Raw genomic sequence first — 55,787 nt, forward strand, 5'->3', positions numbered from 1 at the left:
CTCGACGTCGACGTGCCGCGCAACCGCATCTCGCTGACGCTTCGGCTGTCCGATCCGCTGCCGGCCAAGGGCGAGAAGCGGACCAGCGCACGGCCGCCTGCGGGGCGCATGACCACGCGTGAGGAGAAGCCGTCCGGCGGCGGCGCGTTCGCCGCGGCGATGGCCAAGGCCGCGGAGCGGCGCAAGGGCGCCTGAGGCGGATGGTGATGAGGCGCCGCGGAGGGCATGTCTCGTCTGCGGCGCCATCTCTGCGGCGCCATGGCATTCGGCGTCGTGGCATTCGGCGTCGTGTCGTTGCCGCCTTCCCTATCTCCGCGGCCACGCGTACATTGGTCGGCGGGTTGTGAGTGGGGACCGCGCATGACGAACCGGACCGTGATCATGGCCGGCGCAACCGGGCTGGTGGGACGGGAGCTGCTTCGCGGTCTGCTCGCCGATCCGACCGTGGATCATGTGCACGTCGTCGGCCGCCGTGCGCCCCCTGACGTTTCACCCAAGCTGACGGCCCATGTCGTGGATTTCACCGCGCTGCCGTCCCTGCCGCCGGCCGACGAGCTCTATCTGGCTCTGGGGACCACGATCAAGGTGGCCGGGAGCCAGGCCGCCTTCCGCGCCATCGATCACGACGCAAACCTCGCCGTCGCCAGGGCCGCGCTCGCGAGCGGCACCAGGCGCGTCGGTCTGGTCAGCGCGATGGGGGCAGATAGCACGTCGCGCGTCTTCTATAGCCGGGTGAAGGGTGAGCTCGAGGATGAGCTCACCGCGCTGCCCTTCGAGGGACTGGTGATCGCGCGGCCTTCGCTGCTGGTCGGCGCGCGGACGGAGCTGGGACAGCCGAGCCGGCCGGGCGAGGAATGGGGCAACAGGCTGAACAACATCATCGGCTTCCTGATCCCGGCGAACTACAAGCCCATCGCCGCGGCGGACGTCGCCAACGCGCTGCTCATGGCTGTTCCTACAGTTGCCGGCAAGCGAGTGATGCTGTCAGGGGCCATGCGCCGATGATCGAGCCTGCCGCTCTTGCGTAGCGGCCTGGTCTCGCCATTTATGAAAAATCGAATTCGATTGGTGGGTTCGGCGATCTCCGTAGTTATACGGCTCATCGCCTGCGACTGTCGGGGTCTTAACATCTTAACCATATCTGGCTGTTAGTTGTGCATCGAGGAAAAACGAGCCCGGTGTTTCATGCGCAGACAGCTGCTTGAATTTTGTTTCTTGGCATTGGTGGGAACCCTCCTCGGATCCCAAGCGGCGACGGCGTCTCCGCGAATGGTGTCGCTGGTCTTCAACTCGCAGGTTCAGAATCCGCAGCAGGTCGGGTCGGACGAATTTCGCGTGAAGCTGCAGGCGCTGGCCGGCAAGCGGCTCATCATCGATGAGCGTGCGGGCAACGCATTCGGCAGCGAGGCGGCGGTGCTGGCTGCAACCCGGAGCGGCGCGGTGGACGTGGCCGTGGTGTCCGGCGGCATCGCCAGCGCGGTGGTGCCCGAGCTCGGCGTCTTCGACATCCCGTTCCTGTTTCGTGACACCGCGCATGCCAAGGCGGTTGCGCAAGGGCCTGTCGCCGCCGCGATCGGCGCCAAGTTCGCCGACAAGGGACTGGTGCTGCTGGCGCTCGGCAAGCAGGGCTTTCGCAATCTCACCAACTCAAAGCGTCCGGTCCGTACCGTCGATGACGTCAAGGGCCTCAAGATCCGCGTCATCCCCAATCCGGTCTACCAGATGACCTTCAAGGCGCTGGGCGCCGACGTGATGCCGATGGATTTCCCACTGGTCTATGCCGCGCTCAAGGACGGCCGGCTCGACGGTCAGGAAAATCCGGTCGCCACCATCGCGGCCAATCGCTTCGACGAGGTGCAGAAATATCTGACGCTCACCGGGCATTTCTTCGCGCCGATCGCTTTCGTCGCCAACCGCGCGATGTTCGACCATCTCGATGCGGCGGACCGTGACGCGCTGGTTGCCGCCGCCAAGGCGGCTGCGGAGGTCACCTGGCAGGCCCAGCTCGATGCGCAGAAGCTCGATGAGTTGCGCAAGGCCGGCATGGAGGTGATCGAGACGTTCGACCGCAAGACCTTCGTCGATGCGGTCAGGCCGCTCGATGCCGACTTCGAGAAGCGCTTCGGCAAGGAGCTGCTCGCCACCATCAGGTCCACTCCGTGAAACAGCCGGGCAAATCGATGAAACTGTCTTCTCTGATGTCTTGGATCGGTGTCCGCCCGCGAATCTTCGGCGGCTTCGCCCTGATCCTGAGCTTCCTGGTGTTGCTCGGCGTTTTCGCCATGATCCAGGTCGGGCGCATCGGCGGCACCGTGGATGAGCTCGTCACCAGCGCGGCCGGGGACGCCGGCATGTCGCAGGTGCGCGCCGCGCTGCTCGGTGCCAACGGCGCGGTCGAGAGATTCATCCGCACCTGGAACGTCGGTGACAAGGATGCGGCCAGCAAGGCGATCGACGCCGTCGGCGGTCTCGCCGATCAGGTCGAGAAGCAGTCCGGCCGTCTGAAGGTGCTGGCTGACGGCGTGGGACCGGTGCGAAGCGCGCTGGCCGCCTATCGCGCATCGTTCGTTGCCGCGGCCGAGGCCGTGGACCGGCTGCGCGCGGCGACCACCAAGACCGACGCATTGGGCGCCGTTGCCGGCATCAACATCGGCGGCATCCAGGTGGCCCTCGCCAATCGCGCTGGCAGCGAGCCGCTGATGAATCCGTTGCGTCTGGCCAGCGTCGTCGACGCGGTTCGCATCGCGGTGATGCGCTATACCAACACGTTGTCGAATGGCGATGCCGACGATGCCAGGCTCACCTTCGTCTATGCGAAGCTCGCGATTGCCGATACGGAAGCCGAGATCGCGGGTGTCGATGATGCCAAGCTGAAGGCGCTGGTTGCTGCGCTGAAAGAGGCTCTGACGGCCGATGCCGCTGCGCTCGAGGATGTGATCAAGGTGGCCGCGGACCTGCGCGCCAAGCAGGCGGAACTCGCCAAGGCGAGCGCCTCGATCGATACCCAGGTCAGCCAGATCAACCGGCAGCTTGGGACCGCGCGTGCAGAGCAGGCCGCGAGGACCGGCGTCGCGGTCGAAGATACCAAGCAGACCGTCGTCGTGACGGCAGCCGCAGCGGTGATATTCGGAGCGGTGCTGGCCTGGCTGATCGGCGCCAGCGTGTCGGCGCCGATCCGCGGCATGACCGACCGCATGCAGTCGCTGGCGGCCGGCGAATTGGATCAGCCGATTCCCGGTGGTGAACAGCGCGACGAGATCGGCCGGATGGCGCGAGCCGTGGAGATTTTCCGTGACAATGCGCTTGCTGTCCGCCGCATGGAGCAGGAGGCCGCGGCACAGCGTGAAGCTGCGGAGGCCGAGCGCGCCCGCATGATGTCCGATCTGGCTGGCCGGTTCGAGCAGGGCATGCAGGGTGTCATCACCGGCGTCGGCGGGCGTGCGACCGAGATGGGCGAGAGCGCCAGCGAGCTGGCACGCGTCGCCGAACGCGGCCGCGGCCTTGCGGAAGCGGTCGCCAGCCGGGCCGAGCAGGCGTCCGTCAATGTGCAGACCGTGGCCTCGGCGACCCAGGAGCTCGCGGCCTCGATCAGGGAGATCTCTTCCCAGGTGCAGCGCTCGGTCACGGTGTCGACCCGGGCGACGCACGAGACCCAGCGGACATCAGAGCTGATCGACGGGCTGTCCAGCGCGGCGGAGCGGATCGGCACCATCGTGCAGCTGATCCAGGCGATCGCGAGCCAGACCAACCTGCTGGCGCTCAACGCCACCATCGAGGCGGCGCGCGCCGGCGAGGCCGGCCGCGGCTTTGCAATCGTCGCGAGCGAGGTGAAGAACCTGGCGTCGCAGACCGCACAGGCGACGGAGCAGATCTCGAGCCAGATCGCGACGATCCAGAGCGCGACGCAGGAGACGGTCGGCGCGATCGCGCAGTTTGGCACGACGGTGCGGGAGATCGCCGAGATATCCAATGCGATCGCCGCCGCGGTCGAGCAGCAGGGGGCCGCGACCAGCGAGATCGCCCGCAACGTCGAGCAGGCGGCCAGCGGCACGGCGGCGGTGACGCAGGAGATCGGCGACGTGCGCAATGTGGCCGGCCAGACCGATGCCGGCGCTGAAGCTGCGCTGGCGGCGGCCGCGGCGCTGCAGCAGCAGGCCGCTTCACTGAGGAGCAATGTCGCTGACTTCCTGCGGACGATCCGGACCGCGGCGTGAGCCGCAAGCCGGTCGCTGGAGTTGACGCAGGGGACGCAGGCTCACACTCTGGGGCATGATCGAGCACCAGCCGCGTTCCCTTGCGTTTCCCGTCGACGGCGCGGGCGTCGTGTCCGCGCTGTTGATGGCTCCGCCGCAGCCGCGCGCCTGTTTCGTGTTTGCCCATGGCGCGGGCGCCGGCATGGCCCACGTCTTCATGAGTCAGGCCGCCGCAAGCCTTGCCGCACGCGGCATCGCGACGCTGCGCTTTCAGTTTCCCTACATGGAGAAGGGCAGCAAACGCCCCGATCCGCCCGCCGTCGCGCACGCCGCGGTGCGGGCTGCCGTGGCGGAGGCCGCGCGGCTCTGTCCGGGGCTGCCGCTCTTTGCGGGCGGCAAGTCGTTCGGGGCGCGCATGACGTCGCAGGCGCAGAGTGCAGCGCCGCTGCCGGGCGTGGCCGGGCTCGCCTTTCTCGGCTTTCCACTTCACCCCGCCGGCAAGCCCTCCATTGCGCGCGCCGATCATCTCGACGCGATCGAGGTCCCGATGCTGTTCCTGCAGGGGACGCGCGACAAGCTTGCGGAGATGGAGCTGCTCGCGCCCGTCGTGAGGCGGCTGGGACCGCGCGCGACGTTGCATTGGCTCGATCAGGCCGACCACGCCTTCCACGTGCCTGCGCGCTCCGGCCGGAATGATCAGGCCGTCATGGACGAATTGACGGGGGCATTTGCGGTGTGGCTTCAGGCGCTCGAAGCCCGTGCCGGCTGACGCCCCGCAGCGGCCGTTTCTGAAAAAGTGATATGAGAACAAAAATAGAACTTCCATGTCGTCAGAGGTTGAGGCATAGTCGTACTCAAGGGCATGGGAGGGGAGTCCGATGAAGTCAGCGGTGTTGGCAGTGTCGGTGTGTGCGCTCGGCGTGCTGATGCAATCTGCAACTCCATCGTTCGCCGATGCCCGGTTGACCGCCATGCTGACCGTGAAGGGAACTTGCCAGAAGCTCATCGTCGCTGGAAAGGATCGCAGCTCGGAATGCAAGGGCGCGCTGCTCAATACCGACTATGACGATCAGCGCACCGGCTTCTACTTCACCTTGCTCGACGGCAGCATCGTCACGTTCTCGAATCGTGGCGATCTGCAGGAGCAACCTGGCCCCGACAAGTTCGTCACACCGGTCGACATGATGATCTTTGGCCAAAGTCGGACGGCGATCAACAGGGTGATGGCCAAGGGGCAGTGCCGCCACGGCAATCCATTCAAGGGACCCGACCTGATCGAATGCGCGGCCGACAGCGAGATCGGCCGCTTTGAAGGGCTGTTTCTGTCCAATGGCGAGAAGCCGGTGATGCAGACGTTCTGAGGCCGTCACCCTGTGCACAGGCAGGATGAACCAGCGGGAGGCTTCGTCGCGACGTCGCCCGTCGTCATTCGGCCACCGTGTGGTACTCGCGGCAAAGGACCGGACCGCCGACTGCAAGGGTGTCTTGCTCAATACGCGCTACAGTGATGGACGAGCCGGCTTCTACTTCGTGATGCTCGACGGAGGGATGATGACCGTCTCGAGCCCCGGCGATGTCGAACAACGGTGGCCTGCGAGCGCGCGCGCCTATCCCGTCGATATGATCATCTTCAAGGTGGATGGTGACATCCGCAAGCTCACGGCCAAGGGGATGTGCCGCGCGAAAAATATGGCCGGCGCTCTGTCGGGCTTGACCTGTCGGGCGGGCAGTGAAGCTGGGCGGTTCGAAGATGGGTTTTCCGCTGAGACCAAGGCAGTCGAGACCACGCCAACCGAGTCCAAGGCAGCCGGCACCAAGGCGGCTGGGAGCAAGATGCCCGGCCTCTGAGGCTGCGATCCCTGAAAATTTGGCGCGACATCAGGCTCGAAATATTGCAACAAGTCGGCGTCATCGTTGGGCCGGATGTGCGGGTCGCCAGATCTTGGAGAGTGTGATGTTCCGATGCGTTGGCTTCGTCCTGGGGCTGCTCTGGAGCCTCGTAGCAATCGGCACTGCGCTGGCCGACGACGCCAAGCTCCGGATCGGCGTTCTCCGGCTATCCTCGTCCGCGCCGGTGTTCATCGCGCTGGACAAGGGCTACTTCCGCGACGCCGGCCTCAACGTCGAGCTGAAGTTTTTCGATGCAGCGCAACCGATCGCCGTGGCGACGGCCACGGGCGACGTCGATGTCGGGGTGACCGCCTTCACCGCGGGATTGTACAACCTTGCAGGCAAGGGCGCGTTGAAGATCATCGCCGGCATGAGCCGCGACCGCCCGGGCTTTCCGCTGATCGGCTACTTTGCCAGCAACAAGGCCTATGAGGCAGGTCTCAAGACGCCGAAGGACATTGCCGGCAAGCGCGTGGCGATGACCCAGGTCGGGTCGAGCTTTCACTACTCGGTGGGGCTGCTGGCCGACAAATACGGCTTCAAGCTCGGCGACGTGAAGATCGTGCCGCTGCAGTCGATGTCCAACATGTCGGCCGCGATCAAGGGCGAAACCGTCGACGCGGCGCTGATGCCGGTTTCCGTCGCGCGCAAGCTGATGGAGGAGGGTGCCGTCAAACATCTCGGCTGGGTCGGCGACGAGACGCCGTGGCAGGTCTCCGGCGTGTTCGCCGGGCCGAAGACGCTGGCCAACACGGCCCTGGTCGGCAAGTTGCTGGCATCGCTTCAGCGCGCCGAGCGCGAGTATCATGATGTCGTGCTCGCCTCGGTCAAGGACGGCACTGCCGCCATCGACGACAAGACCAGGCCATTGCTGGAGATCATCGGCAAGTACACCAACCTGCCGGTCGAGCAGGTGGTGGGCAATTGCGCCTATATCGATCCCGACGGCAAGCTCGACGTGAAGAACATCGACAGCCAGATCAAATGGCTTCAGGCGCAGGGTTTCGCGGACCAGGGCTATGATGCGGCTGCGATCATCGCCAAAGACCTCGTGAAGCCGGATTGATGAAGGCAGGCACGGTGCGGACCTGCAGCGGGATCGTCTGACATGGACCTGATCGCCGAGGCCATCAGCCACCGTTTCGACGCGCTCGAAGTGCTCGATGGCGTGTCGTTCACGGTGGGAGCCGGCGAGGTGGTGGCCATCGTTGGACCGTCCGGCTGCGGCAAGAGCACGCTGCTGTCGATCCTCGGCGGGTTGTTGCAGCCGAGCAAGGGGCAGGCCCTGCTGCGCGGAGCCCCGCCGCCCGGCAGCCTCAATCCCTTGACGTTCGTGTTCCAAGACTTCGCGCTGCTGCCGTGGGCGAGCGTCGCCGATAACGTCGCGTTTCCGCTCCTCCATACATCGCTGTCGACGCAGCAGCGCGCCGCCGCCGTCGACGATGCGTTGCAGCGGACCGGGCTGGCCGACTTCCGGACCGTCTATCCCAAGCAGTTGTCGGGCGGCATGCGCCAGCGGGTCGGCATTGCCCGGGCGCTGGCGGTCCGCCCGGCAATCCTGCTGATGGATGAGCCGTTGTCGGCGCTGGACTCGCAGACCCGCGAGCTCTTGATGGAGGATTTCGTCGATCTGCTGGCCGACGGCACCATGGGGGCGATCTATGTCACGCATAATCTCGAGGAGGCGGTGCGGCTCGCCGATCGCATCGTCGTGCTGTCGCGCCGTCCTGGCCGCATCCGGAGGGTCGTCAGCGTCCCGGCGACGCGGCGCAGCCGCGGTGACGCCGGAGTGCGCGCGCAACTTATGGACCTGCAGAACGAGCTCTGGGGGCTGATCCGGAGCGAGGCGATCGATGCCGAGCGCGAGGTCCAGAATGCTTGAACGATCCCCGGCCGAACCGCCCGAGGTCGCCGGTGCGCAGAGCCGGAAGGTGCCGTTCCGGGGTGGCGGCTTCACTCCGGCCGCGAGCCGCTGGGCCGGCTGGCTCGCGCTCGCGGCGGCGCTCGGCCTGTGGCAAGTGGTCGGCAGCCTCGCGCTGGTCAATCCCTTGTTCCTGCCGACGCCGTTGACGATCCTGCGCGCCTTGTATCGATTGGCCGAAAGCGGCGCGCTCTGGCAGCATGTCTCGGCCTCGTTCGTGCGCATCGTATCCGGCTGGGCGCTCGGCACGGCCACAGGCATCGTCGTCGGCTTCGCGATCGGCCTCTGGCGCATTGCGCGCAGCATCGGCATCACGTTCGTCTCTGCGCTGTTTCCGATTCCGAAGATTGCCGTGCTGCCGTTGCTGATTCTCTGGCTCGGCATCGGCGAGCAGCCGAAGATCGCGACGATCGCGCTCGGCGTGTTCTTCTCGACCACGATCTCGGTCTATAGCGGCGTCGATGCGGTGCCGCGCAATTTGATCCGCATGGCGCAGAGCTTCGACGTGCCGTTCCCGACCATCGTCCGCCGCGTGATCTGGCCCGGGGCGCTGCCATCGATCCTCGCCGGTTTCCGCATCACCGCGTCGGTGGCGCTGATGCTGGTGGTTTCGGCGGAGATGATCGGCGCCGAGACCGGCATCGGCACTTTCGTGCTGCAGGCCGGCAATCTGATGCAGACCGATCAGCTGATGGCGGGGATCCTGATCCTGTCGCTGTTCGGTCTCGCCGTCGGCCGGTTGATCAGCATGCTCGAAGCGCGGCTGCTGCGCTGGCGGTGACGGACCGGCGTCACGCGTTGCCGCGATCCTCGCGGAACAGGTCGAGCTTCTGCTGCACCGGGCGATCCGAGAACGAGAACAGCACCGCATCCTCGTCCGGCTCGTGGCTGACCCATTGCCAGCTCGGAACGACGAACAGATCGCGCGGGCCCCATTCGAAGGTCTGGTCGCCGATGCGGCTGCGGCCCTTGCCCTCGATCGCGGTGAACACGGTCGCGTCGGTCGAGCGATAGCGCGCGGTCTTGAAGCCTTTCGGCAGCAGCTGGATGAAGGTGCCGATCGTCGGCATCGCAAAATCGCCGGTCTCAGGATTTGAGAATTTCAGCTTCAGCCCGTGGCAGGCATCCCATTCCTCGCTCCGCTTCGCGTTCTCCAGCGCCTCGCGCGTATAGACGTAGGGATAGTTGAAGATCGGCGATGTCCTGGATCTGCGCTTGGCGTCGACAGGCAGGAGGTTATGTCCGTAGCGCGCGAAGCTGTCGCCCGCGGGGCGCGCGACCTTCTGCTGGTCCTCCTGCGCGCCCTGCGCGAACGATGCGTCGAGAAACTGCACCAGCGGAATGTCGAGGCCGTCCAGCCAGAACATCGGCTCGGTGGTCTCATTGCCGTGATCGTGCCAGGTCATCGACGGGGTGATGATGAAGTCGCCCGGCTCCATCAGGGTGCGCTCGCCCTCGACGGTCGTGAAGGCGCCCTTGCCTTCCAGCACGAAGCGCAATGCGGACTGGCTGTGCCGATGGGCGGGGGCGACGTCGCCCGGGATCACCATCTGAACGCCGGCATAGAGCGAGGTGGTGATCTTGGATTGCCCGCGCAACCCGGGATTCTCCAGGATGAGCACGCGCCGCTCGGCCTCCTTCGCCGTGATCAGCCGCCCGGCCTCGATCATATAGTCGCGGATCGCCGCGAACTGCCACAGATGCGGCCGACAGGCGCTCTTCGGCTCGGGCGTGATGAGATCGCTCATCACGGTCCACAGCGCCGTCATGTTTTCGCCGTCGATCTTCTTGTAGAACGCCTCGCGCTCCGGTGTCGAAACCGCGGCCATGCGCGCCTCCCGTGATCAGATGTCGTTCTTGATTGACAGTATACTGCCAATTTGATTACCGTCAAATACAACCAGAGCTATCGCATCGGGAGGACTGCCATGATGAAGCTGCACGGCTATTTCCGCAGCAGCGCATCCTATCGCGTCAGGATCGCGCTCAACCTCAAGGGTCTCACGGCCGAGCACCTGCCGCATCACCTCCGCAAGGGCGAGCAGCGCGCGCCCGCCTATCTCGCGCTCAACCCGCAGGGTTTGGTTCCGGCGCTCGAGGACGACAGCGGCGCCACGTTGATCCAGTCGCTTGCGATCATCGAATGGCTCGACGAGACCCATCCCGAGCCGCCGCTGCTGCCGAAGGATCCGTTGCGACGCGCCCAGGTCCGCGCCTTCGCGCAGGTGCTCGCCTGCGACACCCATCCGGTGCAGAACCTGAAGGTGCTGGCGCGGCTCCGGGAGCTCGGCCTGCCCGAGGACAAGGTCACGGCCTGGGCAGGCTGGGCCAACCGCGAGGGGCTCGCTGCCTGCGAAGCGCTGATCAAGCATGAGCCTGGCCCATTCTGCTTCGGTGCGACGCCGACCTTGGCGGATCTGTGTCTCGTGCCGCAGCTCGGCAATGCACGCCGCTTCGGCGTCGATGTCGCAGCGTTCCCTCGCCTGCTGCAGGTCGAAGCCGCGGCGAAGGCGCTGCCGGCCTTTGCCGATGCTGCTCCGGAGCGTCAGCCCGATGCCGAGTAGGCCGCCCGACATCACGATGGATGCAGTCTACACCAAGCCGGGCTATCTGTTCCGGCGGATGCAGCAGATTGCGGTGTCGATCTTCGTCGAGGAGTGCCGGGAGTTCGACCTGACGCCGGTGCAATACGCAGCGCTGGTCGCGATCCAGACGCACCCGGGCATCGATGCCACCCGGTTGTCGGCGGTGATCGCCTTCGACCGTTCGACGCTCGGCAGCGTGATCGAGCGGTTGGAGAGCAAGGGCCATATCGAGCGCAAACCGTCGGCCGAGGACAAGCGCGTCAAGCTCCTTTACCTGACCAGAACGGGTGGCGCACTGCTCCGTGCGATCATGCCGGCGGTTGATCGCGCCCAGGCCCGCATGCTGGCGCCGCTGAAGGCCGCGGATCGCAAGATGCTGATGGCCCTGCTGGCGCAACTCGTCGATCTCAACAACGAGGTCTCGCGGGTGCCGCTGCGCGCCGAGGATGCACTGGAGCATCTTGGCAAGGCCGGCTGATCGCGGAGCTCCGCGGCTCTCGGGCGGACGGCGTCGATTCACAGCCGCATCACCGCCTGGCGATCGATCTTGCCCGTGCCTGTCTTCGGCAACTCGTCGAGGAACACGATCTCGCGCGGATATTTGTAAGGCAGCAGCTTCGTTTTCACGTAGTCCTGCAGCGCCTTGACCGTTGCGGGCTCGTCCCTGGATCTGCCGTTGGTCACCACCACGGCCTTCAGGCTCATGCGACGATCCGGCAACTCGTGCGCAAACACGGCGCACTCCCGGATATCGGGATGCTCGGCGAGGCAGAGCTCGACTTCGAGCGGATAGACCCATTGTCCGGAGATCTTGACCAGATCGTCGGCGCGGCCGCGGAAGAAATGGAAGCCGTCGGAATCACGCACGAAACGGTCGCCGGTGTAGATCCAGCCGCCATCGCGGATCGTCTCCGCGGTCTTGTCCGGACGGTTCCAGTAGAGCGGCGTGTTCGAGTCGCCGCGTACCCAGAGAATGCCCTCTTCGCCGGTGGCGACCTCGCGTCCTTCGCCGTCGCGCAGCGCGATCTCGTAGCCGGGGACGCGCAGTCCGGCGGCGCCGAGCTTCTTGCGGTCCTCGCGGTTCGAGAGATAGACGTGCAGCACCTCGGTCGAGCCGAGGCCTTCGACGATCTCCAGGCCGGTCAGGCTCTTCCAGCCGTTGAAGACCTCGGCCGAGAGCACCTCGGCCGCGGAGACCGCGAGCCGCAGTGACGAGAAGTCCGCCTCCTTCGCACCCTCGGCCTTGGTGAGCGCGGTGTAGAGCGTCGGCAGGCCGAAGAACACGGTGGGACGGAAGCGGCTGATCGCATCGAAGATGGCGGCGGGTTTCGGCTGGCCGGGCAGCAGCAGCGTCGTCGCTCCGGCCGAGAATGGAAAGGTGATCGTGTTGCCGAAACCGTAGGCGAAAAAGATCTTGGGCACCGAGAAGCAGATGTCGTCCGGCGTCAGCCGCAGCACGTTGCGCGCGAACGCCTGCTCGCTATAGGCCATGTCGTGCTGCAGATGGACGATGCCCTTGGGGCGACCGGTGGAGCCGGAAGAGTACATCCAGAACGCCATCTCGTCGCGGTGGGTGTCGGCCTCCGCCAGCTCATCGGTGAAGTCGGGCAGCCAGGCATCGGCCGCGACCGTCGTCGCGACGGCGGTGGCCGGCGCCTCGCCATTGACGACGACCAGCGTGCGCAGCGCGGTCTCGGCGCAGGCCTGCGCGTCGAACCGTGCGGCAAACTCGGCGTCGGCGACCGCGACCTTGGCGCCGGAATCAGCCAGATAGAATTGCAGCAGATCCGGCGGCGTCAGCGTGTTGATCAGCAGCGGCACGAAGCCGGCGCGGACTGCGCCGAAGAACGCGGCCGGATAGGCTGGTGTATCGTCGAGGAACAGCAGGACACGGTCACCGCGGCTGAGTCCGAGCGCGGTGAAGCCGTTGCCCCAACGGCAGGCGTCGGCACACAGCTCGGCATAGCTGCGCTGGCCTGCGGGACCGATCAGCGCAGCCTTGTCGGCGTTGCCTCTGGCGAGATTGTCGAACAGCACACGGCTGGCATTGTAGCGGGCGGGAATCGCGAAGCCGATCTCGCGCGCGCCGGCGCTGTCGCGCGGAACCTTGTCGGCGATCTCGTTCGTCATCCGTGCGCTCCCGTGCGCCGAGCTGCCTCGTAGCGGGCCATGAATTGCGGGGCCATCGCCCGCAGCCTGGAATCATCGATGCGCCCGGACCGGGTGATATAGCTGTAGGCGAAATCCAACAGGCCGAGCGTCATGTGGGCCGGGAAGGATTCATACCAGTCGCTGCTGGTCCGGGCCGCCGTCACCAGCTTCTTCACGATTGGCTGCCGCTCGGCCTGATAGCGGGCGAGGCCGTCGGAGAGACTCCTCTCGGCATCGAGCGCCTTGGCGAGCGCGATCGCGTCCTCGATCGCCAGCCGCGTCCCGGAGCCGATCGAGAAGTGCGCGGTATGCAGCGCGTCGCCGATCAGCACCATGTTCCGGTGCCACCAGTGCTCGTTCCAGACCCAGGGGAAATTGCGCCATACCGATCGGTTGGAGACCAGCGCGTGACCATCGAGCGTGGCGGCAAACACCTGCTCGCAGACGCGCCGGGATTCGTCGACCGACATCTCGGCGAAGCCATAGGCGTGCCAGGTGGCGCGATCGCATTCCACCAGGAACGTGCTCATGTCCGGCGCATAGCGATAATGGTGCGCGTTGAAGCTGCCGCGGTCGGTCGCGACGAAGGTCTGCGACAGCGTGGCAAAGGTCTTCGACGTGCCGTACCAGGCGAACTTGTTGCTGGAGTAGGACACGGAGAAGCCGAAATCGCCTTCGAAGCTGCGGCGGACCAGCGAGTTCAGCCCATCGGCAGCGACGATCAGATCGTAGCCTGCGAGCTGGTCCAGCGACTGGACGGTCGTGCCATAGCGGGCGACGACGCCGACGCTCTCGGCGCGGGCCTGCAGCAGCTTCAACAGTTCGAGCCGGCCGATCGCGGAAAAGCCGACGCCATCGATCTCGACGGTCTCGCCGCGCAGATTGAGCGTGATGTTGCGCCAGCTCTCCATGCGCGGCGCGATCGCATCCACCGTGTCGGGATCGTCGGCGCGCAGAAATTCCAGCGCCTGATCGGAGAACACGACGCCAAAGCCCCAGGTCGCTCCGGCCGGGTTCTGCTCGAACAGATCGACCACGGCGGCGGGGTGCCGCTTCTTCCAGAGATAGGCGAAATACAGCCCGCCAGGGCCGCCGCCGAGCACGGCGATGCGCAAGGGCGTCCTCCGAATTGACAGTATACTGTTTATTTTGGACCGGAGACTAATCCCTCATCTCGATCGAGGCCAGCGAAATCTTATTGTTGGAGATCGGGCCGCCGGCCGCAGGTCATTTCGGTGGGCCTCTGCCGAAGATCGCGTCGAGCGCGGCGAAATAGGTGCTCTCGACCAGCTCCGGCGCATGCCGGCCGAGCGCCTCCATCTTCACGCCCGAATTGATTTCGAGCACCTGCCAGCGTCCATCGGCGAGCACGAGGTCGACCGATGCGTAGCGGATGCCGATGACGCGGGCCGCCGCGGTGGCGAGCGCGGCACAGAGGTCCCGCTGTGCGCCGGGTTCGAGCAGCACGGGCTGAGCCCCGAATTCGAGATTGTGCCGCCAGCTCAGCAGGCGCTGCTCGCCGTGCGGCACGACGGCGCGCAGGGCAGACGCGTCGAATTCGGCGTCGAGGCGCCGCAGGAGTTGTGCGTGCCCCGCGGCCGGAGTGGCCGACAGCGCGAGGTCGAGCAGCGACTTCAGGCCGTCGCCGGTCACGATGGGGCGCAGCTTGCGATAGACAATCATGGATGCGTCATCGAGCTGCACGACACGGACCTCGTCGACGATATCCATGAGCGGCGCGATCGCGACGTTCGCGCCGGTCTCGAAAATGCCGTTCACCGCGTGCAGCAGCTCATCCTTCCCGGTGACGCGGACCACCGATCGTCCCGAGGTGCCCTCGTTGGGCTTGACCACCAGCCCGCGCGGATGGGTTTCGAGCAGCGCCAGCACGGCCTCGGCCGTCTGGCCGGACCGGCCGCCGAGGGCTGGAGCCAGAAAGAATACGTGTGGAACCGCGGCAATCCCATCGGCTCTCAGCAGCGCCGAGGTCGCCGCCTTGTCACACGCCAGTCTGTGCGCCACCGCACTGTTCAGGCCGAGATCGTAGCCGAAGATCAGGTGACGCCGGGTGGCATCCTCGAGCACCTGCAACCAGCCGTCTTCCCGCACGTCGAGCGCGATGCCTCGTTCGGCGCAGTAGCGGGTGACGGCGGAGAGCTGGGTCTGCGGATGGTTAATCATTGCTCAAGGATTGGGCCGGAGATGCGGAATTAAAGTGCTGGAAAATCGGAATCTCGGCAAGTAAATTACCCATATCGTTTGTGTACGAATGAACGGCCGATCGAGGCGATTCCGGGCATCAGCCGGCATGCATTTGATCGTGATCAATGGTGCGTCCACGCGGGTTGATTATTCGCTGTTTTCACGTACATCAGGCGCCGAAATCGCTGGATCTATAGGGTTTTTGCGGTCCTGCCTCCGTCACGACTTGTTTCTTCCAACTTCAGCCCACGTGAAAAAACAAACGACATGAGCGCGTTCTATAAAGAGAAAGTTCTTTCCGTTCACCACTGGACGGACACCCTGTTCTCCTTCCGAGCCACCCGCGATGCGGGCTTCCGCTTCCAGAATGGTCAGTTCGCGATGATCGGCCTTGAGGTCGAGGGCCGCCCGCTGCTGCGCGCCTACAGCATGGCGAGCGCCAATCACGAGGAGGAACTCGAGTTCTTCAGCATCAAGGTGCAGGACGGTCCGCTGACCTCCCGGCTGCAGAAGATCAAGGAAGGCGACACCATCCTGGTCGGCCGCAAGGCGACCGGGACGCTGATCCCCGACAACCTGCTGCCCGGCAGCCGGCTGCTGCTGCTGTCGACCGGCACCGGCCTTGCCCCGTTCGCCAGCCTGATCAAGGATCCCGACGTCTACGAGCGTTTCGAGAGCATCGTGCTGGTCCACGGCTGCCGCCAGGTCGCCGAGCTCGCCTATGGCGAGAGCGTCGTCGCCAAGCTGCGCGAGGACGAGCTGTTCGGAGAGCTGCTCGACGGCAAGCTGCAGTATTATCCGACCGTCACCCGCGAGCCGTTCCGCAACCGCGGCCGCATCACCGACCTGATCTCGTCGCAGCAGCTGTTCAACGATATCGGCCAGCATGAGCTCGATATCGCCAAGGACCGCATCATGATGTGCGGCAGCCCGGCGATGCTGGAGGAGCTCAAGACCATGTTCGAATCCCGCGGCTTCCTCGAAGGCAGCGGCAACGAACCCGGCCATTTCGTGATCGAGAAAGCGTTCGTCGAGCGCTGAGCCGCCAAGCTTCCGACTTTGACACTTTCGAAAGAGCGCCTCGACGCAATCGGGGCGCTCTTTTCGTTGGCAATATCCTCCTTGCGCGTTTCGAAGCGGCCGTGCGATTTTCGGCAGCAAGACCGGACCTGCAGACGTCCGGCGCGACACAGGGAGGGGACTTGGATTGCCCGAGCGGCGGCCATCCCCGATACAATGAGGGGTACGGCCATGGATTCCATCGTTCGCAGACAGACGCTCGGTGACCTCCTGCGGCGGAGCGCGGCGCGCACGCCAGGCAAGACGGCGGTGATCTGCGGCGATACGCGTTGGACCTACGCCGAGTTCAACGCCATCGTCGACCGCCTCGCGGCCGGCCTCGCCGCGCGCGGCGTCGGCAAGGGCGAGCGGGTCGCCATCCTCGCGCGCAACTCTCATGCCTTTGCCGCCCTGCGCTTCGCGCTGGCGCGGCTCGGCGCTGTCCTGGTGCCGATCAATTTCATGCTCAAGCCGGAGGAGGTCGCCTACATCCTCAAGCATGCGGGCGCGCGGCTGCTCGCGACCGACAGCGGCTTTGCCGGCGTGGCACGTGCTGCCAAGGCGCTGGTGCCGGCGGTCGAGCAATTGATCTGGCTGCCGTCGGAAGGTTCGAGCGAGCGGCAGGCCGACATGATCGATTTTGCCGAGCTCGCGGCCTCGACGGCGACGGTGCCTGCCGTCGAGATCGCCGGAGGCGACGTCGCGCAGATCGTCTACACTTCCGGCACGGAGTCGCTGCCGAAGGGCGCGATGCTGACCCATGACGCCGTCATTTGGCAGTATGTCAGCTGTATCGTCGATGCCGGCATTTCCGCCGACGATGTCACCCTCCACGCGCTGCCGCTGTATCACTGCGCGCAGCTCGACGTGTTCTTCGGGCCGTCGATCTATGTCGGCGCCACCAACATCATCACCGCGTTTCCGACGCCGGACAATCTGCTGCCGCTGATCGCGAAATATCGCATCACCTCGTTCTTCGCGCCGCCGACGGTGTGGATCTCGATTCTGCGCTCGCCGCTGTTCGAGACCACCGACTTGTCCACTTTGCGCAAGGGCTATTACGGCGCCTCGATCATGCCGGTCGAGGTGCTGCGCGAGCTGGCGCAGCGGCTGCCGAAGGTGCGTCTGTGGAACCTGTATGGCCAGACCGAGATCGCGCCGCTGGCGACGATGCTCGGACCCGACGATCAATTGCGCAAGCCGGGCAGTTGCGGCCGCGCCGTGCTCAACGTCGAGACCCGGATCGTCGATGACGACATGAATGATGTCGCCCCGGGCGAGGTCGGCGAGGTCGTACACCGCTCGCCGCATCTGATGCTCGGCTACTTCCATGACGACGAGCGCACTGCCGCCGCCTTCCACGGCGACTGGTTTCATTCCGGCGATCTCGCGACCATCGACGACGAAGGCTACATCACCATCGTCGACCGCAAGAAGGACATGATCAAGACCGGCGGTGAGAACGTCGCCAGCCGCGAGGTCGAGGAGGCGCTGTATCTGATTCCGGAAGTGTCGGAGGTCGCCGTCGTCGGCCTGCCGCATCCACGCTGGGTCGAGGCGGTCGTGGCGATGGTCGTGGTCAAGTCCGGCTGCGAGCTGACCGAGGAGGTGGTGCTCAAGCAGGCCTCGGCACGGCTCGCCACCTTCAAGACGCCGAAACGGATCGTGTTTGTCGATGCGCTGCCCAAGAATCCCAGCGGCAAGCTCTTGAAGCGTCAGTTGCGCGAGGCGCATTCGGGGCTGTTTGCGGAGGGGTAAGCAGCTGCCTTTGGCGATCGCGTGTCTCGGCGGGGAGGCGCCGAGGCCGCTACGGCGCTGCGGACCGATCTCGCAGTGCCGCAGCCGATAGCCTAGGGCTATCGACGTTGTGATATCATCGATGGCCGATTGCGCGCGCTTGTGTAACGATTGCTTCGCGATATCAGTACTATCGTGACACCGGATCTTCCACGAGCTGCCCCGAGGCCTCCCATGGATACGCTGCTGCTCCCGTTTTCGCCGCGCTTCATCGTGCTGACGATCTGCGCCACGGCGACCGCCCTGCTGCTGATCCTCGGTATCTACGACCGCAAGATCTTCGATCTCGTCCTGATCCCGCTGCTGATCTTCGGTGCGCTCACCCTGCTCGGCATCCGCGATCTCGTGCAGAAGAGCCACGCAGTGCTGCGCAATTATCCGATCTCGGCGCATATGCGGTTCTTGCTCGAAGAGATCCGGCCCGAGATGCGGCAGTATTTCTTCGAGAGCGAAAAGGACGGCATGCCGTTCTCGCGCGACACCCGCGCGGTGGTCTATCAGCGCGCCAAGATGGAGCTCGACAAGCGCCCGTTCGGCACCCAGGAGGACGTCTACCGCGAGGGCTACGAATGGATGCACCATTCGATCGCGCCCAAGCCGCATGCGGAGGAGAAGTTCCGCATCACCATTGGTGGTCCGGATTGCACCAAGCCGTATTCGGCCTCGGTGTTCAACATCTCCGCCATGAGCTTCGGCGCGCTGAGCCCGAATGCGGTGCGTGCCCTCAATGGCGGGGCGAAGAAGGGCGGCTTCGCCCACGACACCGGCGAAGGTGGCTTCAGTCCCTATCACGCCGAAATGGGCGGCGACATCATCTGGGAGATCGGCTCCGGCTATTTCGGCTGCCGGCGTCATGATGGCACGTTCGATCCCGAGGCGTTCACGCGGGTCGCGAGCCACGACCAGATCAAGATGGTGGAGCTCAAGATCAGCCAGGGCGCCAAGCCCGGCCATGGCGGGGTGCTGCCGGCCGCCAAGGTGTCCGAGGAGATCTCGAAGATCCGCGGCGTCTCGATGGGCGAGGATTGCATCTCGCCGCCGGCGCATCGCGCGTTCTCGACGCCCATCGGCATGATGCAGTTCATCGGCGAGATGCGGCGACTGTCGGGCGGCAAGCCGGCCGGCTTCAAGCTGTGCATCGGCCACCCCTGGGAATTCCTCGCGATCTGCAAGGCCATGCTGGAGACCGGCATCTATCCCGACTTCATCGTGGTCGACGGCAATGAAGGCGGCACCGGTGCCGCGCCGCTCGAGTTCATGGACCATCTGGGCATGCCGATGCGCGAGGGCGTCAGCTTCGTGCACAATGCGCTGGTCGGCCTTGGCATCCGCGACCGCATCAAGATCGGCGCCTCCGGCAAGATCGCCACCGCGTTCGACATGGCGCGCGCGATGTCGATCGGCGCCGACTGGTGCAACGCGGCGCGCGGCTTCATGTTCTCGCTCGGCTGCATCCAGTCCTTGAGCTGCCATACCGACAGATGCCCGACCGGTGTCGCCACCCAGGATCCGACGCGCGCTCGCGCGCTGGTCGTCCCGCACAAGCTCGACCGCGTCTACAACTATCATCACGCGACCCTGCATGCGCTGGCCGAGCTGCTCGCCGCCGCCGGTCTCGAACATCCGCAGGACCTGCGGCCGATCCACTTCTCACAGCGGACGTCGACCACTGAGGTGTCCTCGTTTGCCAAGCTGTATCCGGCGCTGCGTCCTGGCGAGCTGCTCGACGGCACCCAGGACGTCCGCTTCCGCGACGCCTGGGCGATGGCGCGAGCCGATACGTTCGCGGCGGTGCAGTAAAACGCCTTGCGTGATTGTTCTTGGGAACCTTCCGGCTCCAATTCCATCTAAGCCACGCGTGCTCAGCTTGGATGATCGACAATGCCTTGGACCACAGCGACCACAGTCTCCGCGGCGACGAGCGGCGAGGATGACCTGATCCGACGGGCAAAAGCCCGGGACGAGACCGCCATCCGGGCCATCCTCCAGGCCAACAACCGTCGCCTGTTCCGGATCGCCCGCGGCATCCTGTGCAATGACAGTGAGGCGGAGGACGTCGTGCAGGAGACCTATGTCCGGGCGCTCACCCATCTCGACGAGTTTCGCGGCCAGTCCAGCCTGTCGACCTGGTTGGTCCGCATCGCAATGAACGAGGCGATGGGACGCCTGCGCGGACAACGGCCCGCACTGCAACTGGATGTGCAGCACCAAGACAGGCCAGGGGCCGAGGTGATCCAATTTCCCGCCACGTCGAGCGATCCGGAGAAGTCTGTGGCGCAGCGCCAGATCCAGGCCGTCGTCGAACGGGCGATCGATGACCTGTCCGAGCCGTTTCGCCTGGTGTTCATCGCCCGCGTGATCGAGGAGATGAGCATCGACGAGACGGCGGACTTGCTCGGATTGAAGCCCGAGACCGTGAAGACGCGCTTGCATCGCGCCCGCGGCATGTTGCGCGAGAACGTCGAAAAGGAGATCGGTCCCGTCCTTCTGGACGCGTTTCCCTTCGCCGGCCCGCGTTGCGAGCGGCTGACCGACGCCGTGCTCGATCGTCTTCGACGTCCGGCGTGAAGATTCCCGGGAACGTCGGCTCCCGCTTTTCATCCAATCCCTGTGCAGCCATTCACCCGCCGGCCACGAGGTCCGGCGCCACAGGAGATGAGAACCATGTTCAAGCATATCGGCACGATCGCCGTCGCGCTCTGCGTCACGAGCAGCGCCGCCCTGTCGCAGGGCGCCAAGCTCAGCGATCCGCAGATCGCGCATATCGCCTACACAGCCGGCGAAATCGACATCAAGGCGGCGAAGCAGGCCTTGGACAAATCCGGGAGCAAGGAAGTCAAGGAGTTCGCCCAAGGCATGGTGCGTGACCACGAGGCGGTCAACAAGCAGGCCCTCGCCCTCGTCAAGAAGTTGAAAGTCACGCCTGAGGATAACGACACCAGCCGCGCACTGTCGAAGCAGGCGAGCGAGAAGCTCGACGAGCTCGGCAAGCTCAAGGGCGCGGCCTTCGACAAGGCCTATATCGCCAACGAGGTCGCCTACCACAAGACGGTGAACGGCGCGCTGGAGACGCAGCTCATTCCGTCCGCAACCAACGCCGAGCTGAAGGAGTTGCTGCAGACCGGCCTGAAGCTGTTCCAGGGCCACGAGCAGCACGCCGAGCATGTCGCGGCGGATCTGAAGTAGGACGATCCGATGCTGTCGGGACGCATCACTCTCGTGAGCATGGTTGTGCTCGCCGCCGTGAGCGTTCCGGCGCGCGCGGCCACGATCCGGATCGTGGTGGACAAGCTCGAATTCTCGCCGGCCGCGGCTTCGGCCAAGGTCGGCGACACCGTCGAATGGGTCAACAAGGATGCGCTGGCTCATACGGCGACGGCGCGGGATGGCGCATTCGATGTCATTTTGCCGCCGAGCAAGACGGTGAGTTCGGTCCTCAAGAAGGCGGGCACGGTCGACTACTACTGCCGCTTTCACCCCAACATGAAGGCGACCCTGACGATCGCGCCGTGACGCCGCTGGCCTCAATGCGGGTTTTCCAGGCTGAAGGTCTCGGATTGCTCGTCATAGGCAAACAGCTCGGCGTAGCGGCCCCATGATACGATGGTGTGCAGCGTCTCGTCGGCATAGTGCTCGGACATGTAGTCCTCGAGCTCGATGCGGAAGCGCGCGGCCGGCGCGGCGTGCGAGGGGCGGTCGTCGAGCACGCGGCGGATCAGCCCCATCAGCGGCACGTTCTCCATCAGATGCTGCGCGAACAGCTTCTTGCGCTCGTCGGTCTCCTGATGCGCGAACCGCCGTCCGGCCTCGGTCAGGGTCAGATCGCCTTCGCTGAGCTGGGCGAAGCGCAGGAGCTGCAGCGCCTCGGCCAAGGGAAAGATCTCGTCGACCTCGAGCTGCAGATGGCCCGCCAGCACCGGCAGGTCGGCATGCCCATTATAAGGTTCGCCGGCGAGCGTCTCGATCAGGCCCGAGATCGAGTTCGACGACACGTGGCTGAGCACCATGCCGACGCCGGCGCTGGCGGTGCTCGGCAGCTTCGGCTCGGGCCGCTGCGTCATGCGGGCATAGAGACTGTCGACGAGCTGGCGGAACGCCGGATCGAGCCGGTTGCGCGGATGCGGCAGGTCGACCTTGAACTCGGCGGCGACGCGGCCGGGATTGGACGAGAACACCAGGATGCGGTCGCACATCAGCACCGCTTCCTCGATGTTGTGCGTCACCATCAGCACCGACTTGATCGGCAGCCGCCCGTCGGTCCAGAGATCGACGAGGTCGGTACGAAGTGTCTCGGCGGTCAGCACGTCCAGGGCCGAGAACGGCTCGTCCATCAGCAGCAGGTCGGGATGCACCACCAGCGCGCGGGCGAAGCCGACGCGCTGGCGCATGCCGCCGGAGAGCTCCTTTGGAAAAGCGGATTCGAAACCGTCGAGACCGATCAGGTCGATCGCGGCCAGCGCGCGCTTGCGCCGCTCGGCGCTGTCGACACCGAGCGCCTCGAGGCCGAGCTCGACGTTCTGCAGCACGGTCAGCCAGGGAAACAGTGCGAACGACTGGAACACCATGGCGACACCAACGGGCGGGCCGGCGATGATCTCGCCGCGGCAGCGCGCTTCGCCCGAGGATGGCGACACCAGGCCGGCGATGATCCGCAGAAGCGTCGACTTGCCGGAGCCGGAGCGTCCGAGCAGGCCGACGATCTCGCCGGCGCGGATCGTGAGGTCAACCTTCTCCAGCACGACGAGATCCTCGCCGCTGCCCTTGGGAAACAGCCGGCTGACGCTCTTGATCTCGATCAGCGATGAGTCCTTGACCTGGTCGCGCATGACAATTCTCCCGGTCAGCCGAGCCGCAGCCGGCGTTCGCCGAAGGCATAGAGCGGCCGCCACAGCAGCCGGTTGAACAGAGTGACGAGAATGCACATCACGGCAATGCCGAGCACGACGCGCGGAAAGTCGCCGTGCTCGGTGGCCGCAGCGATGTAGGCGCCGAGCCCGCTTGCGGTGAGATGGGTATCACCCCAGCTCGCGACCTCGGCGACGATCGCCGCGTTCCACGAGCCGCCGGAGGCGGTAATGGCGCCGGTGATGTAATAGGGGAAGATTCCGGGCAGCACGACCTTGAACCACCAGCGCCAGCCGGTGAGATGCAGGCTCGCGGCGGCCTCGCGCAGGTCGGTCGGGAACGCGCTGGCCCCGGCGATGACGTTGAACAGGATGTACCACTGTGTGCCCAGGATCATCAGCGGGCTCAACCAGACATTGGCGTCGAGGCGAAAGCGCACGATGAGCACGACGAACACCGGGAAGGCGAGGTTGGCCGGGAAGGCGGCGAGGAATTGCGCCAGCGGCTGGATGCGCTCGGCGAGCTTCGGCCGCAGCCCGATCCAGACGCCGACGGGCACCCACATCAGCGACGCCAGCGCGATCAGCACCGCGACGCGGATCAGCGTGATCAGGCCGTAGCCGATCGCGGTGAGGACGTCGGTGAGCGCCAGCGTCGCCGAGAGATAGAGATAGGTCTTCCAGCCGGCATAGACGCAGCCGAGGATGACCACGGCAAGCCAGAGACCGTCGACCATCTGCGACGGCGGCGCGTGGCGCACGGGGCCGCTCCAGGCTTTCGGCCAGTTGATCCGCAGGTTCGAGAAGGTGCGGTTGAGCGCAGCGAACGGCATCGACAGCGAGCGCAGGGCGCGGGTGCGCCGGAACAGATCGAGCATCCAGGAGGTGGGCGGATTGCCGGAGGCGGTCTGCTCGAAGCGGAATTTGTCGGCCCAGGCCACGATCGGGCGGAACAGCAGCTGGTCATAGGCGGTGATGACGAGCAGCATGGTCAGCAGCGCGGCGCCGATCGCCGCCAGATCCTTCTGCTGAATGGCGAGCGCGACATAGGAGCCGATGCCGGGCAGGGTGACGGTGGTGTTGCCGACCGTGATCGCCTCCGACGCCACGACGAAGAACCAGCCGCCGGACATCGACATCATCGCATTCCATATCAGGCCGGGCATCGCATAGGGCACGTCGAGCCGCCAGAAGCGCTGCCAGCCGGAGAGGTGGAAGCTGCGCGTCGCCTCCTCCAGGTCCTTCGGCACGTTGCGCATCGATTGGTACATGCTGAAGGTCATGTTCCAGGCCTGGCTGGTGAAGATCGCGAACACGCAGGCGAGCTCGGCGCCCAGCACCTGGCCCGGAAACAGGTTCATGAAGAACACGACGGTGAAGGTCAGGAAGCCGAGGATCGGTACCGACTGCAGGATGTCGAGCAGCGGGATCAGCACGATCTCGGCGCGCCGGCTCTTGGCCGCGAGCGCCGCATAGACGAAGGTGAAGACGAGCGAGCACGCGATGGCGAGCAGCATGCGCAAGGTGGTGCGCAGCGCGTAGAGCGGCAGGTTGGACGGATCGAGCGAGACAGGGGCGGTGTCGAGCGCGGACAAGGGCTGGGTGGTCTGCTCGCCGCCATAGACGATCAGCACCATCGCGCCGACCACGATGATCAGCGCGACGACGTCCCAGATATTGGGGCGCACGGTTTCGCGCAGCACGGTCGTCCTGATGTCCCGGAGCAGCATCGGCATGTCTCGTCTGGTCGGCCGCAACCATCGGCGGAGGCTGCGGACGTGGCCGTGTCATGGCTTGAGGGCTGGTCGGCCGGACAGTGCCGGCCGAATCCGCACCCTAAGTGCCCTGTGTGATGGTTTGATATCAAGCGGAGCGGTCGGGATCCGGCCTCTCGGTCCGGCCTATCAAAGGATACGCAGGCAGCCTCTTCACGTTCCCGCGACGAGGCTAGTCGAACGCAGATGCGGCTTGGCTTGGGGCTCCATCGGTACGGAGACGCCGGGTCACATCTGTCGCGCCGACGACGGTCAGCGCCTCCCCCGCTTGCGGGGGAGGTCGCATCGCATCGTCAGGTGCGATGCGGGTAGGGAATGCTCCGGGAGCGACTGCCGCTGTGGCGCCCCCACCCCAACCCTCCCCCGCAAGCGGGAGAGGGAGCGCACTGGTCGGGCCGCAGCAGTGGGGCTCAATCACCCCACGTTCGGCTCGCCGCCGTCCGGCGCGAGCCTCGTCGCCAGGATCTTGTCGATGCGGCGGCCGTCGAGGTCGATGATCTCGAAGCGCCAGCCTTGCAGCTCGAAGCTCTGGCCGACCTCGGGCACGCTGCCGAAGTGCTGCAGCACGAGGCCTGCGACGGTGTGATAGCCGCGATGCGGCGGCACCTCGATCGCCAGCACGTCGGCGAACTCGTCGAGTTGCATCCAGCCGGAGACCAGCAGCGAGCCGTCGTCACGGCGGACGCAGGCCGGCTCGGGCGGGCCCTCCTCGGAGGAGAACGCGCCAACGATCGACTCCAGGATATCCGCCGCGGTCACCACGCCTTCGAACGCGCCGTATTCGTCGTGCACCAGCCCCATATGCACGGGCGCCACCTTCAGGATGGCGATCACGTCGCGCGCATCGACGGTGGACGGAATGATCGGCACCTCGCGCACCAGGCTGCGCAGGTCCGGCGTCTCATCGCGCAGATACGCCGCCAGCAGGTCCTTGGCTTGCAGCACGCCGATCGGACGGTCGCGCTCGCCGTCCGACACCGGCAGGCGCGAATGCGGGCTCTTGGCGAGCAGTTCGCGAATGGCCTTGGGGTCGTCGTTGAGGTCGACGACGTCGACCTCGGGCCGCGGCGTCATGATGGCGCCGACCGGACGGTCGCCGAGCCGCATCACGCCGGCGATCATCTCCTTCTCGCCTGGCTCGAGCACGCCGGCGGTCTCGGCCTCGCGCACCAGATGGTGGATCTCCTCTTCGGAAACTTTCTCCTCGGCCTCGCCGGAGCGGCCGAGCAGCGTCAGGATCAGCTTGCCGGAAAGGTCGAGCAGCACCACCAGCGGCAGCGACACCTTGGCGAGCAACTGCATGGCCGGCGCGACGCGGACGGCAATCGCCTCGGGATCACGCAGCGCGAGCTGTTTCGGCACCAACTCGCCGACGATCAGCGTGGCATAGGTGATAATGGTGACGACGAGGCCGACGCCGACGATGTCGGCGACCGAAGCCGACAGGCCGAGCTCCAGCAGCGATTGTGTCAGGCGCTGGCCGAGCGTGGCGCCGGAGAATGCGCCGGAGAGCACCCCGACCAGGGTGATGCCGATTTGCACCGTCGAGAGGAACCGGCCGGGATCGGACGCCAGCGCGAGCGCCCGACGGGCGCCGGAAACGCCCTTTTCCGCCAGCAGCGCCAGCCGCGCGGGACGCGACGACACGATCGCGAGTTCGGACATGGATAACAGTCCGTTGACGACGATGAGGACGACGATGATGGCGAGTTCGACGGAGAGCATTTCGACCTTGTCTGGCGCCCGGAGGGGCAGGATGGGGACAGGTCCTAGCATATGGGGACGGCAAGCGCCCAATGCCGGTGTGCGGAGGTGGCGTGCATGGGAGGGCTGAAAGTGGGAGGCTGGTTCGCTTGAGGCACGGGCAGCTCCTGAACCTCCGGTATGGGTCCCGGCGAACGCCGGGACCCATACCGCGTGATCTATCGAAGGCACTCGGAACGGCGACGAATTGCCGCCACCACGGGCGCTGACGATCAGGCAGGACAACTGCCAGCGAGGTCCCTCGATGGCGTCCGCGGTATGGGTCCCGGCGTTCGCCGGGACGACACCTTTTGTGGAGCGCCAGTTTCGGCTCTCACTGGCGTCAGGCCGCAGGGCGCAACGCCTGCGCGACCGCTCCTCAGAAATCCCCGTGCAGCCGCCCGGAGAAGATCGACACCGGGCCGCGGTCGGCGTTGTAGGCGGGGTTGCTGACGAATTGGTAGTCGGCGGTGAAGGTCAGGTACTTGTTGATGGAATAGGCGTAGTAGGCCTCGATGATGTTCTCGCGCCGGTAGTTCAGGGCGCCGTCGCCGATCAGCGGGCCGAGGCCACCGGCGGCGAGGAAGGCGCGGTGGTCGCGCGACAGGCCGTTGGTCACGCCGGCGAGGCCGATCGTGTCGTCGGGACGGCCCCAGCGGGTGCCCTTGATCGAGCTGCCCAGCGACAGGCTGTTGTCGATGTCGGTGAACGCCATGATCTCGGTCTTGCCGTCGTTCCAGCTCCAGCGCCCGAACAGGCCGACATCGTCCGTCAGCGCCTGGTCGAAGCTGACGACATAGCCGTATTTGCTGCGGCCGCGCCGCGTCTGGCTGATGTCGAGATTGAGCGCGGCATCGTCGAGCGTCTCTCGATAGCTGCCGGAAAACACGCTGTTGAACCAGCCGATTGTGCGTAGGTGACCGGGCTGCGAGAACAACTGATAGCGCGTTTCCAATTCGACGACGTAGCTGCCGCGGCGGAAGACGTTCATGTCGAAATTGTTCGAGTTCGATACTGCGTCCATGAGGAAATAGCCGGCGCGCAGCGCCCAGCTCTTTTGATTGAGCTCGGCTGTCGCGCCGTAGGTCAGGCCGAGCTTGTCGGCGGCGTAGTCGAAGGCGCCGGGCGCCCACACCGACCAGTTCATGAAGTCCTTGCGCGCGTCCTTGGCGTAGGCGTTGCCGTCGAACACGTCGAGCACGGGAAATTTGCCGATCTGCACGGTGAGTCGCGAGACGTCCTGCTTGCCCGATAGCTGCAACTGGCCGCTGCCGAGCTGCTCCTGCTCGCCGCCGAAGCCGAAGGTCTGGCGCAGGAACAGGCGCGAGGTGTTGTAGTGGGGATAGGGGAAGTCCGACTTCTGCGCCTCGCCATTGGAGAAGCCGGCAAGGCCGACGGTGTTGCTGAGGCCGAAGCCCTGCAGCAGCTCGGGATTGTAGTAGACCTCGCCGCCGTCCCATAGCCGCGCGTTGAGGTACAGGCTGTTGCTCCAGGTCTCCTGGAACTGGCGCGCCGGCGTCAGGCTGTTGGCGCCGGTATAGGCGGCGCGGAACGCCGGATAGCCCTGGCCGATCACGGTCGCCTGGCCGTGGATCTCCCAGCGGTCGGATTCGGGATCGGACGGATCGCTCTTGAGCTTCAGATCGGGACCGCTGGCGAAGTCGAGCTTGCGGTTGAGCCCGACGCGCAGGGTCTGGAAGTCGAGCTGCGAATTGTAGCTGGCGCCGTTGGAGAAGCGGACGCCGCCGTTCTCGAAATGGCTGTAAAGATATTCGAGGCGCCAGCTCCAATGCGGCGCAAAGCTGCGTTCGATGCCGGCGCCGGCGGCCCAGCCGAGCCGCGTCGTCAGCAGCTTCTCGGTGTCGCCGGCTGCGCTGGTGTTGATGAAGCGGCCGCCGGTCCAGGCAAGGCCGCCGGTGGCATAGACCAGCCAGTCGCCCCTGATGTAGCCGACGCGGCCGCGGGCGGTGGCGACATAGTCCCAGAGCTCCGAGACGTTCGAGCCGGGCGTGCCGAGCATCGCGACGGTGTGGTTGGAGGTGAGATAGTTCGGAAAGCTGAAATCGCCCTCGAGCCCGAGCAGCAGCCCGGAGCGGGTGACCCAGTTGTAGCCGGCCTGCACGCCGCCAGTGAGGCCGCTGAACGGGCTGCCGGCGCTGGCCGTCCCGCTCGGGTCGGTCAGGGTCGCCCGGGCATGGTCACGGGTATAGCCGGCGTGGACGCCGACATAGAGGCCGGTCCAGTCGAACACCGTCTGCGCCATCCGGGCCTTGACCGGCAGATCGGCGGCGGCGGCGGGGGCGGTGAGCGCGGCGGTCATGGCGGCGGCTGCGATCATCTCCCTGGTGCAGTTCGAACGGATCATGGCGGCAGATTCCCAAGGCGAGGCACACGACGACACCGGCAACGTCACAACTGATTGCCCGAGCACAGTCACGAGAAGATTACGGAGTAGACGATGTTCGATCAGAAGTGTGGACGGCACGCGGCAATTTGTGGATGATTTATATTGCGATTAATTCGCAACAGCAAGCGCGAGGGCTGTCTGATCCGGTTTCTGATTGAGGGTGTGGCGCCGACGCAACAAACAACCCGCCCGGGGCGGCCGGGCGGGTTGTCGAGATCGCGGATCGGGGCGGTGGACGCCGGCCGTGGCGAATTGGCGAGGCGGACCTTGGCCAGGGCGGGGCGAGGCGAGCGCCCAGCATCAATAGCCGCAGGCCCTGACGCGGCCGACATACTGGCCGTAGACGTTGTACTGCGGCACCCAGCGGCAGTACCGATAGCCACCGCCGTAATAGTAGCCGTCGTTGCTGGCGGCGATGGCGCTGCCGACGACGGCGGCTCCGACGAGGCCGGCACCGACGCCCCAGCCCCAGTGATGATGGTGGAAGCCGTTGGCCGCAGCGGGCGTCGACGTCGCCGCGATGCTGCCGGTGACGGCGAGCGCGGTCAGTGCGAGGGCGGCAATCTTGGTCTTGATCGACATGGTCGAAGGCTCCTGTTTGCTATTGGGGCGGCCGGCGTCGGCCGCTTGCCAAATTGGACGGAGCCTTTTCGAAACCGGTTCGAATCGCCGGATGAGGTGCCCGGCGCCCTGAAAATTCGTTCGTTGATACAGGGGCTTGGCCTCGGTTCAGCAGCCCGGCAACGGGCCGCGGCGAAGCGTGTTCACGTCGAAGTTATCGACGTCCTCCAGCAGCGCGCAGAACGCCCGCGCGCCGTGGTCCAGCACGCGCTCGCCCTTCTCCGCCGAAGCCTGCGTGGCATCGCCGACCGCACCGCTCGCATTCAGGTCCTGCGTCTGCCAGGCCATCGGCGCCGGCCGCTGCGTCGAGAGCACCTTGCAGGTGGTTTCCATTTCAGCGCCGCGCGAGGGGAAAGCGGCGATGGCATCGGTGCGCACCAGCGTGGGATGGCAGGCCAGCATGATCGAGGTCTCGACGGCGCCGCCGTGGATGCCGTGCCGCAGCTCATCGGCCGAGAACAACCCATCGGGCGCACCGAAGCGCGACCATGACGTCGTCACCACCAGCATGCGGTGATCAGCGCGCAGATCCTGCGCGACCAGGGTCATCGCAGCGCTGTTGCCGCCATGGCTGGTGACGATCACGAGCTTCCTGAGTCCAGCGCGCGCGACGCTGTCGCCGAGAGCACGCCAGCTCCGCAGCGCGACCTCCGTCGGCACGGTCAGCGTGCCCGGATAGTCGATATGCTCGGTCGAGATCCCCACGGGCTGCACCGGCAGCACCGTCACCGGCAGCGCCGGCGGCAGCAGCGCGCGGACGCGCGCGAGATAAGCCTCGGCAATGTAGACGTCAGTGCCGAGAGGCAGGTGCGGCCCATGCTGCTCGGTGGCGGCGAGCGGCAGCACCGCGATCCAGCGCGCGGTCTCGGGCGTTCCCGAGTCGGGCGCTCCAAAATCCGGCCAGTGCAGCTCGGTCCAGTCGCGGGGCGGCACGGTCATCGCGCGGGCCATTTCCTTCGTCCGTCGGGCAGGGTAGTTATCACCGATTGATCTTAGCATGTTCAGCCAGAAAGAACCGGGGAGACCAGACATGGCGCAGGCGCTTCTGTCGCGAACGTTAATGGCGGCATCGCTGGTCGTAGCCGGACTGATCTCGGCGGCTCAGGCCCAGATGCTGGACAAGGTCTCGTTCGGCACCAACTGGGTTGCCGAGGCCGAGCATGGCGGCTTCTTCCAGGCGGTCGCCGACGGCACCTACAAGCGCTACGGACTGGACGTGACGATCGTGCCGGGCGGTCCGAACGAGAACAACCGCATGCTGCTGATCTCCGGCAAGATCGAGTTCTTCATGGCCGCAAATACGCTGATGTCGTTCGACGCCGTCGCCAACAACGTGCCGGTGGTGTCGATCGCGGCGATGTTCCAGAAGGATCCGCAGGTGTTCCTGACCCATCCGGAGTCCAGGATCACCAAGCTCGAGGAGCTGAAGCCGCTGACCCTGTTCGTCTCCAAGGAAGGCATCTCCAGCTACTATCAATGGCTGAAATCGGAATACGGCTTCTCCGAGAAGAATGTCCGCCCCTACACGTTCAATCCGCAGCCCTTCATCGCTACGCCGCAGAGCGCAATGCAGGGGTATGTCACGTCGGAGCCGTTCGCGGTCGAGCGCGCCGCCGGCTTCAAGCCCGGCGTGATCCTGCTCGCGGACAACGGCTTCAACACCTATTCGACCCTGATCGAGACGCGGCGCGACCTCATCGAGAGCAAGCCGGACCTGGTGCAGCGTTTCGTCGATGCTTCGATCATCGGCTGGTACAATTACATCTACGGCGACAATTCCGCGGGCAACGCGCTGATCAAGAAGATGAACCCGGAGATGACCGATGATCTCCTTGCCTATTCGGTCGCCAAGATGAAGGAGTACGGCATCGTCGATTCCGGCGACAGCGTGGAGAAGGGCATCGGCGCCATGACGGACGAGCGCGTCGCCAGCTTCTTCGACAAGATGGTGCGGGCCGGCGTCGTCAAGTCGACGATCGACTATCGCAAGTCGTATACGCTGCGTTTCGTCAACAAGGGCGTCGGCATCGATCTCCGGCCGAAGAAGTAGGACGCTCGAGCGGCGCTTTCAGCAAATGAGCTCACCCCCTTCGTCCGAGCGCGCCGTTGCGACCGCGGTATGCCTGCGCGGCGTCACCAAGGTGTACGAGTCCGGCGTCGCCGCGCTGGGGCCGATCGATCTGACCATCGCCAAAGGCGAATTCGTCTCGCTGCTCGGCCCCTCCGGCTGTGGCAAGTCGACGGCGCTGCGCCTGATTGCGGGTCTGGTGGCGCCAAGCGCCGGGACGGTGGATGTCGCCGCCTCGTCAGAGGCGCATCCCGGCGATCGCGTCGGCTTCGTGTTCCAGGAGCCGACCCTGATGCCCTGGACCAGCGTGCGCGACAATGTCGGCCTGCCGTTGAAGCTTGCGCGGGTGCCGGCGAGCCAGGCGCGTCCAAGGATCGATGCGGCGCTCGAGCAGGTCGGTCTCGCTGATTTTGCCGACGCCTTTCCGCGCGAACTATCCGGCGGCATGAAGATGCGCGCCTCGCTGGCGCGCGCGCTCGTCACGCACCCCGGCATCCTGCTGATGGACGAGCCGTTCGCTGCCCTCGACGAGATCACGCGCTTCCGCCTCAACAATGATCTGCTGGAGCTGTGGCGCAGGCTGAACATGACGGTCGTGTTCGTCACCCATTCGGTGTTCGAGTCGGTCTATCTGTCGCAGCGCGTGCTGGTGATGACGGCGCGACCCGGCCGGCTCAGTGCCGAGATCAGGATCGACGCTGACCAGCGCGATGATGCGTTCCGTGCCTCGCCGGCTTATGCCGATGATTGCCGCCGGGTCTCTGACGCGCTCGCACCGGCCTATACCGGAGTGCATGCGCTGTGAGCATGCAGGGTCGAGAATCGTCCCTCTCGGGCGCGCGGCTTGCGAGCCTCGCCTTTCCCGCGATCGTGTTCGTCGCTGCGATGACGGCGTGGGAGCTGGTTGTGCGCCTCAACGGCATCCAGCCCTATGTGTTGCCCGGGCCGCTGCTGGTGCTGAAGACGCTTGTCGCCGATTGGGACATTCTCGCGCAATCGCTGCTGACGACCCTGATCACGACATTCGAAGGCTTCATCGCCGCAGCGCTCGGCGGCATCGCGCTGGCGCTGTTGTTCAACCAGTCGAAATGGCTGGAATGGGCGTTGTTTCCCTATGCCGTCGTGCTGCAGGTGACACCGGTCATCGCGATTGCGCCGATGCTCCTGATCTATCTGCCGCAGCAGACGGCGGTGGTCGTGTGCGCCTGGATCGTCGGCTTCTTCCCGGTGCTGTCCAACACCGCGCTCGGCCTCAACTCGGTCGATCGCAATCTCGCCGGGCTGTTCCAGCTCTATGGCGCCTCGCGCTGGCAGACCTTGCGCTATCTGAAGCTGCCGGCGGCGCTGCCTTACATTCTCGGCGGCCTGCGCATCGCCGGCGGCCTGTCGCTGATCGGCGCGGTCGTCGCCGAGATCGCGGCGGGCAGCGCTGGTGCCGGATCCGGTCTCGCCTATCGCATCGCGGAATCCGGCTATCGTCTCAACATACCCCGCATGTTCGCAGCGCTGGTGCTGCTGTCGGTCGCCGGGATTGTCATTTATGGCTTGCTGGCGCTAGTTTCGCACCTCGTTTTACGGCGCTGGCATGAGAGCGCGCTTGGAAAGGACAACTGATGGCGGCGACTTCGTCTGACAAGATCGATGTTCTGGTCTATGGGCCGCTGCGGCCGATCCTGGAAAAAGGATTCCCGGACAGCTTCAACGTGCACCATGCGACGACGCAGGCCGATCTCGAAGCGCTGCCGGCGGACGTGAAGGGCCGGATCCGCGGCATCGCCGTGACCTTCCACACCGTGAAGACCGACGCCGCCGTGATGGCGATGCTGCCGAAGCTCGAGATGATCGCAAGCTTCGGCGTCGGCTACGACCACATCGCAGCCGCGCACGCCGGACAGCACGGCATCATCGTCACCAACACACCGGACGTGCTGACCGAGGAGGTCGCCGACGTGGCGCTCGGGCTCCTGATCGCGACGTGCCGCGAATTCATCAAGGCCGATCGCTTCGTTCGTTCGGGGGAGTGGAGCGAGAAGCCCTATCCGCTCAGCGTCGGCTCGCTGCGCGACCGCACCGTTGGCATGGTCGGCATGGGCCGCATCGGCCAGGCGATCGCGCGCCGGCTCGAAGCGTCGCTCGTCCCCGTCGTCTATCACTCGCGCAACCCGGCGGCGGGCGTCGCCAACAAACACTATCCCGACCTGCTCGCGATGGCCAAGGACGTCGACACGCTGGTCGTCATCGTGCCTGGCGGTGCCGGCACCAACAAAATCGTCAACGCCGAGGTGCTGAAGGCGCTCGGACCGCGCGGCGTCGTCGTCAACGTCGCCCGCGGCTCGGTCATCGACGAGCAGGCTCTGGTCGAAGCGCTGAAGTCCGGCACGATTCTCGCCGCCGGCCTCGACGTGTTCGAGAAGGAGCCGGCGGTGCCGGACGCGCTCAAGGCGATGGACAATGTCGTGCTGCTGCCACACATCGGCTCGGCTGCCATCGTAACCCGCAACGCAATGGATCAGCTGGTGGTCGACAACCTCAAGGTCTGGTTTGCCGGCAAGCCGCCGCTGACGCCCGTTCCGGAAACGCCGGTGAAAGGTCGCCGATGAAACGTCCGCTCCCATTGCTGATCGCGCTGCTGTCGGTGGCGGGCGTCCCTGTCGTCGCACAAGACGCCGCCAGCCTGAAGAAGGCGATGATCGGGCAGTGGGAGCTCGCGACCACCGAGCGCAGCAAGACCTGCGTCGTGACCCTGAAGCCGGACGTCGCGCCGCGCGGGCAGAAGCTCGAGCTGGAGCCGGGCTGCGCCGCCGCGCTGCCCTTCACCAAGGACATCGCCGGCTGGAACGTGAAGGGCCTCGACATCGTCAGTCTCCAGGCCGCCAATGGCGAGGCGGTGATCGACTTCACCGAGGTCGAGGCCGGCATCTTCGAAGGACTGCGCCAGGGCGAAGGCGTCTACATCCTGCAGAATCTGGCGGCGGCGCGGTCGCTGGCGAAATCCATGGACCAGATGATCGGCGACTGGGCCATGGTCCGCGGCAACGGCGCCACGATCTGCAGCCTGGTGCTGACCAACAACGACGCCGGCAATGATAATTTCCAGGTGTTCGTGAAGCCGAAATGCGATCCCGCCGTCGCGGCGTTCGCACCGAGCCAATGGCGGCTCGAGCATGGCCAGATGATGCTGATGTCGGACCGTGGCGAGACCTGGCGGTTCGAAGCGGACGACAATGCGCAGTGGCGGCTCGTGCCCGACAGCGCCAATCCGCTGATCATGCTCAGGCAGTAGACGACACGCGCGCTGCTGAGCGTCCCTGCCCCGCGGCAGTCAGGCCTCGTCCGGCATCGGACTTGGTTAACGATTGGTTGCGTGCCTGTTCCACCAATCGGAACTTGTTGTTTACGCATCTTGCGTCTGATGGTTGCGCTTCATCGAGGGAGCCCGCCATGCGTGAGCTATTGCGCCGGTTCAACAGGTCGCTGCCGTCGTTCAGCCTGAACGACAAGATCTCGGCGGCTGCGGCCGCATTCGCCGTCCTGGTGATGCTGTCCACTTTGGGCGCGCTGTCGGCGCTGCGCGAGCAGCGCCTGTTCTACGACCGACTCCAAGCGCTTGCCGCGGCGTCCCGCAACACCGAGCGGACCAACGCGCTGATCTACGCGGTCGTGATGGAATCGCGCGGCATCTACATGTCGGCGGACCGCACCGTCGCGCGGCGCTATGCCGATGCGCAGCTCGTGAAGCTGGCGCAGCTGAGCAAGGTGGTGGAGGAGTGGGAAGCCCAGGTCGCCGACGGTGACGCCGCGCTGTTCGCCCCATTCAAGAAGCGGATCGAACAATTCGTCGCATTCCGCACCGAGATGGCGCGGCAGACGATTTCGGTCGGATCGTCCGCGGCGCGCGAGCTCGGCGACAATGACGAGAATCGCGCGGTGCGCACCGCGCTCAACGAGGACCTCGAGAAATTGTCGCGGCTCTATGCCGACCGCACCCGCGAGCTCGGCGAGACGGCCGATGCGCGCGGCATGGCCGCGTTCTATCTGGGGGCGCTCGGAGCGGTGATCATCACGCTGATCGCGGCCGCGGCGCTGGCGCTGCGCCGGGGCGTGCTGATGCCGCTGCTCGACATCGCCCGCGTCACCGACCGCATCGCCGCCGGCCGCATCAAGCTCAAGATTCCGCACGCGCGGCGCCATGACGAGATCGGACGGGTCGCGCAGGCCGTCGCGACCTATCAGGACGGTGCATTCCGCCTGCATGAGCTCGAGCAGCACGAGGTCGAGATCGAGCGCCAGTACACCGACATCCTGCGCCAGCACGAGCAGCTCGAGCAGGGCGCGATCAGCAGCCAGCAGCGGCTCGATGCGGCGGTCGCCAACATGGCCCAGGGCCTGATCATGCTCGACAGCTTCGGCTACGTGCTGATGGTCAACGACCAGTTCCGCAGGCTGTACAACGTTCCAGCTTCGATCGCAAAACCCGGTGCACATGTGCGCGAGATCCTCGCGCATCGCGCCAAGGTCGGTCTGCTGCGGGAGAAGCCGTCGGAATATCTCGCCGCGCTCCGCGAGCGCATGAAGGAGCGCCGGGCCGAGATCTTCGAGGTCGAGCTCGCCGACGGCCGCATCATCCGCATCTCGGAACGCCCTGTGGATGGCGGCGGCTGGATCGCCACGCACGAGGACTTCACCGCGCAGCGCCGGGCCGAGCGCAAGCTCGCGCGCGCCGAATACTTCCTCGCCGCACTGCTCGAGAACATCCCGCAGGCGGTGCTGGCCAAGGAGGCGCAGTCGCTGCGTTACATGTTCGTCAATCGCGCCGCCGAGCGTCTGTTCGGCGTGCCACGCACGGACATCATCGGCCGCACGCCGGCCGAGCTGTTCTCCCCGCCGACCGGCGCGATCCTCGAGGAAGCCGCCCGCGAACAGCTCGCAGGGCGCGGCGACGATGAGCCGCGAGCCCATAGCATTCTCACGCCCGGAAACGGTCCGCGCGACATCGTCGTGCGCCGGCTGCCAGTCTCGATCGGTGAGGGCGAGCCGAAATATCTGCTCAGCATCATCGAGGACCGCACGCAGGATCAGCGCGCGGCAGCATGATGCGTCACTGGCAACGTCCGGGATTCCCCCGCCTTGACGTCGCCTTGATCTGCATCAAGAACGGCCTCGCCGGGTGGAATAGCGTGCCCGAAACGGAGACCTGTTCATGATCCGACGTCTGGGGATTCCTTTCGCCACCCGCCTTGGCGCTGCCGCGCTGCTCATGCTTTCGGTCGCAGCGCCGCTGCATCAGGCTGCCGCGCAGGACGCGCTGGGTGGCGCCATCCTCGGCGGCGCCGGCGGCGCGATTCTGGGCGGCGCGATCGGCGGCGGCCGTGGTGCTGCGATCGGCGCGGTGATCGGGGCCGGCACCGGAGCTGCCATCGCGGCCGACGGCGAGCGCCGTCGTGGCGGTTATTATTCCTATCGCAACGGCTGCTATCTGCAACGCGGCGACGGCTCCTGGGTTCGCGCGCATCCGCGCTACTGCTACTAAGCCTTATCCGTCGGCCGAATTGGCCGCTTGGCCGCGCGATGAACGCGCGGCCGGCGACTTGGTTGCGCGCTCCAGCACCTGGATGACGCGCGGATCCTCGCAATGCGCGACGTTGAAGCGCATCATCGTCGCGGCGGATTGCGCCGCGCTGAAGACGTCGCCGGGCGCGAGCACCACGTGCTCCTCGAGCGCGGCCTGGGCCACCTCGATCGCCGTACAGCCGTCCGGCAACCTGCACCACAGATGAAAGCCGCCGCGTGGCATCAGCCATGGGGCGATACCGATGCGCTGCAGCCGTGCCGCCACCCGCGGCCGCGCTCGCGCAAGCCGTGCCCGCAGGTCCTCGACGTGCTTGCGGTAGCTGCCGCTGGTCAGCACCTGGGTCAACGTCTCCGCGGCGAATTGTCCGGGACCGCCGAAGCCGGTCGCGATCTGCAGGTCGATCAGCGGCTCGATCCAGTCCGCGCGCGCCGCGATGTAGCCGCAGCGCACCGAGGCCGACAGTGTCTTGGAGAAGCTGCCGACCAGGATCACCCGCGCAAGCCCGTCGAGCGCGGCGAGCCGCGGCGACGGCGCGGGTTCGAAATCGCCGTAGATGTCGTCCTCGACGATGATCGTGTCATGCGCTGACGCGGCGTTGAGCAGCCGGTGCGCCGTCTGCAGCGACAGCGTCGCCCCGGTCGGATTGTGCAGACCGGAATTGGTGATGTAGAGCCTCGGGCGCTCGGCCGCGAGCACTGCCTCGAACCGGGCGATGTCGGGTCCGCCCGGCGTCATCGGCACGCTGACGATCCGCGCCTGATGCGCGCGCAGCAGGGCGAGGAAGTTGAAGTAGCAGGGATCGTCGACCAGCACGGCGTCGCCGGGACGCAGCAGCATGCGGCAGATCAGGTCGATCGCCTGCGTACCGGACGAGGTCAGCACCAACTGCTCGCTGAACGCGTCGATGCCGATAGCGGCAAGGCGGCCCTGCAGCAACCGCCGTAGCGCCGCCGGTCCGCGTGCAGCGCCGTAGTCGCTCAGCACCCGCCCGCCGCCGCGCGCCAGCGCGCGGACCGCGCGCCGCAGCGCGTCCTGCGGCATCCACTCGGCCGGCAGCCAGCCGCAGCCGGGCGTCAGCGTTCCCGGCCCGGCGTCGAGCGACTGCCGCGACACCCAAAACGGGTCGACCGCGCGCGGACGGCGCGGCTCGCGATCGCCGAGGGCCAGCGGCGGCAGCGCCGTATCGGCGACATAGAAGCCGGAGCCGCGCCGGGCGCGGATCACGCCTTCCGCGGCAAGTCGGTCATAGGCCTCGACGACGGTGGCTGGCGAGACCCCCATCGCCGCGGCGAAGGCGCGGATCGAGGGCAGACGCTGGCCGGCGCTGAGCGCGCGCGTCGCCAAGCGCTGCCGGATCGCATCGACCACGGCGATGGTCCGCGTGCCGCCCCGGCGGAAATCGCGCGTCACTTCTCCCAAGTGTGTCGCCCTTTGCACCAATACAGATTGTGGAAATTGTATCGGTCTGTCGCTGCCGCAACAAGCCTGGTCGGGCTATGGGATCTGCGAGGAGGAGCCGTGCATGAAGGGATCGATCGAAGGCTGGGGGAGCGGCATCGTCGGCATGACGATCTTCAGCGGCTCGCTGCCGGCGACGCGGGCGGCACTGGAGGGTTTTTCGCCGCTGTTCCTGACGGGCGCACGCGCGACGCTCGCGGCCGTGCTGGCCGCGCTTTGTCTCATGCTGCTGCGTCAGCCGCTCCCCGGCCGGCGCGATCTGGTGTCGCTGGCAGTCGTGTCGCTCGGTGTCGTCATCGGTTTTCCGCTGCTCACCGCTCTGGCGCTCCAGCACATCACCTCGGCCCACGCGATCGTGTTCGTCGGTCTGCTGCCGCTGTCGACCGCCTTGTTCGGCGTGCTGCGCGGCGGCGAGCGGACGCGGCCTTTGTTCTGGCTGTTCGCTGCGCTCGGGGCTGCGGCGGTCTCGGGCTTCGCCCTGTCGCAGGATGGCGTCGCGTCGCCGATCGGCGATCTCGCGATGATCGCCGCGATCATCGTCTGCGGCCTGGGCTATGCCGAGGGCGCCATGCTCACGCGCAGGCTCGGCGGCTGGCAGGTGATCTCGTGGGCGCTGCTGTTGTCCGCGCCGCTGATGCTGCTGATGGCGGTGCTGACGCTGCCCGCCGCATCCCGTGACATCACGGCCGCGGCGTGGCTGGGCCTCGCCTATGTCTCCGTCTTCAGCATGTTCGTCGGCTTCGCCTTCTGGTACCGCGGGCTCGCCCGTGGCGGCACTGCGACGGTGGGCCAACTGCAACTGCTGCAGCCCTTCCTTGGCCTCGGTTTCGCGAGCCTGCTGCTGCATGAGCCGGTGTCGGCAACGATGATTGCCGCAGCCGGAATCGTCGTCGTCTGCGTGGCGATGGCGCGCCGCTGGGCGTAAGCCGTCGGCGGCTATTTGCGATGATAGAGTCCGGTGAAGCTGACGCCGGCGCCGCCGCAATCATTGTTGTCCTCGACCAGCAGAAGCGCGCCGATTCGCTGCAGGCGCACGCGGCACTCGTCGCCGGCATTCGGCCGCTCGAACGGCGTGCTGCCGTCGTCGACAAAGGCAATGAGGCCGCCCTTCGGCTCTGCCGTGGCGCCGAGCGATCCGTTGCGCAACTCGCGCCCGGCCGGCAGCACCTGATCGCCTTCGATCCGGAGCCGGTTGCCGGCCTCTTTCCTGATCGTCAGCCCCCCTCCAGGGTGCTCCCAGCTTCCGGTCCAGTCGGCTGTCGTCGGCGCGGCCATCGGCTCGACGGCGGTGAGGGCAGCGCGCGGCAACCAGCCGGTGGTCCAGATCTGTGCCTTCGCATGCGGCTGCTGGTAGCTGACGCAGGCGAAAGCGCCGCGGGTCCTGTCGACCAGCACGAGGTCGTCGCGGACGAGGTAAGCCTTCTTCCGGCAGGCGTCGGTCGCAGCGGGACAGCTGGCGGCCTTGAAGTCGTCGTCATAGGGGCTCTTGACGAAGTTCACCCGCGGCTGGCCGCTCACTTTGGCCACGACGAGCGGCCGCGCATCATCCCAGCCGACGCCATTGCAATTGGCGGGATCGTTGGCGTCGTAGGCGGCGGCCGCCGTGAGGGGCAGGACGCCCAGGATCAGTCCGATGAAGGCCGCGCGCATCCGTCGTTCCTCTCCACGCTTCGCCAGCATTAGCCGGCGCGGGAAGACGGCCGGTTCAAACCGGCCCGACGTTTCGTCTATCCCGCTCGTCTATCCCGCGGCGATCTTGGCGGCTTCGCTCGCCGCGCGCTGCATGCTGTTCGACATCTCGGTCGTCACCGTGCTCTGCTCCTCGACGGCTGCCGCCGTCGAGGTCACATACTCGCTCACATTGTGAATGGCCTGCTTGATCTCGCCGAGCGCCAGCACCACCTCGCCCGAGATGTTGTTGAGACCTTCGATCTCCTGCCCGATCTTGTCGGTGGCGTGCTTGGCCTGATTGGCGAGGCTCTTCACCTCGGAGGCCACGACGGCGAAGCCGCGTCCGGCCTCGCCGGCGCGGGCGGATTCGATCGTCGCGTTCAGTGCCAGCAGATTGATCTGCCCGGTGATGTTGTCGATCATCTCGACGATGCCGCTCATCGCTTGCGTCGCGGCGGAGAGATGCTGCGCCTGGGTGTCCGCCGCCCCGACGCGATCGACTGCGCCCATCGCGGTTTCCCGCGACTTGGTCATGGCCTCGGAGATCTCGCGCACGGAGGCGTTGAGCTCCTCGGCGCCGGCCGCAACCGATTCCATCATGCCGCGCACGCGCTCGTTGCCCATTCGCACCAGAACCTGCTTCGTGACGTCGGTCGCGTATTTGACGACCTTGAACGGCCTGCCGTTCAGATCGAGGATCGGATTGTACGACGCCTGGATGTAGACCTCCCTGCCGCCCTTTCCGATCCGCTTGTATTCGCCGGCCTGATATTCGCCTCGGTTGAGCTTGGCCCAGAAGTCGCGATAGCCGGCGCCGTCGCGCTCGATTGGCTCGACGAACATGCTGTGGTGCTTGCCGCTGATTTCGCCGAGTGTATAGCCGAGCGCGGCCAGGAAATTGTCGTTCGCCGTGATCACCGTGCCGTCCATGTTGAACTCGATCACCGCCTGCGACTTTCCGATCGCCGCAATCTGGCCGGCCAGATCGGCGGTCTTCAGCTTTGCGGCCGTGACGTCAGTCGCGAACTTGACCACCGCGAACGGCTTGCCCCGCTCGTCGAGGATCGGATTGTAGGACGCGAGAATCCAGACCTCCTTGCCGTTCTTGCCGAGCCGTTTGTACTCGGCCGCCTGGTATTCGCCGCGATTGAGCTTGGCCCAGAAGTCGCGATAGGCCGCGCTGTCGCGCTCGGCGGGCTCGACGAACATGCTGTGGTGCTTGCCCTGGATTTCCCGTAACTCATAACCCATGACTTTCAGGAAGTTTTCGTTGGCCGTGGTGACCGTGCCGTCCATGTTGAACTCGATCACGGCCTGAGAGCGGTCGAGCGCGGCGATCTTGCCACTGTCCTTGAGGTGGGCGATCTTCTTGGCCGTGATGTCGATGGCGATCTTGACGATCTTGCAGGGCTTGCCCTTGGCGTCGAGAACCGGATTGTACGAGGCTTCGATCCAAACCTCGCGGCCGCCCTTGCCGATCCGCTTGAATTCCGCAGCCTGGAAGTCTCCCTTGTTCAACGCGGCCCAGAACGCGCGATAGTCCGCGCTCTCGCGCTGATCCGCGGGCACGAACATCGAATGATGCTTGCCCTGAATCTCCTCGAGACGGTAGCCAAGTGCGTCGAGAAAGTTCTTGTTCGCCGTTCGGATAGTGCCGTCCATGTCGAATTCGATCATGGCTTGGGAGCGGCTGATGGCAGCGAGTTGAGCCTCTGCGCCTCCAGCGGTCTTGCGAGCGAACATCGAGCGGAGTCCTTCCAGATGGGAGCGAATTCGATGATGGTATTTGCGGGTTGTTAGCTGTACGCATCTACCGGCGGCAGAGAAGGGGACGGCTCGAACGAACGACCTGCCGTCGAACCTTCCGGCACACTGAACTAATTCAGCCGACAGCATCTCGGCTCTTAGCAGGGGAGATTCGCGTCGTTCGCGAGCCAGCTAACATCGACGAAAGTGGCGAAATCTTCTTAAGATTTGCGCTTCGGCGTTTAACGAATGTTATGCACTTGTGCTCGGGATCGTTCCTGATTTAATGCTGCCGTGATGCGCACAGAGAAGCGCCCCTGATGGGGAGACAGGACATCGGACCGCCGACGAGATGTGCCTCTTGTCCTGCCAGCGACAAGGGATTTTGCGGAGCTATCTTTGCGTCGTGCGGCGATCGAGCGGCTTTCAAGGAGCTGGATCAACGCTTCTTCACGGTCGCGGCCGGCCATCCCGTAGGAACCGACTCGGACATCATCGTCCTCTGCAGTGGATGGGCGTTCCGCTATCTGCCGTTCAGCGACGGCAGGCGGCAGATCGTGAAGTTCCTGTTCACGGGAGATTTTGCGTCCGTCCGGATGATCTTCTCGAACGTGCCGTCGCGTGCGGATTTTTCCGTCAAGTCGCTCTCGGATGTCCAAGTTTGCGCTTTCCACGCCGGCGCCTTGCGCAGGAAGTGCCTGACTGATCCCTCCCTGGTGGCGCTCGGGTTCGAGCTGCTCTTGCAGGAGAGGTCGGACGCGTATGAGCTCGCGAGCGTTCTGGGACAGCGCCCCGCCGAAGGCCGGATCGCCTTTCTCATTCTCAGCCTGATGAGACGGGCTAACGCGGGCCGGCTCGATCAATCTCGAAGATATTCGCTGCCGCTGCGCCAGCAGCACATCGCCGACACGGTCGGCCTTACCACCGTTCACGTCAGCCGCATCCTGGCGCAGTTTCGCGATCGTGGCATGCTGACGATCAGCGAGGGCAGCATCATCGTGCACGACCTGCCGGCGCTCGAGGACGCGGGTGCGCTGACATAGCCTGAGCCGCCTTCGCCGTACGAGGCATCGCAAATGCCGCTCGGAGCTGCGCCGCCGTCGGGCAGGAGGTCATCGCATCCGCGTAGCCTTCACATCACCCCGATGCTCTTCAGGCTGGTGTGGCCGTTCTTGCCGACGATGATGTGGTCGTGAACCGTGATTCCCAGGGGCTTGGCGATCTCCACGATCGTCTTGGTCATCCGGATGTCGGCCTGTGACGGCGTCGGATCGCCCGAGGGATGGTTGTGCACCAAGATGATCGCGGTGGCCGACAATTCGAGCGCCCGCTTGATCACCTCGCGTGGATAGACCGGCGTATGATCGACGGTGCCGGTCTGCTGCACCTCGTCGGCGATCAGCTGATTGCGCTTGTCGAGAAACAACAGCCTGAACTGCTCCTTGTCGGCGAACGCCATGCTGGTGCGGCAATAGGTGATGACGTCCTGCCAGGACGCCAGCGCGTGCTTCTGCCGCACCTCGCCCCTGGCGATGCGGTGCGCGGCGGCGGCGATCAGCTTGAGCTGGGTGATCGATGCGTCGCCGACGCCGTCGATCTCGCGCAGCCGCGGCTCCGGCGCGTGGATCACCTCGGCGAACGATCCGAACGTTTTCAGCAGCGCCTTCGCCAGCGGCTTGACGTCGCGCCGCGGCAGCGCGGCGAACAGCACCATCTCCAGCAGCTCGTAGTCGTTGAGCGCGTCGGGGCCGGCGCTGTGAAAGCGCTCGCGCAGCCGCTGCCGGTGGCCGTGATAGTGCGGCGTGTCCGGCGGCGTATCGTTGGAAGGAGGGGCTTTCTCGGGCATCGGCGTCAGCATGCCGTGATGCCGCATTTTTGCAACCTCGAAGTGCTCGCGCGCCATGGGGCGCGCCTTGCTAGGCCGCGCGTCCCGTCAGCACGACGGCGAGGCCGACGATGAGCGAAAACGCTGTGGGATAGAAGGTGAGCGCAAAGCCGAAGGCGCGGCCCGCCGCGCCCCAGGCATAGCCGAGCCAGAACAGCAGCCGCCCGAGGCCGAACAGGATCACGAGCGTGAGCAGCAGCGGCGCGGGATGAGGCAGCGTCGCCGCCAGGCCGAGATGCACCGTGACCGCGAGCGCGGCCTGCTCCAGCGTGTTCTGCAGGATCGCATTTCCCCTGCGGACCGCATCGCTCGCGACCGTGGTCGCGCTGCCGGCGATGTCCTGGGCCGAGAAGAAGCGCAGCCGGGCGACATTGCCGATCGCGGCGAGCAGCCAGACGATCACGAACAGATCGAGCCGCAGCGCGATGGCGAGGCGCTCTGCGGCGGGCTCCGCAGGGCCGTCGCCTCGCCACAGCGCGACGCCGATGGCCGCGATCGCGATCAGCGCGGCTGCGGCCATGCCGGCGGCGACCTGGGTCTGCTCGCGATGGAATGCTGCATCCTCGGCCATGGCGATCGAGTCCTCCTGGGGCACCGGACGACGTCCATTTTGCCAGTCCGGCGATCCTGCTTACAATGGCAGACCGCGGAGGAAGGCTTCGATGCTGGCGAGGACGGGCCTCTGGTCGCCGGCGAACATCCAATGGTCGGCGCCGTCGAGCTCGACGAAACGTGCGTGGCGGATCTGGCCGGCGAGATGCCGCCCGGCCCCGACGACCACCGCGCGATCGTGGCGACGGTGCAGCACCAGGGTCGGTGCGGATATCCGTGCGAGCAGGTGGCGCACGTCCATATCGCTGAAGGCTTCGAGCAGGCCCTTGATGGCGCCGGGGCTGGATGCTGCGCGAAGCAGTCCGGCCCACCAGGCGCGCGCCTGGGGATCGCCGGCCAGGCTCGGCGCGAACGTCTCGATGCCGGCCGGTCCGCCCCATCCGGCCACGAGCTGCCGCAGCCAGATGCCGTACTGGCCGGCCTGCAGCGCATGCGGATAGTCGGCCGCAGCGCTGCCCTTGGCGAGCGAGGCGAACAGGATCAGCCCGGCGACACGTTCGGGATGGTCGGCCGCGAAGGTGATGCAGGCCGGTCCGCCCTCGGAGGCGCCGAGCAGCACCGTGCGCCGGCTGCCGGCGGCGTCGAGCACGGTCGCGATGTCGCGCGCGGTCGCCTCGACGCTCGGGCTGAAACCGACCCGGTCGGAGAGCCCGATGCCGCGGCGGTCGAACAGGATCAGACGGCCGATTCTGGCGAGCGCGGACAGCAAGGCCCGGCAGCGCGGCTCCTCCCAGATCCGTTCGACATGCGAGACGAAGCCGGGCAGCAGCAGAATGTCCAGCGGACCGGCGCCGTAGGTCTGATAGGCGAGATGAACGCCGTCGCCGAGGACATAGCGCGTCGGCGGCGCGCTTTCGCCGTGGGCCGCGACGCCCTGCGCCAGCAGCGCCAGCGTCTCCGCCTCGGGGGGCACGCCGAGCTCGTCGCGCAGCCGCTGTGTCAGGGCGCCGAGATGGCGCTCGGCGGCGGCGCGGTCGCCGGCCAGCAGCAGGCTGCGGATCAGGGCGCGGCCATAGACCTCGCTGAGCGGATCGAACGCGACGAGGCGTGCGGCATGGACCGTGGCGGCGCCATGATCACCGGCCGCGCTTCGGTCCTGCACCACGCGCTCCAGCGCCTGGACTGCCCGGCCGCGCAGGGCTTCACGCCGGAAGAACGCCCATTCCTCGAACTGCGGACAGTCGCCGGGCGTGAAGCCGTCCAGGAAGTCGCCGGAATAGAGGCGGCAGGCCAGCTCGAATTCGCCGCGGTCGCAGGCCGTTTCGAACAACCCCGAGTCGACCTCCAGCTCGACCGCGGCGGCCCATCGAACCGTCGCGCGATCGATGGTGAGGCAGCCGTCGCCGAGCGTGAGCTGGAGCCGGTGCAGCAGGCGGCGCAGCCTTGCGCGCGCCACCTCTTCCGAACTCTCGGGCCAGAGCATCGTCGCCAGCACGTCCCGCGCGACGGGGCCTTTGGCTTCCGCCAGATAGACCAGCAGGGCGAGGCCCTTGCGCAGCGCCAGCGGGCATGGCTGACCGTCGCGATGCAGCTCGGGGAAGCCAAATGTCCGGACGCGGAACTGAACCATCGGGATGCGACCTGCATGGCTGCGTCCGGGGGACGCTCGGGGGACGGTCGATTGGTAAGGGCTCAGGCTCGCACGAGACGTGACCGATCCCAGGATCGGGCGTCTCGATCACGGCCATGCCGTCCTCGATGCAACAAGGAAACATTCATGTCCGGACGCCTCCTCATCATGCTCTACGCCATCACGAGCTATGCCGTCTTTCTTGGGTCGTTCGTATGGGCGGTCGGTTTCGTCGGCAATTACAACTATCTCACGGCCAAGTCGATCGACGTCGGCGTGTCCAGCGCCGTGACCGAGGCCGTCGTCGTCGACGTGCTGCTGCTCGCGCTGTTCGCGATCCAGCACAGCGTGATGGCGCGGCCGGCCTTCAAGCGCGCATTGACGCGCATCATTCCGGCGGCCGTCGAGCGCAGCACCTATGTGCTGCTGTCCAGCCTGATCCTGCTGCTGCTGTTCTGGCAATGGCGTCCGATCCCGAATCCGGTCTGGCACGTCGAGGGTGTTGCCGCGGGCGTGCTGACCGGCCTCCACTGGCTCGGCTGGATCATCGCGCTGTCCTCGACCTACATGATCGATCATTTCGACCTGTTCGGCCTGCGCCAGGCGGTCCTTGCGCTTCGCGGCAGCGCCGGGACAGCGCAGCCTTTCAGAACGCCGCTGCTGTATCGGCTGGTGCGTCACCCGCTGATGCTGGGCTTCCTGCTCGCCTTCTGGGCCACGCCTGAGATGTCGCTCGGCCACCTGCTGTTCGCCGCCCTCAGCACAGCCTACATCCTGGTCGGGCTGCAACTCGAGGAGCGCGATCTGGTCGCCCAGTTCGGTGACACCTACCAGCGCTATCGCCGGCAGGTGCCGATGCTGCTGCCACGGCTGATCGGCGGCCGGCGGACCGCGGAGACCGAGACGGAGGCGCACGGCGCGCAGTAGCCGGCGCGGGCTCGACGTCGCCAGGGCCTCGTCGAGCGCGCTCGCCTTTGATTGCGGACTTGCTCGATGCAGCGCCCACGCAGACGTGAATTGGAGCGGGGGACCTCAGCACCTATGTCGGGCTTGAATGCTGCGATGCAAAATCGCAGATCGACAGCCTCCGTTCTCATCGGGCCCTATGGCCTGCCGTTCCTCCCCGAGAGAGATCCACGTTGACCACCATCACGTCCGATTCCGGCGACTCGCTGTCGGCCTGGATCACGCTGCTATTGGCCTTTTCCTGCGGGCTGATCGTCGCCAACATCTATTACGCGCAGCCGCTGATCGGGCCGATCAGCGCCGACCTCGGGCTGCGGCCGCAGCTCGCGGGACTGCTGGTGACGATGAGCCAGATCGGCTACGGCGCGGGTCTGTTGTTCGTGGTGCCGCTCGGCGATCTCATCGAGAACCGCAAGCTCGTCATCACGACCATCATCGTCGGCGCGGCCGCGCTCGGCTGTGCGGCGCTGGCGACCAGCCCGTCGACGTTCCTGCTCTCGGCGCTGCTGATCGGCTTCGGCTCGGTCGCGGTGCAGATCCTGATCCCCTATGCCGGGCACATGGCGCCGGAGGCGATCCGCGGCCGCACCGTCGGCAACGTCACCACCGGCCTGATGCTCGGCATCATGCTGGCGCGGCCACTGGCGAGCTTCGTCGCGGCGCATGCGTCCTGGCACGTCATCTATGCCGCCTCGGCGCTCGCCATGCTGATCCTGGCCGTCGTGCTGCGCCTCGCCCTGCCGCCGCGCGAGCCGCAGGCGCGGCTGAGCTACGGCCAGCTGCTCGGCTCGATGGTCGAGCTCTATCGCGACACGCCGGCGCTGCGCCGCCGTGCGCTGTACCAGGCCGCGCTGTTCGGCGGCTTCAGCGTGTTCTGGACCACGTCCCCGCTGCTGCTGGCCGGGCCCGATTTCCGGATGTCGCAGACCGGCATCGCACTGTTCGCGCTGGCCGGCGTCGCCGGCGCGATCATGGCGCCGGTCGCCGGCCGCATCGCCGACCGTGGCTGGACCCGGCCGGCGACGATCGCCTCGATGCTGATGTGCGCGCTCGGCTTCGCGCTGACATTGGCGGCACCGCTCGGAACCCCTTGGTCGCTGGCGACTTTGGTGATCGCCGCCATCGCGATCGACTGCGGCGCGCAGCTCAGCCTGATCCTCGGCTATCGCGTGCTGTTCGTGCTCGGCCCCGGCCAGCGCAGCCGGCTGAACGGGCTCTATATGACCACCTTCTTCGTCGCCGGCGCCGCCGGCTCCGGCCTCGGCGCCTGGGCATACGCCCATGGCGGCTGGACAGCCGCCGCCGCGCTCGGCACGGCGCTGCCGCTCGCCGCTCTGGCCTATCAGTTCACCGAGCCGAAATGATCAGAACGGGCTGCGCTTGAGCCCGGGCACCAGCGCCGCGAGCCGGTCCTTGATCCATGGCGCCGGCGGCAGCTTTCCGGTGGGCATCTCGACCGCGGCGGCCGGGTTGCGGCTCACGGCGAGCGTCAGGGTCGCGAGATAATGGTCGCGCTCCTCCTTCACCGCGCAATGCGCGCGGTGTTCGGGATCGGCTTCGGTCGCGACGCGGTCATTGGCATTGATGACGAGCCGCTGCTTCGGCCGTCCGGTGTAGTTGGGCACGTTGGTGTAGATGAACTCGTTCAGCGCCTCGGGAAAGAACGTCTGTCCGGTCAGCACCGTGGTCTCGTCGACAAACACCCTGAAGTGGATGTGGGTGGCGCGGCCGGCATACCAGCCGGGATAAATCGTCCTGAAGCCGGCCCAGCCGGCGGCATCGGCCATCTGCGTGCCGCGCAGATACGTCTTGCCGCTCTGGTCGAGCTTGTGGGTGTCGCTCTGGCCGGGATAGCCCGAATAGATGCCGCGGGCGTCGCAGTGCCAGATGTCGACGCGCGCGCCTGGTACCGGCGCGCAGGTGCCGGCCTCGATGACGCGAAGACGCAGCCTGAGCGGCACGCCCGGCCGGTCCTCGGCGATCTCGGCGCGCACCAGCTTGGGATCGAGATAATAGGGCCCCGATTCCGACTGCGGCGTCAGGATGCAGGCCTCGTCGGCATTCGCCGATGCAGGAGCCGTCTCCGACGCTGCGCGGGCCGGCGGCGTCAGCAGCGTTGCGCCCGCCGAGAGCAGGCCGAGGACGCCACGGCGTGTTGCGTTGGTCAGAGCAGCCTCCCGCGCTCGCATGCGATGGAAGCGGCAGTCGATCAGCCGGAGATGGCAACAATCGGACGCCCGACGGCCATTGGGCCAGGCAGCCCGCTCACACCTGCGTCAGCGGCTTCTCGCCATGGCGCTCCGAGAGCGTGAAGATCTCGACGCCATCATTGGTGACGCCGACCGAGTGCTCGAACTGTGCCGACAGCGAGCGGTCGCGCGTGACGGCGGTCCAGCCGTCGGACAGGATCTTCACATGCGGCTTGCCGAGATTGATCATCGGCTCGATGGTGAAGAACATGCCGGGCTTGAGCAGCACGCCCTCGCCGGGACGGCCGACATGGATGATGTTCGGCTCGTCGTGGAACAGCCGGCCGAGGCCGTGGCCGCAGAAGTCGCGCACCACGCTCATGCCCTGCGGCTCGACGAAGCTCTGGATCGCATGGCCGATATCGCCGGTGGTGGCGCCGGGCTTCACCGCGGCGATGCCGCGCATCATCGATTCGTAGGTCACCTCGATCAGCCGCTCGGCCTTGCGCGCGATCGGCCCGATCGCATACATGCGGCTCGAATCGCCGTACCAGCCGTCGACGATGAAGGTGACGTCGACATTGATGATGTCGCCTTCCTTCAGCGGCCGGTCGTTCGGCATGCCGTGGCAGACCACGTGGTTGATCGACGTGCAGGTCGAGTAGCGATAGCCCCGATACATCAGCGTCGCCGGATAGGCGCCATGGCTGAAGGCGAAGTCGCGAACGAAATCGTCGATCCGAGAGGTCGGCACGCCCGGCTTGACGATGTCGGTGAGCGCATCGAGGCACTTCGACACCAGCGCGCCGGCCTTGCGCATGCCGGCAAAGCCGCTCGGGCCGTGCAGCTTGATCTGGCCGTTCTTGCGCGCAGCGGCGTCGGTCGCTTCGATATAGTTCATGGGCCTGTTTCGTTCTCGAACATGTCGCGGGGTGATCGTCTAATTTAATGATCGTGCCGCCCGGTGCAAGCCGGGTCTGTACGGTTGAATCTGCCGCCCTAGCCGGTCGGCACCTCGAGCGTGGTCTCGACCGGCAGCGCGCCGCCGCGAACGCGAAGCTCTCGCACCGGATACGGCACCCTGATGCCCTCGCGCTTGAAGGCCTCCCACAGCGCCAGCATCACCTCGCTCTTGACGCTGTCCATGTAGCTGGGATCGGCGATCCATGTGGTCAGCGAGAACTTCATGCCGGCCTCGGTGAACTCGGTCAGCAGGCAGTTCGGCGCCTTCGATTTCAAGGTGCGCGGCGTCTCGGCCGCGATCTCGGTGGCGAGTTTGCAGACGACGCGGGGATCGGCGTCGTAGTTGGTGCCGAAATTGACCTTCACCAGCGTGTTCTTGTCGGTGTAGGTCCAGTTGGTCACCTTCTGGGTGACAAGATCCTCGTTCGGGATCAGGAACTCGCGGCCGTCGCCGGCGGCGACAGAGATGTAGCGCGTGTTCATCGCGCTGATGCGCCCCGAGCTGTCGCCGATGGTGACGAGATCGCCCGGCTTCACCGATTTGTCAGCCAGCAGGATGATGCCCGCGACGAAATTGGCGACGATGCGCTGCAGGCCGAGGCCGATACCGACACCGGCGGCGCCGGAGAAGATCGCGAGCGCCGACAGGTTGATGCCGACCGCACTGATCGCAATCGCAACGCCGAGGATCATCAGGCCCATGCGGACCATCTTGATCAGGAGCACCTGGATCGACGGTGTCAGGTCGGTCGAACGCGTGATACGGCTCTCGACGAAATTGCTGGCGACGTTGGTCAGCCACAGCACCGCGAGCAGCAGCACGCCGAGCTTGATCACCAGCAGCGGCGTCAACCTGAGGCCGCCGAGCACGACCGAGATGGAATCGAGCGCGTCGACCACATTGTCGAGCTGGCCGATGATGCTGAGCGCCGCGACCAGCCAGGCCGAGATCGACACGATCTGCACGATGAAGGTGCTGCGGATCACCGAAGTGATCAGCCGGATCACCAGCCAGGCCAGCGCCAGCTTGAGCGCGACGGCGAGCAGGTAGCTGCGGCTCGGCCAGGTCCACAGCAACATGCCGGTGCGGGCGATCCGCATCAGGATCACGAACACGACCGTGGTGACGCTCTCCAGCAGCACCCGCAGCAGCTGCCGCAGCGGGCCCGGCCAGCCCATCGCCAGCGAGGTCATGTCGATGCGGGCGCGCACGGCAGCGCTGGCGGCAAAGGCGATGCCGGCGCCGCTCAGCACCAGCCCGAGCTGAAGATAGAACCACGGCGAAGTGACCTCGGCGCCGATCGAGCGGCCAACGGTCTGCAGGAATTCGAGAACGTCTTTCAGGTCGAGGTCCATCAGCGGGGTCTCGGAGGGGAACAGGGGCGCGGGTTGGCCGGATCAGCGGGATTTAGTTCGTTTTCGTCACGGGCGATTGCCGCGAAATATACCCCGAACGCGGGCAAGGATGGAAAAATGGGCATATCGCCGCGATAAGAGCAAATCCGGTTGGCGTGCAAGTGTGGCGACGATAAGGATGTAAAACTCGGATTCATCAACGTTTTTTCATGACATCCCTCGACGCCGTCAGCATTGCAATCCTCCTCGGTGCGGTCCTCGTCATGGCCGGCATCCTGTCGAGCCTGCTGGCGCTGCGCTTTGGCGCACCGCTGCTGCTGGTGTTCCTGGTGATCGGCATGCTGGCGGGCGATTCCGGCCCTGGTCATATCGAGTTTCAGGACGTTCGTACCACCTATCTGGTGGGCTCCGTCGCGCTGGCGCTGATCCTGTTCGATGGCGGCCTGCGCACGCGCTTCCAGAGCATCCGCACCGTGCTGGCGCCCTCGATGGTGCTTGCGACCGTCGGCGTGCTGATGACCGCCTTCATCACCGCGCCGGTGGCGAAATATGCCCTCGACCTCGGCTGGACCGAGGCGATGCTGGTCGGCGCCGTCATTGCCTCGACGGATGCGGCGGCCGTGTTCCTGCTGGTCCACGCCCAGGGCCTGCGGCTGCGCCCGCGCGTCGGCGCCACGCTGGAGGCGGAATCCGGCAGCAACGATCCGTTCGCGGTGTTCCTGACCCTGATGCTGGTCGAGCTGATCTCGGTCGGCCACGGCAGTATCGGACATTTCGTGTTCGAGCTGGTCCGCGAGGCCGTGCTCGGCACGCTGTTCGGCATCGTCGGCGGCCGCCTCGTCGTCATCGGCCTCAACCGGGTCTCGCTGCCGCAGGGGCTGCACGCGCCGTTCGTGACCACCGCTGCGCTGGTCATCTTCGGCATGGCGCAGATCGCCCACGGCTCCGGCTTCCTCGCGGTCTATCTCGCCGGTCTGATCGTCGGCAACCGGCCGACGCGGGCGCACAACTCTGTCGTCACCTTCCTCGATGCCGCGACCTGGCTTGCCCAGATCGTGATGTTCGTGCTGCTTGGGCTGCTGGTGTCGCCGCAGCGGCTGCTCGACAGCCTGCTGCCGGCGATTGCCGTCGCGCTGATGCTGATGCTGGTGGCGCGACCCGTCGCGGTGTTTCTCTGCCTCTATCCGTTCCGGTTCAACTGGCGGGAGAAGGCGTTCATCGCCTGGACCGGCCTGCGCGGCGCGGTCGCGATCTTCCTGGCCTCGATCCCGCTGCTGGTCGGCCTGTCCAACGCCTATCTCTATTTCGACGTCGCGTTCGTGGTGGTGATCATCTCGCTGCTGGCGCAGGGCTGGACGCTCGGCATTGCCGCGCGCAAGCTGCACGTGGCGCTGCCGCGCACCGATCGCGGCCCGCGCCGCATCGAGCTCGATCTGCCCGGCCAGCTCGAGCAGCAATTGGTCGGCTATTCGATCCGCTCCAAGAGCCTGTACTTCCGCCGCGGCCTGATCCCGTCCTGGTCGAAGCCGACCCTGGTGATCCGCAACCAGCAGATCCTGTCGCCGCCCGAGGCCGAGCCGATCGCGCCGGGTGACTACCTCTATCTGCTGGCGCCGCCGGAAAAGGCCGAGTCGCTCGACCGCTTCTTCGTCGACATGCCGCCGTCGGCGGCGCCCGACCCGCATCTGCTCGGCGACTTCATGGTCTCGGCCGAGCATACGCTCGACGAGGTCGCCGGCATCTATGGCGTCAAGCTCGGCGAGGGCGAGGACAAGCTGACGCTGGCCGACTATTTCGACATTCACCTCGACAACGCGCCGAAGGAAGGCGCGACCGTGGCGCTCGACACCATCGTGCTGGTCGCCCGCTCGATCTCCGGCGGCCGCGTCAACGTGGTCGGCCTGCGCCTGCCGGAGGACGAAGAAGAGGTGCCGGTGCTGACGCGCAAAGAGCGGATGAAGCGCAGACTGGCCGAAGTCTGGTCGTCGGTTGCGGGAGTGTGAGCGTCACTCTGCCGCGGGCAGGACCGCGATCGAAATCGCATTGTCCGGCGCGCCGCTGACCTGCAACACCAGGGGATGCGATCCCAGCTCGTACTTCAGGGTCTTGCGGATGCCGTCGCAATCGGTGGCGCCGCTGAAGCCGGCGGGTTTGAGGATCTTGCCGTCCTGCACGACGTCGATCCAGGCCGCGGCCGACAGGCTGATCGTGTACACGCCCGCCTTGGGCGCTGCGGTGATCCGCGTGAGGCCGGCGAAGGTGCCGTCCTTGGGCGCGCGTTCCGGTGGCATCGCCAGCCTGGCCTCGGCCGTCGGACGCAGCTCCAGCACCATGCCGGTGGCCGGGATGGCGGCGATCTCGGCGCCCGATACCAGCTTCTCGCGGTTGGCCGCGGTCAGAGCGGCACGCTCGCGCGCGATGTCCCATTTGAATTTGTCGCAGCCGCTCGGTTCGGCGGCAACCGCAGCCGAGCTCGCGGCCAGCGTGAGGAGGAAGGCAGTCGTGGCGGGACGGATCAGGATCATGACGGACTCGCGACTGTTGCGCCGCGCAGCGGCGCGCGGCATTTCGATACCGCGATAACAGGAGGTGGAGGGACCGTCATCCCCTTCGATCGTCGCGCTCACGGCGCGAACGATGTCATTCTAAAGCAATCCAGCCTTACTGCGATTCAGCCTTACTGCGATTCCTGCGCCGCGTCAGCCGTCGCTGAATCAATTCTTGGCGTCCGGCGCATGCAGCACCGCTCGGCAGCCAGGCGGCAGTTGCGCCATCGTAATCGGTTGCGGCGGCTTGGGTGGCTCTTTCGGCGGCAGCGGATGCAGCACCGCGTCCGAGAACCAATAGTCGAGGTCGCCGCAGCCATCGCCGCCCTCCTGGTTGGTCTGGCCGTGGCAGTCCGGGTTGCCCGGCGGGCACACCATGCGGATGTGGAAGTGATAGTCGTGTCCCCACCACGGCCGCACCTTGGTGAGCCAGCTGCGGTCGCCCCTGGCGTCCCGGCACAGCGCCTTCTTGATCGCGGCGTTGACGAAGATGCGCTGCACCGACGGCTCCTGGGCGGCGGCCCGGATCACGGCGAGGTGGCCCTTCGTGAACACGCGCGGATCGACATCGAGGCGATCGGGCCGAACCATCATGACCGCCGACATCTCCTCGCGCTCGTTGCGCGACAGCCTGTGGTCGGGCATCGGCGTCAGCCAGATGTCGGCGTCGAGCCCGATCTGATGGCTGGCATGGCCGCTCAGCGCCGGACCGCCGCGCGGCTGGCCGATATCGCCGACCAGGATGCCGGGCCAGCCAGCATCCTTGTGCGCGCGGGTCGCCAGCCGCTTCAGCAGCGCGATCAGGTTGGGATGGCCGAAATTGCGGTTGCGCGACAGCCGCATCACCTGCCAGCCCTCGCCATTGATCGGCATTCGCTCGGCGCCGGCGATGCAGCCGCGATTGTAGGTTCCAATCACCTTGGTCGGTTGCGCCGACGGCAGGATCCTGCGAGCGAACAGCTCCTTGGCCGGCGTATTCGGATCGTCCGGATGCGCCAATGGCGGCAGGGCCTTTGGCTCGACGCTGCCCTTGTCCTGGGCATGGGCCGGGGTCGCCGCGGCAATGACGGCCGAACTGATGATGGCGACCAGAATCAGGCGGACATGCATGAAGCCAGTGTAGCGTTTGCCGACCGGCCGAGTTGCCCAATTCTACGTCAACAGCAGGTCATTCAAGCTATTTTAACCTGGCTCTAACCCTGCTGCCGGATTGGCGGAACTGGCTGAACTCGGTTCAATTGCGTGAGTTCGTTCGGTAAATGAACAATAAGCGCAAGGCCACTGCACGGTATGCGGGTCTTTTCTGGCCGGTGGCAACCGACGTCACATATCGCTGGTTGTACCGCAGCCCTTGGTTGATCCTCGGCGCAAGGCTCAACTCTCCAAATACGCGAGTGCATCTCCCTATTCCCGTAACCAATGGCTGTCGTGTTCTGCATCAAGATACCATTTTTTCAGAAACGTGGCTGAAAACTGCCTTTTGAGAAGGAGAGTGAGGCACGCGATGCGGCCCGTTCGGCCACCCACGGCAAAAAAGCGCAATCGCGTGCCAAGCGCCCGCGATGCAGTTCACCCGGTCAAGCCAAGCCCGAAATTGCGGCGGCACAACCTGCGCAAGCTTGGCCCTGGCGATGGGAGCAAGTGCGCCGAAATGGCGATGGCGGAGGCGAAGAAGGCGCATGATCGGCTGATCGAAGCGATCGACCTTCTTCCCGAGGGGATCGTGTTCCTCGACGCCGACGGCCGTTACATCCTCTGGAACAAGAAATACGCCGAAATCTACAACCGCAGCTCGGACCTGTTCGAATCCGGCGCCCGGCTGCAGGACACGATCCGGATCGGCGTTGCCCGCGGCGACTATCCGGAAGCCGCCGGCCGCGAGGAGGAGTGGATCGCCGAACGGCTCGAAAAGCTGTTTCATCCGAGCGGCCGCCACGAGCAGAAGCTGTCGGACGGCCGCACCATCCTGATCGAGGAGCGTCTGACCGGCGATGGCG

52 protein-coding genes (2 of these 52 only partly in view) are annotated in these 55,787 nt (G+C 66.1%); 31 read left to right on the plus strand and 21 right to left on the minus strand.

Features of this window, described 5'->3' with window-relative positions:
• From ACQR1H_RS08555 to ACQR1H_RS08600, 10 genes are all read left to right on the plus strand, one after another.
• Nucleotides 1-195, plus strand: partial view of a Tex family protein gene (locus ACQR1H_RS08555; RefSeq protein WP_434907413.1) — the final stretch only. 2,118 nt of this gene lie to the left of the window's left edge; only the last 195 of its 2,313 coding nucleotides appear in the window; its start codon lies beyond the left edge, outside the window; the stop codon is at nt 193-195.
• Nucleotides 196-360: 165 nt separating this feature from the next.
• Nucleotides 361-1,005: an NAD(P)H-binding protein gene (locus ACQR1H_RS08560; RefSeq protein ID WP_315800549.1), complete on the plus strand. Its 645-nt coding sequence runs from the start codon at nt 361-363 to the stop codon at nt 1,003-1,005.
• Nucleotides 1,006-1,185: 180 nt separating this feature from the next.
• Nucleotides 1,186-2,163, plus strand: coding sequence for a TRAP transporter substrate-binding protein (locus ACQR1H_RS08565; RefSeq protein ID WP_410051989.1), 978 nt, complete (start codon nt 1,186-1,188; stop codon nt 2,161-2,163).
• A 35-nt stretch (nt 2,164-2,198) separates the two neighbouring features.
• Nucleotides 2,199-4,214 (plus strand): methyl-accepting chemotaxis protein, encoded by a 2,016-nt coding sequence (locus ACQR1H_RS08570; protein WP_434907414.1) that lies wholly within the window; start codon nt 2,199-2,201, stop codon nt 4,212-4,214.
• Between the two features lie 55 nt (nt 4,215-4,269).
• Nucleotides 4,270-4,962 carry an alpha/beta hydrolase family protein gene (locus tag ACQR1H_RS08575; RefSeq protein WP_434907415.1) on the plus strand — a complete coding sequence of 231 codons (693 nt, stop codon included), beginning with the start codon at nt 4,270-4,272 and terminating at the stop codon, nt 4,960-4,962.
• Between the two features lie 109 nt (nt 4,963-5,071).
• On the plus strand, nt 5,072-5,554 hold the full coding sequence (locus tag ACQR1H_RS08580; protein WP_434907416.1) for a hypothetical protein: 483 nt from the start codon (nt 5,072-5,074) through the stop codon (nt 5,552-5,554).
• Nucleotides 5,555-5,579: 25 nt separating this feature from the next.
• On the plus strand, nt 5,580-6,041 hold the full coding sequence (locus ACQR1H_RS08585) for a hypothetical protein (protein ID WP_434907417.1): 462 nt from the start codon (nt 5,580-5,582) through the stop codon (nt 6,039-6,041).
• 106 nt (nt 6,042-6,147) lie between these two features.
• Nucleotides 6,148-7,149 carry an ABC transporter substrate-binding protein gene (locus tag ACQR1H_RS08590; RefSeq protein WP_434907418.1) on the plus strand — a complete coding sequence of 334 codons (1,002 nt, stop codon included), beginning with the start codon at nt 6,148-6,150 and terminating at the stop codon, nt 7,147-7,149.
• A gap of 42 nt (nt 7,150-7,191) precedes the next feature.
• On the plus strand, nt 7,192-7,965 hold the full coding sequence (locus ACQR1H_RS08595; protein ID WP_434873436.1) for an ABC transporter ATP-binding protein: 774 nt from the start codon (nt 7,192-7,194) through the stop codon (nt 7,963-7,965).
• Nucleotides 7,958-8,785: an ABC transporter permease gene (locus ACQR1H_RS08600; protein WP_434886862.1), complete on the plus strand. Its 828-nt coding sequence runs from the start codon at nt 7,958-7,960 to the stop codon at nt 8,783-8,785. Before ACQR1H_RS08595 ends, ACQR1H_RS08600 begins: the two co-directional genes overlap by 8 nt.
• A gap of 10 nt (nt 8,786-8,795) precedes the next feature.
• Here ACQR1H_RS08600 and gtdA read toward each other — a convergent pair whose 3' ends face one another.
• Nucleotides 8,796-9,833: a gentisate 1,2-dioxygenase gene (gene gtdA / locus ACQR1H_RS08605; RefSeq protein ID WP_316239349.1), complete on the minus strand. Its 1,038-nt coding sequence runs from the start codon at nt 9,831-9,833 to the stop codon at nt 8,796-8,798.
• 102 nt (nt 9,834-9,935) lie between these two features.
• On the opposite strand from gtdA, the gene maiA reads away from it, so the two are divergent.
• Together maiA and ACQR1H_RS08615 are read left to right on the plus strand one after the other, a co-directional pair.
• On the plus strand, nt 9,936-10,568 hold the full coding sequence (gene maiA / locus ACQR1H_RS08610) for a maleylacetoacetate isomerase (RefSeq protein WP_434907547.1): 633 nt from the start codon (nt 9,936-9,938) through the stop codon (nt 10,566-10,568).
• On the plus strand, nt 10,558-11,067 hold the full coding sequence (locus ACQR1H_RS08615; RefSeq protein WP_315800540.1) for a MarR family winged helix-turn-helix transcriptional regulator: 510 nt from the start codon (nt 10,558-10,560) through the stop codon (nt 11,065-11,067). The genes maiA and ACQR1H_RS08615 overlap by 11 nt, the downstream gene beginning before the upstream one ends.
• Nucleotides 11,068-11,105: 38 nt before the next feature.
• On the opposite strand, the gene ACQR1H_RS08620 is transcribed toward ACQR1H_RS08615, so the two are convergent.
• The 3 genes from ACQR1H_RS08620 to ACQR1H_RS08630 form a co-directional block, all read right to left on the minus strand.
• Nucleotides 11,106-12,719, minus strand: a complete 1,614-nt coding sequence (locus ACQR1H_RS08620) for a benzoate-CoA ligase family protein (protein WP_316239348.1) — start codon at nt 12,717-12,719, stop codon at nt 11,106-11,108.
• A complete protein-coding gene (locus ACQR1H_RS08625; RefSeq protein WP_316239347.1) occupies nt 12,716-13,855 on the minus strand; it encodes an FAD-dependent monooxygenase in 1,140 nt (379 codons plus the stop codon). Before ACQR1H_RS08625 ends, ACQR1H_RS08620 begins: the two co-directional genes overlap by 4 nt.
• 112 nt (nt 13,856-13,967) lie before the next feature.
• Nucleotides 13,968-14,921, minus strand: coding sequence for an ATP-grasp domain-containing protein (locus ACQR1H_RS08630; RefSeq protein WP_316239346.1), 954 nt, complete (start codon nt 14,919-14,921; stop codon nt 13,968-13,970).
• Nucleotides 14,922-15,209: 288 nt separating this feature from the next.
• Between ACQR1H_RS08630 and ACQR1H_RS08635 the strand changes: the two genes are divergently transcribed.
• The 6 genes from ACQR1H_RS08635 (at nt 15,210) to ACQR1H_RS08660 (ending at nt 21,311) form a co-directional block, all read left to right on the plus strand.
• Nucleotides 15,210-15,983, plus strand: a complete 774-nt coding sequence (locus tag ACQR1H_RS08635; RefSeq protein ID WP_315715287.1) for a ferredoxin--NADP reductase — start codon at nt 15,210-15,212, stop codon at nt 15,981-15,983.
• Nucleotides 15,984-16,193: 210 nt separating this feature from the next.
• Nucleotides 16,194-17,759 (plus strand): acyl-CoA synthetase, encoded by a 1,566-nt coding sequence (locus ACQR1H_RS08640; protein ID WP_316239345.1) that lies wholly within the window; start codon nt 16,194-16,196, stop codon nt 17,757-17,759.
• Nucleotides 17,760-17,972: 213 nt separating this feature from the next.
• Nucleotides 17,973-19,598: an FMN-binding glutamate synthase family protein gene (locus ACQR1H_RS08645; protein ID WP_315800535.1), complete on the plus strand. Its 1,626-nt coding sequence runs from the start codon at nt 17,973-17,975 to the stop codon at nt 19,596-19,598.
• An 81-nt stretch (nt 19,599-19,679) separates the two neighbouring features.
• Entirely contained in the window at nt 19,680-20,366 is a 687-nt protein-coding gene (locus tag ACQR1H_RS08650; RefSeq protein ID WP_316239344.1) for an RNA polymerase sigma factor, read from the plus strand.
• A gap of 96 nt (nt 20,367-20,462) precedes the next feature.
• Nucleotides 20,463-20,984: a DUF4142 domain-containing protein gene (locus tag ACQR1H_RS08655; protein WP_315800533.1), complete on the plus strand. Its 522-nt coding sequence runs from the start codon at nt 20,463-20,465 to the stop codon at nt 20,982-20,984.
• A gap of 9 nt (nt 20,985-20,993) precedes the next feature.
• Entirely contained in the window at nt 20,994-21,311 is a 318-nt protein-coding gene (locus tag ACQR1H_RS08660; protein WP_316239343.1) for a cupredoxin domain-containing protein, read from the plus strand.
• A gap of 11 nt (nt 21,312-21,322) precedes the next feature.
• Here ACQR1H_RS08660 and ACQR1H_RS08665 read toward each other — a convergent pair whose 3' ends face one another.
• The 6 genes from ACQR1H_RS08665 to ACQR1H_RS08690 all read right to left on the minus strand — a co-directional run bounded on the left by ACQR1H_RS08665 (nt 21,323) and on the right by ACQR1H_RS08690 (nt 30,139).
• Nucleotides 21,323-22,624 carry an ABC transporter ATP-binding protein gene (locus ACQR1H_RS08665; RefSeq protein WP_316183142.1) on the minus strand — a complete coding sequence of 434 codons (1,302 nt, stop codon included), beginning with the start codon at nt 22,622-22,624 and terminating at the stop codon, nt 21,323-21,325.
• A 14-nt stretch (nt 22,625-22,638) separates the two neighbouring features.
• Entirely contained in the window at nt 22,639-24,372 is a 1,734-nt protein-coding gene (locus ACQR1H_RS08670; RefSeq protein WP_315800909.1) for an ABC transporter permease, read from the minus strand.
• A gap of 459 nt (nt 24,373-24,831) precedes the next feature.
• Entirely contained in the window at nt 24,832-26,142 is a 1,311-nt protein-coding gene (locus ACQR1H_RS08675; RefSeq protein WP_315800530.1) for a hemolysin family protein, read from the minus strand.
• Between the two features lie 397 nt (nt 26,143-26,539).
• Nucleotides 26,540-28,525, minus strand: a complete 1,986-nt coding sequence (locus ACQR1H_RS08680; protein WP_434907419.1) for a carbohydrate porin — start codon at nt 28,523-28,525, stop codon at nt 26,540-26,542.
• A gap of 342 nt (nt 28,526-28,867) precedes the next feature.
• Entirely contained in the window at nt 28,868-29,149 is a 282-nt protein-coding gene (locus tag ACQR1H_RS08685) for a hypothetical protein (RefSeq protein WP_315752260.1), read from the minus strand.
• A 147-nt stretch (nt 29,150-29,296) separates the two neighbouring features.
• The gene (locus tag ACQR1H_RS08690; protein ID WP_410053196.1) at nt 29,297-30,139 is read right to left on the minus strand and encodes a creatininase family protein; all 843 of its coding nucleotides are present in this window, start codon (nt 30,137-30,139) and stop codon (nt 29,297-29,299) included.
• Nucleotides 30,140-30,248: 109 nt separating this feature from the next.
• Here ACQR1H_RS08690 and ACQR1H_RS08695 point away from each other — a divergent pair, with 109 nt between their 5' ends.
• The 7 genes from ACQR1H_RS08695 to ACQR1H_RS08725 all read left to right on the plus strand — a co-directional run bounded on the left by ACQR1H_RS08695 (nt 30,249) and on the right by ACQR1H_RS08725 (nt 36,786).
• A complete protein-coding gene (locus ACQR1H_RS08695; RefSeq protein ID WP_315800907.1) occupies nt 30,249-31,238 on the plus strand; it encodes an ABC transporter substrate-binding protein in 990 nt (329 codons plus the stop codon).
• A gap of 25 nt (nt 31,239-31,263) precedes the next feature.
• The gene (locus ACQR1H_RS08700) at nt 31,264-32,061 is read left to right on the plus strand and encodes an ABC transporter ATP-binding protein (protein ID WP_315800528.1); all 798 of its coding nucleotides are present in this window, start codon (nt 31,264-31,266) and stop codon (nt 32,059-32,061) included.
• Nucleotides 32,062-32,063: 2 nt separating this feature from the next.
• Nucleotides 32,064-32,870, plus strand: a complete 807-nt coding sequence (locus ACQR1H_RS08705) for an ABC transporter permease (RefSeq protein ID WP_315800527.1) — start codon at nt 32,064-32,066, stop codon at nt 32,868-32,870.
• Nucleotides 32,870-33,856, plus strand: a complete 987-nt coding sequence (locus tag ACQR1H_RS08710) for a 2-hydroxyacid dehydrogenase (RefSeq protein ID WP_315800526.1) — start codon at nt 32,870-32,872, stop codon at nt 33,854-33,856. Before ACQR1H_RS08705 ends, ACQR1H_RS08710 begins: the two co-directional genes overlap by 1 nt.
• An 86-nt stretch (nt 33,857-33,942) precedes the next feature.
• Complete coding sequence (locus ACQR1H_RS08715) at nt 33,943-34,539, plus strand: AprI/Inh family metalloprotease inhibitor (protein WP_434846565.1); 597 nt, start codon at nt 33,943-33,945, stop codon at nt 34,537-34,539.
• Between the two features lie 158 nt (nt 34,540-34,697).
• Nucleotides 34,698-36,350 carry a PAS-domain containing protein gene (locus tag ACQR1H_RS08720; RefSeq protein ID WP_434907420.1) on the plus strand — a complete coding sequence of 551 codons (1,653 nt, stop codon included), beginning with the start codon at nt 34,698-34,700 and terminating at the stop codon, nt 36,348-36,350.
• Nucleotides 36,351-36,456: 106 nt separating this feature from the next.
• The gene (locus ACQR1H_RS08725; protein WP_316183137.1) at nt 36,457-36,786 is read left to right on the plus strand and encodes a hypothetical protein; all 330 of its coding nucleotides are present in this window, start codon (nt 36,457-36,459) and stop codon (nt 36,784-36,786) included.
• A gap of 3 nt (nt 36,787-36,789) precedes the next feature.
• On the opposite strand, the gene ACQR1H_RS08730 is transcribed toward ACQR1H_RS08725, so the two are convergent.
• On the minus strand, nt 36,790-38,247 hold the full coding sequence (locus tag ACQR1H_RS08730) for a PLP-dependent aminotransferase family protein (protein WP_434907421.1): 1,458 nt from the start codon (nt 38,245-38,247) through the stop codon (nt 36,790-36,792).
• A gap of 103 nt (nt 38,248-38,350) precedes the next feature.
• Between ACQR1H_RS08730 and ACQR1H_RS08735 the strand changes: the two genes are divergently transcribed.
• Nucleotides 38,351-39,211, plus strand: a complete 861-nt coding sequence (locus ACQR1H_RS08735; RefSeq protein ID WP_434907422.1) for a DMT family transporter — start codon at nt 38,351-38,353, stop codon at nt 39,209-39,211.
• Nucleotides 39,212-39,222: 11 nt separating this feature from the next.
• Here the strand turns inward: ACQR1H_RS08735 and ACQR1H_RS08740 are convergent, their stop codons facing one another.
• Together ACQR1H_RS08740 and ACQR1H_RS08745 are read right to left on the minus strand one after the other, a co-directional pair.
• Complete coding sequence (locus ACQR1H_RS08740) at nt 39,223-39,936, minus strand: hypothetical protein (RefSeq protein WP_316183134.1); 714 nt, start codon at nt 39,934-39,936, stop codon at nt 39,223-39,225.
• A 90-nt stretch (nt 39,937-40,026) separates the two neighbouring features.
• Nucleotides 40,027-41,700 (minus strand): methyl-accepting chemotaxis protein, encoded by a 1,674-nt coding sequence (locus ACQR1H_RS08745; RefSeq protein ID WP_315800905.1) that lies wholly within the window; start codon nt 41,698-41,700, stop codon nt 40,027-40,029.
• 323 nt (nt 41,701-42,023) lie between these two features.
• Here ACQR1H_RS08745 and ACQR1H_RS08750 point away from each other — a divergent pair, with 323 nt between their 5' ends.
• Nucleotides 42,024-42,746 (plus strand): Crp/Fnr family transcriptional regulator, encoded by a 723-nt coding sequence (locus tag ACQR1H_RS08750; RefSeq protein WP_315800520.1) that lies wholly within the window; start codon nt 42,024-42,026, stop codon nt 42,744-42,746.
• 89 nt (nt 42,747-42,835) lie between these two features.
• Here the strand turns inward: ACQR1H_RS08750 and radC are convergent, their stop codons facing one another.
• From radC to ACQR1H_RS08765, 3 genes are all read right to left on the minus strand, one after another.
• Nucleotides 42,836-43,549 (minus strand): RadC family protein, encoded by a 714-nt coding sequence (gene radC, locus ACQR1H_RS08755; RefSeq protein ID WP_315800904.1) that lies wholly within the window; start codon nt 43,547-43,549, stop codon nt 42,836-42,838.
• A gap of 70 nt (nt 43,550-43,619) precedes the next feature.
• Nucleotides 43,620-44,159, minus strand: coding sequence for an MAPEG family protein (locus tag ACQR1H_RS08760; protein WP_315800519.1), 540 nt, complete (start codon nt 44,157-44,159; stop codon nt 43,620-43,622).
• A gap of 60 nt (nt 44,160-44,219) precedes the next feature.
• Nucleotides 44,220-45,770 (minus strand): alpha/beta fold hydrolase, encoded by a 1,551-nt coding sequence (locus ACQR1H_RS08765; protein WP_315800518.1) that lies wholly within the window; start codon nt 45,768-45,770, stop codon nt 44,220-44,222.
• Between the two features lie 147 nt (nt 45,771-45,917).
• Between ACQR1H_RS08765 and mddA the strand changes: the two genes are divergently transcribed.
• A complete protein-coding gene (mddA, locus tag ACQR1H_RS08770) occupies nt 45,918-46,697 on the plus strand; it encodes a methanethiol S-methyltransferase (RefSeq protein WP_434907423.1) in 780 nt (259 codons plus the stop codon).
• A gap of 212 nt (nt 46,698-46,909) precedes the next feature.
• Nucleotides 46,910-48,100: an MFS transporter gene (locus ACQR1H_RS08775; protein WP_316183130.1), complete on the plus strand. Its 1,191-nt coding sequence runs from the start codon at nt 46,910-46,912 to the stop codon at nt 48,098-48,100.
• Here the strand turns inward: ACQR1H_RS08775 and ACQR1H_RS08780 are convergent, their stop codons facing one another.
• The 3 genes from ACQR1H_RS08780 to ACQR1H_RS08790 all read right to left on the minus strand — a co-directional run bounded on the left by ACQR1H_RS08780 (nt 48,101) and on the right by ACQR1H_RS08790 (nt 51,244).
• Nucleotides 48,101-48,904 (minus strand): intradiol ring-cleavage dioxygenase, encoded by an 804-nt coding sequence (locus tag ACQR1H_RS08780; RefSeq protein WP_434907548.1) that lies wholly within the window; start codon nt 48,902-48,904, stop codon nt 48,101-48,103.
• A 97-nt stretch (nt 48,905-49,001) separates the two neighbouring features.
• Entirely contained in the window at nt 49,002-49,826 is an 825-nt protein-coding gene (map, locus tag ACQR1H_RS08785; RefSeq protein ID WP_315800515.1) for a type I methionyl aminopeptidase, read from the minus strand.
• A gap of 98 nt (nt 49,827-49,924) precedes the next feature.
• Complete coding sequence (locus tag ACQR1H_RS08790; protein ID WP_315800514.1) at nt 49,925-51,244, minus strand: mechanosensitive ion channel family protein; 1,320 nt, start codon at nt 51,242-51,244, stop codon at nt 49,925-49,927.
• Nucleotides 51,245-51,453: 209 nt separating this feature from the next.
• Here ACQR1H_RS08790 and ACQR1H_RS08795 point away from each other — a divergent pair, with 209 nt between their 5' ends.
• Entirely contained in the window at nt 51,454-53,247 is a 1,794-nt protein-coding gene (locus ACQR1H_RS08795) for a potassium/proton antiporter (protein WP_434907424.1), read from the plus strand.
• Between the two features lie 3 nt (nt 53,248-53,250).
• On the opposite strand, the gene ACQR1H_RS08800 is transcribed toward ACQR1H_RS08795, so the two are convergent.
• Both ACQR1H_RS08800 and mepA read right to left on the minus strand, forming a co-directional pair.
• Nucleotides 53,251-53,769, minus strand: a complete 519-nt coding sequence (locus ACQR1H_RS08800) for a hypothetical protein (RefSeq protein ID WP_315800512.1) — start codon at nt 53,767-53,769, stop codon at nt 53,251-53,253.
• 189 nt (nt 53,770-53,958) lie between these two features.
• A complete protein-coding gene (gene mepA / locus ACQR1H_RS08805) occupies nt 53,959-54,900 on the minus strand; it encodes a penicillin-insensitive murein endopeptidase (RefSeq protein ID WP_316216777.1) in 942 nt (313 codons plus the stop codon).
• Between the two features lie 394 nt (nt 54,901-55,294).
• Between mepA and ACQR1H_RS08810 the strand changes: the two genes are divergently transcribed.
• Nucleotides 55,295-55,787 carry the beginning of a putative bifunctional diguanylate cyclase/phosphodiesterase gene (locus ACQR1H_RS08810; RefSeq protein ID WP_434907425.1) on the plus strand. 1,721 nt of this gene lie beyond the right edge of the window, so only the first 493 of its 2,214 coding nucleotides appear in the window; the start codon lies at nt 55,295-55,297; the stop codon falls past the right edge of the window.

Origin of the sequence: Bradyrhizobium sp. HKCCYLRH2015, from assembly GCF_051168215.1 — a bacterium.
GTDB lineage: Bacteria > Pseudomonadota > Alphaproteobacteria > Rhizobiales > Xanthobacteraceae > Bradyrhizobium.

What these genes read in the sequence shown, in the direction of transcription:
- ACQR1H_RS08630 (WP_316239346.1), bottom strand. Translation starts at nt 14,921, where the DNA reads ATGATTAACCATCCGCAGACCCAGCTCTCCGCCGTCACCCGCTACTGC.
- ACQR1H_RS08790 (WP_315800514.1), bottom strand. Translation starts at nt 51,244, where the DNA reads ATGGACCTCGACCTGAAAGACGTTCTCGAATTCCTGCAGACCGTTGGC.
- maiA (WP_434907547.1), top strand. Translation starts at nt 9,936, where the DNA reads ATGAAGCTGCACGGCTATTTCCGCAGCAGCGCATCCTATCGCGTCAGG.
- ACQR1H_RS08795 (WP_434907424.1), top strand. Translation starts at nt 51,454, where the DNA reads ATGACATCCCTCGACGCCGTCAGCATTGCAATCCTCCTCGGTGCGGTC.
- ACQR1H_RS08575 (WP_434907415.1), top strand. Translation starts at nt 4,270, where the DNA reads ATGATCGAGCACCAGCCGCGTTCCCTTGCGTTTCCCGTCGACGGCGCG.
- mepA (WP_316216777.1), bottom strand. Translation starts at nt 54,900, where the DNA reads ATGCATGTCCGCCTGATTCTGGTCGCCATCATCAGTTCGGCCGTCATT.
- ACQR1H_RS08685 (WP_315752260.1), bottom strand. Translation starts at nt 29,149, where the DNA reads ATGTCGATCAAGACCAAGATTGCCGCCCTCGCACTGACCGCGCTCGCC.
- ACQR1H_RS08635 (WP_315715287.1), top strand. Translation starts at nt 15,210, where the DNA reads ATGAGCGCGTTCTATAAAGAGAAAGTTCTTTCCGTTCACCACTGGACG.
- ACQR1H_RS08640 (WP_316239345.1), top strand. Translation starts at nt 16,194, where the DNA reads ATGGATTCCATCGTTCGCAGACAGACGCTCGGTGACCTCCTGCGGCGG.
- ACQR1H_RS08665 (WP_316183142.1), bottom strand. Translation starts at nt 22,624, where the DNA reads ATGCGCGACCAGGTCAAGGACTCATCGCTGATCGAGATCAAGAGCGTC.
- ACQR1H_RS08710 (WP_315800526.1), top strand. Translation starts at nt 32,870, where the DNA reads ATGGCGGCGACTTCGTCTGACAAGATCGATGTTCTGGTCTATGGGCCG.
- ACQR1H_RS08645 (WP_315800535.1), top strand. Translation starts at nt 17,973, where the DNA reads ATGGATACGCTGCTGCTCCCGTTTTCGCCGCGCTTCATCGTGCTGACG.
- ACQR1H_RS08580 (WP_434907416.1), top strand. Translation starts at nt 5,072, where the DNA reads ATGAAGTCAGCGGTGTTGGCAGTGTCGGTGTGTGCGCTCGGCGTGCTG.
- ACQR1H_RS08615 (WP_315800540.1), top strand. Translation starts at nt 10,558, where the DNA reads ATGCCGAGTAGGCCGCCCGACATCACGATGGATGCAGTCTACACCAAG.
- ACQR1H_RS08800 (WP_315800512.1), bottom strand. Translation starts at nt 53,769, where the DNA reads ATGATCCTGATCCGTCCCGCCACGACTGCCTTCCTCCTCACGCTGGCC.
- ACQR1H_RS08690 (WP_410053196.1), bottom strand. Translation starts at nt 30,139, where the DNA reads ATGGCCCGCGCGATGACCGTGCCGCCCCGCGACTGGACCGAGCTGCAC.
- ACQR1H_RS08595 (WP_434873436.1), top strand. Translation starts at nt 7,192, where the DNA reads ATGGACCTGATCGCCGAGGCCATCAGCCACCGTTTCGACGCGCTCGAA.
- ACQR1H_RS08705 (WP_315800527.1), top strand. Translation starts at nt 32,064, where the DNA reads ATGCAGGGTCGAGAATCGTCCCTCTCGGGCGCGCGGCTTGCGAGCCTC.
- ACQR1H_RS08560 (WP_315800549.1), top strand. Translation starts at nt 361, where the DNA reads ATGACGAACCGGACCGTGATCATGGCCGGCGCAACCGGGCTGGTGGGA.
- ACQR1H_RS08720 (WP_434907420.1), top strand. Translation starts at nt 34,698, where the DNA reads ATGCGTGAGCTATTGCGCCGGTTCAACAGGTCGCTGCCGTCGTTCAGC.
- ACQR1H_RS08740 (WP_316183134.1), bottom strand. Translation starts at nt 39,936, where the DNA reads ATGCGCGCGGCCTTCATCGGACTGATCCTGGGCGTCCTGCCCCTCACG.
- ACQR1H_RS08590 (WP_434907418.1), top strand. Translation starts at nt 6,148, where the DNA reads ATGTTCCGATGCGTTGGCTTCGTCCTGGGGCTGCTCTGGAGCCTCGTA.
- ACQR1H_RS08735 (WP_434907422.1), top strand. Translation starts at nt 38,351, where the DNA reads ATGAAGGGATCGATCGAAGGCTGGGGGAGCGGCATCGTCGGCATGACG.
- ACQR1H_RS08725 (WP_316183137.1), top strand. Translation starts at nt 36,457, where the DNA reads ATGATCCGACGTCTGGGGATTCCTTTCGCCACCCGCCTTGGCGCTGCC.
- radC (WP_315800904.1), bottom strand. Translation starts at nt 43,549, where the DNA reads ATGCCCGAGAAAGCCCCTCCTTCCAACGATACGCCGCCGGACACGCCG.
- ACQR1H_RS08650 (WP_316239344.1), top strand. Translation starts at nt 19,680, where the DNA reads ATGCCTTGGACCACAGCGACCACAGTCTCCGCGGCGACGAGCGGCGAG.
- map (WP_315800515.1), bottom strand. Translation starts at nt 49,826, where the DNA reads ATGAACTATATCGAAGCGACCGACGCCGCTGCGCGCAAGAACGGCCAG.
- ACQR1H_RS08765 (WP_315800518.1), bottom strand. Translation starts at nt 45,770, where the DNA reads ATGGTTCAGTTCCGCGTCCGGACATTTGGCTTCCCCGAGCTGCATCGC.
- ACQR1H_RS08675 (WP_315800530.1), bottom strand. Translation starts at nt 26,142, where the DNA reads ATGCTCTCCGTCGAACTCGCCATCATCGTCGTCCTCATCGTCGTCAAC.
- ACQR1H_RS08750 (WP_315800520.1), top strand. Translation starts at nt 42,024, where the DNA reads ATGGGGAGACAGGACATCGGACCGCCGACGAGATGTGCCTCTTGTCCT.
- ACQR1H_RS08600 (WP_434886862.1), top strand. Translation starts at nt 7,958, where the DNA reads ATGCTTGAACGATCCCCGGCCGAACCGCCCGAGGTCGCCGGTGCGCAG.
- ACQR1H_RS08700 (WP_315800528.1), top strand. Translation starts at nt 31,264, where the DNA reads ATGAGCTCACCCCCTTCGTCCGAGCGCGCCGTTGCGACCGCGGTATGC.
- ACQR1H_RS08715 (WP_434846565.1), top strand. Translation starts at nt 33,943, where the DNA reads ATGATCGGGCAGTGGGAGCTCGCGACCACCGAGCGCAGCAAGACCTGC.
- ACQR1H_RS08670 (WP_315800909.1), bottom strand. Translation starts at nt 24,372, where the DNA reads ATGCTGCTCCGGGACATCAGGACGACCGTGCTGCGCGAAACCGTGCGC.
- ACQR1H_RS08660 (WP_316239343.1), top strand. Translation starts at nt 20,994, where the DNA reads ATGCTGTCGGGACGCATCACTCTCGTGAGCATGGTTGTGCTCGCCGCC.
- ACQR1H_RS08695 (WP_315800907.1), top strand. Translation starts at nt 30,249, where the DNA reads ATGGCGGCATCGCTGGTCGTAGCCGGACTGATCTCGGCGGCTCAGGCC.
- mddA (WP_434907423.1), top strand. Translation starts at nt 45,918, where the DNA reads ATGTCCGGACGCCTCCTCATCATGCTCTACGCCATCACGAGCTATGCC.
- ACQR1H_RS08745 (WP_315800905.1), bottom strand. Translation starts at nt 41,700, where the DNA reads ATGTTCGCTCGCAAGACCGCTGGAGGCGCAGAGGCTCAACTCGCTGCC.
- ACQR1H_RS08760 (WP_315800519.1), bottom strand. Translation starts at nt 44,159, where the DNA reads ATGGCCGAGGATGCAGCATTCCATCGCGAGCAGACCCAGGTCGCCGCC.
- ACQR1H_RS08655 (WP_315800533.1), top strand. Translation starts at nt 20,463, where the DNA reads ATGTTCAAGCATATCGGCACGATCGCCGTCGCGCTCTGCGTCACGAGC.
- ACQR1H_RS08585 (WP_434907417.1), top strand. Translation starts at nt 5,580, where the DNA reads ATGAACCAGCGGGAGGCTTCGTCGCGACGTCGCCCGTCGTCATTCGGC.
- gtdA (WP_316239349.1), bottom strand. Translation starts at nt 9,833, where the DNA reads ATGGCCGCGGTTTCGACACCGGAGCGCGAGGCGTTCTACAAGAAGATC.
- ACQR1H_RS08620 (WP_316239348.1), bottom strand. Translation starts at nt 12,719, where the DNA reads ATGACGAACGAGATCGCCGACAAGGTTCCGCGCGACAGCGCCGGCGCG.
- ACQR1H_RS08565 (WP_410051989.1), top strand. Translation starts at nt 1,186, where the DNA reads ATGCGCAGACAGCTGCTTGAATTTTGTTTCTTGGCATTGGTGGGAACC.
- ACQR1H_RS08680 (WP_434907419.1), bottom strand. Translation starts at nt 28,525, where the DNA reads ATGATCCGTTCGAACTGCACCAGGGAGATGATCGCAGCCGCCGCCATG.
- ACQR1H_RS08570 (WP_434907414.1), top strand. Translation starts at nt 2,199, where the DNA reads ATGTCTTGGATCGGTGTCCGCCCGCGAATCTTCGGCGGCTTCGCCCTG.